At 66.0% G+C, this 53,911-nt stretch carries 49 protein-coding genes and 1 pseudogene; 26 read left to right on the top strand and 24 right to left on the bottom strand.

The window, feature by feature from the left end; translation table 11 throughout:
* The coding region (locus FOY91_RS02315; protein ID WP_203234466.1) for a transposase at nt 1–383 on the top strand (383 nt) is incomplete at its 5' end.
* A gap of 161 nt (nt 384–544) precedes the next feature.
* Here FOY91_RS02315 and FOY91_RS02310 read toward each other — a convergent pair.
* Nucleotides 545–697: pseudogene (locus FOY91_RS02310) on the bottom strand (transposase); the annotation flags it as partial.
* Nucleotides 698–915: 218 nt separating this feature from the next.
* Between FOY91_RS02310 and FOY91_RS02305 the strand changes: the two are divergent.
* From FOY91_RS02305 to FOY91_RS02295, 3 genes are all read left to right on the top strand, one after another.
* A complete protein-coding gene (locus tag FOY91_RS02305; protein ID WP_145147710.1) occupies nt 916–1,212 on the top strand; it encodes a hypothetical protein in 297 nt (98 codons plus the stop codon).
* Nucleotides 1,213–1,547: 335 nt separating this feature from the next.
* A complete protein-coding gene (locus FOY91_RS02300; RefSeq protein WP_145147708.1) occupies nt 1,548–1,784 on the top strand; it encodes a hypothetical protein in 237 nt (78 codons plus the stop codon).
* A 221-nt stretch (nt 1,785–2,005) separates the two neighbouring features.
* A protein-coding gene (locus FOY91_RS02295) for an IS3 family transposase (protein ID WP_420822851.1) occupies nt 2,006–3,156 on the top strand; the annotation gives its coding sequence in 2 pieces (ribosomal slippage) (nt 2,006–2,270 and nt 2,270–3,156; 1,152 coding nt in all).
* A 308-nt stretch (nt 3,157–3,464) separates the two neighbouring features.
* Here the strand turns inward: FOY91_RS02295 and FOY91_RS02290 are convergent.
* The 3 genes from FOY91_RS02290 to FOY91_RS02280 form a co-directional block, all read right to left on the bottom strand.
* Nucleotides 3,465–4,472, bottom strand: a complete 1,008-nt coding sequence (locus FOY91_RS02290) for a hypothetical protein (protein WP_145147704.1) — start codon at nt 4,470–4,472, stop codon at nt 3,465–3,467.
* A gap of 225 nt (nt 4,473–4,697) precedes the next feature.
* Nucleotides 4,698–6,476: a GmrSD restriction endonuclease domain-containing protein gene (locus FOY91_RS02285; protein WP_162527101.1), complete on the bottom strand. Its 1,779-nt coding sequence runs from the start codon at nt 6,474–6,476 to the stop codon at nt 4,698–4,700.
* A 577-nt stretch (nt 6,477–7,053) separates the two neighbouring features.
* Nucleotides 7,054–7,446 carry a hypothetical protein gene (locus FOY91_RS02280; RefSeq protein ID WP_145147691.1) on the bottom strand — a complete coding sequence of 131 codons (393 nt, stop codon included), beginning with the start codon at nt 7,444–7,446 and terminating at the stop codon, nt 7,054–7,056.
* 105 nt (nt 7,447–7,551) lie between these two features.
* Here FOY91_RS02280 and FOY91_RS22745 point away from each other — a divergent pair, with 105 nt between their 5' ends.
* The gene (locus FOY91_RS22745; RefSeq protein WP_145147688.1) at nt 7,552–8,499 is read left to right on the top strand and encodes a site-specific integrase; all 948 of its coding nucleotides are present in this window, start codon (nt 7,552–7,554) and stop codon (nt 8,497–8,499) included.
* A gap of 418 nt (nt 8,500–8,917) precedes the next feature.
* On the opposite strand, the gene FOY91_RS02270 is transcribed toward FOY91_RS22745, so the two are convergent.
* The 7 genes from FOY91_RS02270 to FOY91_RS02240 all read right to left on the bottom strand — a co-directional run bounded on the left by FOY91_RS02270 (nt 8,918) and on the right by FOY91_RS02240 (nt 15,280).
* Nucleotides 8,918–9,295: a hypothetical protein gene (locus FOY91_RS02270; protein ID WP_145147685.1), complete on the bottom strand. Its 378-nt coding sequence runs from the start codon at nt 9,293–9,295 to the stop codon at nt 8,918–8,920.
* A complete protein-coding gene (locus FOY91_RS02265) occupies nt 9,292–10,068 on the bottom strand; it encodes an SDR family oxidoreductase (protein ID WP_145147683.1) in 777 nt (258 codons plus the stop codon). Before FOY91_RS02265 ends, FOY91_RS02270 begins: the two co-directional genes overlap by 4 nt.
* On the bottom strand, nt 10,068–10,799 hold the full coding sequence (locus FOY91_RS02260) for an alpha/beta hydrolase (RefSeq protein ID WP_145147681.1): 732 nt from the start codon (nt 10,797–10,799) through the stop codon (nt 10,068–10,070). The genes FOY91_RS02265 and FOY91_RS02260 overlap by 1 nt, the downstream gene beginning before the upstream one ends.
* Entirely contained in the window at nt 10,796–11,779 is a 984-nt protein-coding gene (locus tag FOY91_RS02255; protein ID WP_145147679.1) for a VOC family protein, read from the bottom strand. The genes FOY91_RS02260 and FOY91_RS02255 overlap by 4 nt, the downstream gene beginning before the upstream one ends.
* Before the next feature lie 19 nt (nt 11,780–11,798).
* Nucleotides 11,799–12,644, bottom strand: a complete 846-nt coding sequence (locus FOY91_RS02250) for a fumarylacetoacetate hydrolase family protein (RefSeq protein ID WP_145147677.1) — start codon at nt 12,642–12,644, stop codon at nt 11,799–11,801.
* 139 nt (nt 12,645–12,783) lie between these two features.
* A complete protein-coding gene (locus FOY91_RS02245; protein ID WP_145147675.1) occupies nt 12,784–13,566 on the bottom strand; it encodes an SDR family NAD(P)-dependent oxidoreductase in 783 nt (260 codons plus the stop codon).
* A 28-nt stretch (nt 13,567–13,594) separates the two neighbouring features.
* Nucleotides 13,595–15,280: a class I adenylate-forming enzyme family protein gene (locus FOY91_RS02240; RefSeq protein WP_238995186.1), complete on the bottom strand. Its 1,686-nt coding sequence runs from the start codon at nt 15,278–15,280 to the stop codon at nt 13,595–13,597.
* Between the two features lie 133 nt (nt 15,281–15,413).
* On the opposite strand from FOY91_RS02240, the gene FOY91_RS02235 reads away from it, so the two are divergent.
* The 5 genes from FOY91_RS02235 to FOY91_RS02215 are packed head-to-tail and all read left to right on the top strand — an operon-like array spanning nt 15,414 to nt 21,610.
* Nucleotides 15,414–16,616: an acetyl-CoA C-acetyltransferase gene (locus tag FOY91_RS02235; RefSeq protein WP_145147673.1), complete on the top strand. Its 1,203-nt coding sequence runs from the start codon at nt 15,414–15,416 to the stop codon at nt 16,614–16,616.
* 56 nt (nt 16,617–16,672) lie between these two features.
* On the top strand, nt 16,673–18,844 hold the full coding sequence (locus FOY91_RS02230; RefSeq protein ID WP_203234465.1) for a 3-hydroxyacyl-CoA dehydrogenase NAD-binding domain-containing protein: 2,172 nt from the start codon (nt 16,673–16,675) through the stop codon (nt 18,842–18,844).
* Nucleotides 18,841–19,998, top strand: a complete 1,158-nt coding sequence (locus FOY91_RS02225) for an acyl-CoA dehydrogenase family protein (RefSeq protein ID WP_145147671.1) — start codon at nt 18,841–18,843, stop codon at nt 19,996–19,998. Before FOY91_RS02230 ends, FOY91_RS02225 begins: the two co-directional genes overlap by 4 nt.
* A 9-nt stretch (nt 19,999–20,007) precedes the next feature.
* Complete coding sequence (locus tag FOY91_RS02220; RefSeq protein ID WP_145147736.1) at nt 20,008–20,865, top strand: MaoC/PaaZ C-terminal domain-containing protein; 858 nt, start codon at nt 20,008–20,010, stop codon at nt 20,863–20,865.
* Between the two features lie 22 nt (nt 20,866–20,887).
* Nucleotides 20,888–21,610, top strand: a complete 723-nt coding sequence (locus tag FOY91_RS02215; RefSeq protein WP_145147669.1) for a dienelactone hydrolase family protein — start codon at nt 20,888–20,890, stop codon at nt 21,608–21,610.
* 1 nt (nt 21,611) lies between these two features.
* On the opposite strand, the gene FOY91_RS02210 is transcribed toward FOY91_RS02215, so the two are convergent.
* From FOY91_RS02210 to FOY91_RS02200, 3 genes are read right to left on the bottom strand one after another with little or no spacing between them, the layout of a single operon-like run.
* A complete protein-coding gene (locus FOY91_RS02210; RefSeq protein ID WP_238995185.1) occupies nt 21,612–22,754 on the bottom strand; it encodes an epoxide hydrolase family protein in 1,143 nt (380 codons plus the stop codon).
* A gap of 5 nt (nt 22,755–22,759) precedes the next feature.
* A complete protein-coding gene (locus FOY91_RS02205) occupies nt 22,760–23,542 on the bottom strand; it encodes an SDR family oxidoreductase (protein ID WP_145147665.1) in 783 nt (260 codons plus the stop codon).
* A complete protein-coding gene (locus FOY91_RS02200; protein WP_145147663.1) occupies nt 23,539–24,540 on the bottom strand; it encodes a zinc-binding dehydrogenase in 1,002 nt (333 codons plus the stop codon). The genes FOY91_RS02205 and FOY91_RS02200 overlap by 4 nt, the downstream gene beginning before the upstream one ends.
* 236 nt (nt 24,541–24,776) lie before the next feature.
* Here FOY91_RS02200 and FOY91_RS02195 point away from each other — a divergent pair, with 236 nt between their 5' ends.
* From FOY91_RS02195 to FOY91_RS02170, 6 genes are all read left to right on the top strand, one after another.
* Nucleotides 24,777–27,473, top strand: a complete 2,697-nt coding sequence (locus tag FOY91_RS02195) for a winged helix-turn-helix domain-containing protein (protein WP_145147661.1) — start codon at nt 24,777–24,779, stop codon at nt 27,471–27,473.
* Between the two features lie 69 nt (nt 27,474–27,542).
* Nucleotides 27,543–28,472 carry a 3,5-dioxohexanoate:acetyl-CoA acetone transferase gene (gene kce / locus FOY91_RS02190; protein ID WP_145147659.1) on the top strand — a complete coding sequence of 310 codons (930 nt, stop codon included), beginning with the start codon at nt 27,543–27,545 and terminating at the stop codon, nt 28,470–28,472.
* Nucleotides 28,472–29,566, top strand: a complete 1,095-nt coding sequence (locus tag FOY91_RS02185) for a CaiB/BaiF CoA transferase family protein (protein WP_145147657.1) — start codon at nt 28,472–28,474, stop codon at nt 29,564–29,566. Before kce ends, FOY91_RS02185 begins: the two co-directional genes overlap by 1 nt.
* 80 nt (nt 29,567–29,646) lie before the next feature.
* Nucleotides 29,647–30,156: a flavin reductase family protein gene (locus FOY91_RS02180; protein WP_145147655.1), complete on the top strand. Its 510-nt coding sequence runs from the start codon at nt 29,647–29,649 to the stop codon at nt 30,154–30,156.
* Nucleotides 30,156–31,775, top strand: a complete 1,620-nt coding sequence (locus tag FOY91_RS02175) for a GMC family oxidoreductase (RefSeq protein ID WP_145147653.1) — start codon at nt 30,156–30,158, stop codon at nt 31,773–31,775. Before FOY91_RS02180 ends, FOY91_RS02175 begins: the two co-directional genes overlap by 1 nt.
* An 11-nt stretch (nt 31,776–31,786) precedes the next feature.
* A complete protein-coding gene (locus FOY91_RS02170; RefSeq protein WP_145147650.1) occupies nt 31,787–33,274 on the top strand; it encodes an aldehyde dehydrogenase family protein in 1,488 nt (495 codons plus the stop codon).
* A gap of 10 nt (nt 33,275–33,284) precedes the next feature.
* Here FOY91_RS02170 and FOY91_RS02165 read toward each other — a convergent pair whose 3' ends face one another.
* Complete coding sequence (locus tag FOY91_RS02165) at nt 33,285–34,049, bottom strand: tyrosine-protein phosphatase (RefSeq protein ID WP_145147648.1); 765 nt, start codon at nt 34,047–34,049, stop codon at nt 33,285–33,287.
* A 49-nt stretch (nt 34,050–34,098) separates the two neighbouring features.
* Nucleotides 34,099–34,881 carry an SDR family NAD(P)-dependent oxidoreductase gene (locus tag FOY91_RS02160; protein WP_145147646.1) on the bottom strand — a complete coding sequence of 261 codons (783 nt, stop codon included), beginning with the start codon at nt 34,879–34,881 and terminating at the stop codon, nt 34,099–34,101.
* A 112-nt stretch (nt 34,882–34,993) separates the two neighbouring features.
* Between FOY91_RS02160 and FOY91_RS02155 the strand changes: the two genes are divergently transcribed.
* Genes FOY91_RS02155 through FOY91_RS02145 form a run of 3 tightly spaced genes read left to right on the top strand, consistent with a single transcriptional unit; the run spans nt 34,994 to nt 38,428 of the window.
* Nucleotides 34,994–36,163 (top strand): sulfotransferase family protein, encoded by a 1,170-nt coding sequence (locus FOY91_RS02155; protein WP_145147644.1) that lies wholly within the window; start codon nt 34,994–34,996, stop codon nt 36,161–36,163.
* Nucleotides 36,163–37,341 (top strand): hypothetical protein, encoded by a 1,179-nt coding sequence (locus FOY91_RS02150; RefSeq protein WP_238995184.1) that lies wholly within the window; start codon nt 36,163–36,165, stop codon nt 37,339–37,341. Before FOY91_RS02155 ends, FOY91_RS02150 begins: the two co-directional genes overlap by 1 nt.
* A gap of 1 nt (nt 37,342) precedes the next feature.
* Nucleotides 37,343–38,428, top strand: coding sequence for a Gfo/Idh/MocA family protein (locus FOY91_RS02145; protein WP_162527099.1), 1,086 nt, complete (start codon nt 37,343–37,345; stop codon nt 38,426–38,428).
* Nucleotides 38,429–38,437: 9 nt separating this feature from the next.
* Here the strand turns inward: FOY91_RS02145 and FOY91_RS02140 are convergent, their stop codons facing one another.
* The 3 genes from FOY91_RS02140 to FOY91_RS02130 all read right to left on the bottom strand — a co-directional run bounded on the left by FOY91_RS02140 (nt 38,438) and on the right by FOY91_RS02130 (nt 41,100).
* Nucleotides 38,438–39,418, bottom strand: coding sequence for a nuclear transport factor 2 family protein (locus tag FOY91_RS02140; protein ID WP_145147640.1), 981 nt, complete (start codon nt 39,416–39,418; stop codon nt 38,438–38,440).
* Nucleotides 39,419–39,449: 31 nt separating this feature from the next.
* Nucleotides 39,450–39,767 (bottom strand): 2Fe-2S iron-sulfur cluster-binding protein, encoded by a 318-nt coding sequence (locus FOY91_RS02135; RefSeq protein WP_145147638.1) that lies wholly within the window; start codon nt 39,765–39,767, stop codon nt 39,450–39,452.
* Nucleotides 39,768–39,846: 79 nt separating this feature from the next.
* Nucleotides 39,847–41,100 (bottom strand): sulfotransferase family protein, encoded by a 1,254-nt coding sequence (locus FOY91_RS02130; RefSeq protein WP_145147636.1) that lies wholly within the window; start codon nt 41,098–41,100, stop codon nt 39,847–39,849.
* Between the two features lie 134 nt (nt 41,101–41,234).
* Between FOY91_RS02130 and FOY91_RS02125 the strand changes: the two genes are divergently transcribed.
* From FOY91_RS02125 to FOY91_RS02110, 4 genes are all read left to right on the top strand, one after another.
* Complete coding sequence (locus FOY91_RS02125; RefSeq protein ID WP_145147634.1) at nt 41,235–42,086, top strand: helix-turn-helix domain-containing protein; 852 nt, start codon at nt 41,235–41,237, stop codon at nt 42,084–42,086.
* Between the two features lie 103 nt (nt 42,087–42,189).
* A complete protein-coding gene (locus FOY91_RS02120; RefSeq protein ID WP_238995183.1) occupies nt 42,190–42,975 on the top strand; it encodes an SDR family NAD(P)-dependent oxidoreductase in 786 nt (261 codons plus the stop codon).
* Between the two features lie 13 nt (nt 42,976–42,988).
* Nucleotides 42,989–43,504 (top strand): VOC family protein, encoded by a 516-nt coding sequence (locus FOY91_RS02115; protein WP_145147631.1) that lies wholly within the window; start codon nt 42,989–42,991, stop codon nt 43,502–43,504.
* Nucleotides 43,504–44,574 (top strand): alpha/beta fold hydrolase, encoded by a 1,071-nt coding sequence (locus tag FOY91_RS02110; protein WP_145147629.1) that lies wholly within the window; start codon nt 43,504–43,506, stop codon nt 44,572–44,574. Before FOY91_RS02115 ends, FOY91_RS02110 begins: the two co-directional genes overlap by 1 nt.
* 77 nt (nt 44,575–44,651) lie before the next feature.
* Here FOY91_RS02110 and FOY91_RS02105 read toward each other — a convergent pair whose 3' ends face one another.
* Nucleotides 44,652–45,725 carry an aromatic ring-hydroxylating oxygenase subunit alpha gene (locus tag FOY91_RS02105; RefSeq protein WP_238995182.1) on the bottom strand — a complete coding sequence of 358 codons (1,074 nt, stop codon included), beginning with the start codon at nt 45,723–45,725 and terminating at the stop codon, nt 44,652–44,654.
* A gap of 16 nt (nt 45,726–45,741) precedes the next feature.
* Nucleotides 45,742–46,695, bottom strand: a complete 954-nt coding sequence (locus tag FOY91_RS02100; protein ID WP_145147627.1) for a Rieske (2Fe-2S) protein — start codon at nt 46,693–46,695, stop codon at nt 45,742–45,744.
* A 137-nt stretch (nt 46,696–46,832) separates the two neighbouring features.
* Here FOY91_RS02100 and FOY91_RS02095 point away from each other — a divergent pair, with 137 nt between their 5' ends.
* Complete coding sequence (locus FOY91_RS02095; protein WP_238995181.1) at nt 46,833–47,423, top strand: TetR/AcrR family transcriptional regulator; 591 nt, start codon at nt 46,833–46,835, stop codon at nt 47,421–47,423.
* Here FOY91_RS02095 and FOY91_RS02090 read toward each other — a convergent pair whose 3' ends face one another.
* Nucleotides 47,424–49,001: a phytoene desaturase family protein gene (locus FOY91_RS02090; RefSeq protein WP_145147623.1), complete on the bottom strand. Its 1,578-nt coding sequence runs from the start codon at nt 48,999–49,001 to the stop codon at nt 47,424–47,426.
* Between the two features lie 149 nt (nt 49,002–49,150).
* On the opposite strand from FOY91_RS02090, the gene FOY91_RS02085 reads away from it, so the two are divergent.
* Both FOY91_RS02085 and FOY91_RS02080 read left to right on the top strand, forming a co-directional pair.
* On the top strand, nt 49,151–50,281 hold the full coding sequence (locus FOY91_RS02085) for a phosphotransferase family protein (RefSeq protein WP_145147621.1): 1,131 nt from the start codon (nt 49,151–49,153) through the stop codon (nt 50,279–50,281).
* A gap of 160 nt (nt 50,282–50,441) precedes the next feature.
* Nucleotides 50,442–51,269, top strand: a complete 828-nt coding sequence (locus FOY91_RS02080) for an SDR family NAD(P)-dependent oxidoreductase (protein WP_238995180.1) — start codon at nt 50,442–50,444, stop codon at nt 51,267–51,269.
* A 61-nt stretch (nt 51,270–51,330) separates the two neighbouring features.
* Here FOY91_RS02080 and mmsB read toward each other — a convergent pair whose 3' ends face one another.
* Both mmsB and FOY91_RS02070 read right to left on the bottom strand, forming a co-directional pair.
* Nucleotides 51,331–52,224, bottom strand: coding sequence for a 3-hydroxyisobutyrate dehydrogenase (gene mmsB, locus FOY91_RS02075; protein WP_145147618.1), 894 nt, complete (start codon nt 52,222–52,224; stop codon nt 51,331–51,333).
* Between the two features lie 141 nt (nt 52,225–52,365).
* Nucleotides 52,366–53,862 carry a CoA-acylating methylmalonate-semialdehyde dehydrogenase gene (locus tag FOY91_RS02070; RefSeq protein WP_145147616.1) on the bottom strand — a complete coding sequence of 499 codons (1,497 nt, stop codon included), beginning with the start codon at nt 53,860–53,862 and terminating at the stop codon, nt 52,366–52,368.
* Nucleotides 53,863–53,911: the final 49 nt, after the last annotated feature.

Raw genomic sequence — 53,911 nt, 5'->3', positions numbered from 1 at the left:
TATGCTCGCAGGAGGGAAAGGCGGCCGGCCTCGTCCTGCCGTTCTGCAACACCGACACAATGAACCTACACCTGGCGGAGATCGCTCTGCATGTCGCCCCCGGCGCCCACGCCGTGGTGCTCATGGACCAGGCCGGCTGGCACCTGACGCCGAAGCTCGAGCTTCCCGCCAACATCTCGATCGTAGCGATCCCATCGAAAAGCCCGGAGCTCAATCCCCAAGAAAACGTGTGGCAGTTTATGCGCGACAACTGGCTCTCGAACCGCGTGTTCGGCTCCTACGACGAGATCGTCGACCATTGCTGCGACGCCTGGAACAAGCTCGTCGAGCAACCCTGGCGCATCATGTCGCTCGGCCTCCGCGTTTGGGCCTGTGGGCTCTGATCACTGAATCTTGGTATGAGATGGGAAATTTGACAAACGCCTTTTATCGCGAACCTTATGTCTCACAAGGCCACGTCGTCGGCATCAGATCCTTCGTTGCAAGGCCGCAGCTTCTTCAGCCGTCGGTTTTCGTCCCCCAACGTGCGCAGCCGCGCCGCCTACGACACCGTCATCCCGCCGTACTTCGCCTTCCAGTTGTAGAACGTCGCATCGCTGATCCCATGCTTCCGGCACAGCCCGGTGGTCTTCACCCAATCCTCATGCTCGCGTAGCACGCCAATGGTCTGATCCTCGGTAAAACGGCCTCGACGCATCGCTCGTCTCCATCTGACGAGCTAACTTACCAATGGCATGATTTTCGGGGAGCAGGTCATCGGCCATCGCCAGCTAACCTTGATAGGCCACACCAAAGTTGCGCTTTCTTGTCACTTTCTTGCCTATTTTGGCATATTCGTGCTGCTAGAAGCCACCCGTATGCCAAGGTAGCATCTGCGAGACCTGTCTCGACCAATGTCGGTCACAGGAGACGAGCGTGACTTCCCACGAAAATATCACCCAATTAAAGCCTCAAGTACATCTTTTTCAGGTCAGCGTCGGTGGTGGATACGGCGGGATAATGGTGTTCGCGCATGATGTGCGTGAGGCGATCTTGTTTGCGTCGGAGGAGGTCCAGACCGTTGCTCCCCCTGCACCCACGTTCGTGTGGGATGCGACAGCGGAGTGGCTCGATCTATCGCCCTCGGTAGCACGGTTCACACGGGAGAAGCTCGATGCCCGATTTACCGGTATAGCGACATTCGATGCCGAGGAGGGCTGGCAGGCGAACTAGGCGGCGATGGGGCGTGGCTCGGACCTGAAGCCGGCGTGGGGGCGCATCGTGAATCATCGCCACCGTTTAGCAGCCACGCCTATCGCCGGCGATGCGCGGAGTTCGCTGTCGGATTGAGGTTTTCGGCTGGCACGCATTTTCGTCAGATTGCATGTGCAACTTTCCTACGAGGGGGCGCCATGCCGCCGCAGGATACAGTGATCGGCTCGGCTCACAGAGAAGAGGCTCGGTATGCTTCGCGTCGCACATCCCTTTGTCAGGCTCGAGCCCCCTCTTTGATATGGTTCTACGACCCGGTAAGATAGCGCAGCGCCAGCAGTGGCATGGAGGCACCGATGTCCGATTCATCCCACCAGCCAGACCCTCCGCGTGGTTACGAGCCGTTCAATCTGGAGGCAGAACTCGCACGCAGCGATCGCAGGCGAGCCATGACGGATCGAATGTGGGATGAGATTGAGCGCGCACCCCAGATCAAGCTACCTTCGCCGCTGTTTCACATCATGGTAGGCATCACCCTGGGGGTTGCGCTGATGGCTGCTGGAGCGGCGACGGTGTGGCTGACTAGCTCGTAGCGTTACGTCATCCGGTCGAAAGATGATGAGCGCAACCGGTGAGGCAAACCGAGCCCTCTGATGCTTGTCTACGGACCGGATCGCCGCTGCCAGTGCAATCCTTCCACCTCGTTGATGAGGACCCGAGCGCCCAAGCTCGGTGCCGCGCAGAGCCGTATGGCAAACAGATTGGACTTGCCCCGGAAAAGTGGAGAGTTCCCTTGAGATGAAAGGCGAACTCGATGACGAGGCAACGACGGTTTACAAAGGAATTCGAGGACGAGGCGGTGCGGCTGGTGGCGACCAGCGGGCGCACGCAGCGCGCGGTAGCGGATGATCTCGGCGTTGGTCTGTCGACGTTGGTGCGCTGGATCGGCCGTCGGCGTGACCGGCTGTCGCAGATGCCTGGCGAAGCGCCGCAGGCGGATATGGCTGCCGAGCTGAAGCGCCTTCGGCGGGAGAACGAAATCCTCCGGCAGGAACGCGATATACTGAAGCGGGCGACTGCTTTTTTCGCCCGGGAGGGAAGTCGATGAGGTTCGCGCTCGTCGATCAGGCGAAGAAGGAGTTCCCCGTACACCGCCTCTGCCAGGTGCTTGGCGTCAGCCAGAGCGGCTATTTCGCCTGGAAGGACCGGCCCGCCAGCCGGCGCCAACGCGACGACATGGTGATGCTGGCGCATGTCCGTTCGGCGTTCGCGCTGTCGAACGGCACCTACGGCAGCCCGCGCATGACGCGCGAGTTGCAGGATGATGGCTTCGCGATCGGACGCAGGCGCACGGCGCGGCTGATGCGCGAGAACGGCCTGCGTGGTCGGCAGAAGCGGCGGTTCAAACGTACGACCGACAGCGAGCACAGCTGGCCGATCGCGCCGAACATCATCGACCAGGACTTCACCGCGACGGCGCCCAACCAGAAATGGGGCGTGGACATCTCGTACGTCTGGACGCGGGAGGGATGGCTCTATCTGGCCGTGGTCATCGACCTGTTTTCGCGCCGCGTCGTCGGCTGGGCGGTCGGCGACCGCCTGCATCGCGACCTGGCGCTCGCTGCCTTGCGCAAGGCCCTCGTCATGCGGCGTCCGCCCGAAGGGCTCATTCATCATTCGGACCGCGGCAGCCAATACTGCTCTGTGGACTACCAGGCCGAGCTGCGCCGCCACCGCATCCGCATCTCCATGTCAGGCAAGGGAAATTGCTACGATAACGCCATGGTCGAGACGTTCTTCAAGACGATCAAATCCGAACTCGTCTGGCGAACCGTCTTCTACACCCGCGCCGAGGCCGCCCAGGCCATTGCCCGCTATATCGACGGCTTCTACAACCCCGTCCGGCGCCATTCCGCGCTCGACTACATCAGCCCCGCGCAGTTCGAACGAACCGCGTCACGCTGAGCAAATGCCTCTCCACTTAAGCGGGGCAAGTCCACTAGGCTGCACTGTGTGGACGACCTTTGCCGCCAACTTACGTGCCGGGACATGCGTTTTACCCTCTAGAGGCGCCTCACCGTTACCCTCTAGAACTTCGACAGGAAACGTCAGGAAAGCCGCTGGCTTCAACCTTCTTTGCTTGGTCCTATAGCTGCCGTAACCAGCTTCGCTGGTAAAGGACGAAAGCCGAGAAGAGGCGCTGGGCGCCTCATCAGCTTTCTTAAAAAAAAGATGATAATCCTCCGGCGAGTCCGCGAAGCCGCCTTACGGCGTCAAATCAAGGTGAGCCGGCTCGCATCGACCACACGGCCGGCGTCGATCGCCTCCTCTGGGTCGAAAGGTGTCCACAGCGGGGGAAAGCCTTTGGTCTCGAACTGCTTGGCCCTTGCCCGGTCCGCAGTGACGCGGCCTTGCAGCGATGCGCGATCTTGCCACTGATGCCGGCGATGCTGGATCAGCCAGTCCGCGACGTCCACTGCTCGAAGGTTCGGTGTAGTCCAACGGTGAAGCCATTCGCACAGCCAGACGTCGGCAATGAATTGACAGGACGACAGGGGTAGGCGGGAAAGGCTGCGCGGTGCCTGAGGCAACAGCCGCTCCCGTTGTAGAACCTCGACGCGACGGTCGCGCTCTGCGATCGCCGCGCCAACGTAAAGCGGATCGACCCGCCCAGATCGGTATCCCCTGCGACGGCTCCTCTTCTTGTAAGTGGCGTCCCGAGCGCGTTCGCGGGCCTGACGCTCGCTTCGCAGCTTTTTCACCAGCTCCGCATTGGCGTCCTCAAAATCACCGTGTTGGAGGATCGCGTGTCTGAACCCGTGAGGAGAGCACGATATAAATGCGTTATGCTCAGGATCGCCCTGCGCAAACATCCTCTCGTTCGACAAGTCGAGAAGGGCCAAACCGTTTTGAGCGACAGATATTCGCTCCGCGACTATCATTTTGCAGGCAGATCTCGCTTTGCATCGGTAACAGCGGCTCTGGTACGGTTTCTTTGTTCTTTTGTTAAAGTCATATTCATATTTACGGAAGCGAACGAAAGGAACGATTTGGCCGAAACAAGCTGAAGCTACTGCTCGTGCGACCGCTTTTAAATTTCCACGGCCATCTGTCTCGATGTCATCGGCAGTAAGCTTAGTAATCCCATCAATCTGATAGGCATATTTCCGATAATCATATGGCTTCTTATTGACCCACCATCGGACTCTATCTTCAAAAGACAGCGTTTCAAGATAGATGTCGAGTGGCTGCGCCTTCTTGATTTCTGATCGTTTTGGCATCTCTGATCGGGGCTTGTTGACGATGGTGGGGGGCTATCACATGACTTATGCAGCTTGCGCAATCGTTTGACCACGATGTGCCGACCAGCCCTTCGCATGCTCGCTGGTCAACGCCTTGAACCTGAAAGTGGCTGACGCATGATGCTGGGCGGCGACGGAGTCTGTCGCGCTCATCACGATCGAGACGGCCGCAGCAAGGTGCCGCCGCCTCGAGTTGGAGCGCTGTCAGGCTGCGGCACGGTTCGGCGGCGGCGAGCGATCCTCAATGATGAGAAACCGCCTAAGTGCCGCCCGCATCAGATCCTCACGTGCGTCGATGAACTCCAGTAGCGCTTCGGGATGCCAGAGCTCGGCGTCGTCAGGGATCATATGCTGCTCGAGATACGCGGGGTCGCGAGTTTTGAGCCAGGTCTCGAACGCAGTGTCCGATTTGCCGAGATTGTCATGATCGACCAGCAGCTGGAGATTGCCGATCCGGTTAGCGGCGGCACGGATGCGTTCGATCTTGGCACCCGGCACGCCGCGCTCGCGTAGCACCTTCTCGCTAAGCAGCGCCTGCGGGATGATGTGATCGACATGATATCGTGCGGTACGGCTGGTCTGGCCGTCATAGAGCATGGCCAAGGCGAGATAGCAGTGTCGTTGGCCATAGTTCACGTCGAGCAGCTTGCGGACGCCCTGGTCGTCGAACGCGATCGGCCGGCTCCGGCGGGTGCGCATGTCGTCGGCAAGGCGCTGCAGGGGAAAGTCACGGGATGTTCGCAGTTCGTTGCGGATTACCTCGCGGCATAGAGCCATGGTCTGGTCGGAATTGCCGCCAAACGCACCGTTGAATAGCGAGCTGAACAGCCAGCGCCGGATGCGCTCGCGGTTGACGACATCGAAGGCCGAGGTGCCATCGAGCGGATGCCCACCGAGCCTCGAGATGTAATAAGCGATCGGGATGATCGCGTTGGTGCTGGAGAGCAGCGACGCATCGAGACCGAAACGCGCGGCCAGTGCCACCGCGGCTTCGAGTGAGGAACGGATCAGCGACCAGCTTTGCCTGATCACCGCCATATTGTGCGCGGTGAAGTTGGCGACGTTATAGACCACGGGCAGGTCGGGGATAACGAGGCAGGCGCGCATCACCGTGTCCTTGTCGAAGGCGAACTCGCGGCCCATGTCGCGATTGAGCCGCTTCACCAGCCCGAGGATTTCCTCGCGAACATACGACTCGCCCCAGGTTGTTTCGATGACCGCCATCAGCAGGTCGGATTTTGACAGCTTCGTGCCACCTTCGTTGGCCCGTATGAAGACACTGAGCACGCGGTCGAGATCCTGGAGATGCTCGGTATAATAGGAGATCGGCTGCTCGCGCCAGACGAGGTCGTGCAGCCGTCCGAGGCTCTGCTCGGCGATCTCGAGTTGGGCGGCGGTGACACGCTCGTGGACTGCGCCGAGCAGCTGATCACGGTAGGCCGTCAGCCGATCCCCGGCTTCGAGATCGAGGATGTCGCCGATCTTCATCCAGAGGTGCTTGGCGTCGTTGCGTGGGGCGACATCGGAGAAGCGGAAGGCATAGCGGTTCGCCGTGATCTCCTCGTCCTCATCAATGTCTGCGGGATCCTTGAACAGGTCGAGATAGAGGTGGTGTGCACGATAGCTGGTCGCCTTCTCGCGACGGCCATAGCGCTCGCGCTGCGTATAGCTGCCACGCAGGCCGATGAGCAGAGAGGTCAGCCGCTGCTGCCCGTCGAGCACGAAGACGACACTGCGACCGTCCGGCTGGACGGTCTCGTTCCAGCTCTCACCCTGCCGGTGCTGCTCCTGGAACTTGTAGATCGCCCACCGCCGGCGGTTCTCCGGCTCCACCTCCCAGAACAGGAAGGAGCTGATCGGGTAGCCCTGCATCAAGCTGTCGAACAACTCGATGATCGCCTCGGGTTTCCAGACATAGGGGCGCTGGATCGCGGGAAGGAAGAGCGACTGGTTGATACGGTTGAGGGCTTCGGCGATCGTCATTGACTGGTAGCTCATGCGTGCGCTCCATGAGAGGCACACCACCGTTACCGCTACCGCTACCGCTGGTGCCGCCCCGATTGATTGAGAGGCGGCACCCGAAACCGGGAGTTGAGAACCCACAGGAACCTACGGGCGCGAGCGCCTTTGGACCCGAAGGCCTTGGACATACGCGCCCGCCTCCCGGTCGAATGGGTTCGACCAGGGCGGTTCCTGAAAGAGGTTCTCACGCCTCTACCTGTGGATTTGGCCACGGGCGGGTTGGGTCATGCCGTTCCCCGCCGCACGATGCAACCATGGTGTGGATCACCACTCACCCGGCTCGCCTAGGAGTGGAAGTCCTAGATGGTGGGGAAAGGCTCGACCCGGATGAAGCCTATCCGCCGGTAGCTATTACGCTTGAAGCCATCCTCTGACATAACGAGATGCAAGCTGAACCCATAATCATATGGATAGGAATCAGCACAATGTTGCCTCATGGTTGTTCAAATCAATGAGAGGACCAAGGAGATTGCCATCATGAATCGTAGCATCTCTTTAATTATAAAGAAGCATATTAGTTATTTATGTCCTTAGTTGACTAGTCAGTAGATATGTTATCTATAGAGATATTTTCAGGTGGAAAGTCTATTCGCTGCCAATCGATACAGATCGTCTGCATAGCTGATACGCATTCATGGGCGACAAGTACGGCATTACGATCTTCGCTTTTCAGTTCGGGAGACAACAGAACCTCCTCAAAATGTCTCTGCAGTTGGGCGATGTCAAGATTGGTTTCCTTGTTTTCCCTCGACCAGATAATGAAATCTAGCTCGGGAGATAAGATAGAGAATGTTATCTGGAAGGCGGACATGATAAAGAGACGCAATGATACAAGAGGGACGTACCCAGACATCGGCAGGATTTGATCACTGCCCATCTTAAACACTGGAAGATAAGGACTCTGACTGATCTGCGTTTCGTTCTGACCCATGGTTTAATCCTCGGACTTGAACCCGGAGACACCATTGTCCCGCGAGTTGCAGTACATTTGCCGCCGGATAGGGGTCATGTCGCTTGGCAGATCGGTATGTGATAAATGCAGCAACTCCGGGTACAACGCCACGGTGACAAAGCCGGAACGGATATGAACGACGGTTGTAAGAGCAGTATATTGGCTGGAGAGATCCAGGCCTGGTTGGCCGAAGCCCATAAAAACCTTCCCCAGAACAGCTGGCGGGCGCTTCGATCGGACATTCGCCTGTTTGGCGACTGGGCCAATAGGAACGGCTTCAAGGTCATGCCTGCCGATCCGAGCGCAGTAGTATCGTTTCTGCGTCACAAGGCTGATGAAGGGAAGTCTGCGTCAAGCCTGGCGCGAGCTGCAAGTTCGATCAGTCGCCTGCATCGCATGGCGGGATTGCCATCACCGGCTTTAAGTTCCGACGTAAAAAATGAGCTCGGGAAACTGCGGGGTCGTAAGACGCCTGGACTTAGCGGTAGTTGGCCACTCCGTCTGCGCTTGCCCGAGGGAGAGCTGAAAGACCCAACCGGAATTTCTATTATGCTGCTTAAGCCGCGACTAGAGAGGCCTCGAGATTACCGGAATTGGGCGTTGATCATAATGGCGTACGTTACTCAATTGTCTCGAACCAAGCTCCTGGCGATCAATTGGGAGGATCTGGAGGAAAATGAGAACGGGTCTACTTTATTATACGTAAGGGATCAGAGAAACGGGGCGAGGGTACGTGCAATTATTCTAGGACCGAACGTGTCCCAGGTTATCAAATCGTGGAGGCAGATGTCCAACTACAAGTCTGGTCCGGTTTTTCGGAGGTTTTCGGGCAAGAACCCATCTGGTTCAAATATGTTGTTAGACGAGCGTTTGTCGCCGCAGTCGGTAAATTTGATATACCAATCGATGGTTGATAAACAATTCTTTGACATTCCTGGCAGTCTGAGGGGGATGAAGCAAGAGACATTCAGAGAGTGGCAGAAGCGTATCACGTCTCGGTCAGTACATAAGGGTCGAATATTAGATATATAAATATTTATCGGTGTTGGCCGGTGCTAAATGTGGTACTCTTTTAATCAGACTTCAGTCCGTGCATCGCGATACCAAGAAGCAAGTCTACTCTTATTCGGTTGACAATACAGAGGATTTTACCTTTAGATTGGATGTTAAACGACTGCCTTAGTTGTATGAAATGCTGCTTATGCGTCGAAGAAATTGGTTAGTAGCTGATCACGGCAAGCAATTTAACGCGGCAACGTTCAATGTTGGTTGAAGACGGCAATCGAGTTTTTCTTCGGATCACCGCATTTCAATGGGATGGGAGGCTTTCTATGTCACTACCTTCGCGGGGAGAGACAGTGGAATATTGACTTTGGCGCATACGCACGGACTCAATGATCCACGCAATCGCACCCGGTAAAGCTCGCGTCCGGATCCAACGAGCAGCGCCTCAGCGGCAGTCGGCCACGAATCTCGCATCGAATTCGTCGCGATTCTTGTCGGCGAGGATCGCCTCGTCGGTCCGGCCGCAGGTCGGGTTGTTCGGCGGGCAGATGCGCTCCCGCGATTGCGGCGGTTCCATGACGGCGTGGCCGGTGTGCGCGAAATAGATGAACTTGCGATAGGCGGTCGGCACGTCCTTCTCGCGACCGCGCACCTCGCCGCAGATCACGCCTTCGTTATTGATGTGCCACGCACGGAACCGTGCGGTGGCCGGCGCCGCGAGATGGCGCGTGACGGCGAATTCGGCCGCCTTCTCCGCGGAGTCGCAGCCGGTGAGGCCGGCAAGCAGCGACAGCGTGGCGACAAGGCAGGTGCGCGGTGTCAAATCGATAGCCCGCCTTCGATGGGGATCACCGAGCCGGTGACATAGGCGCCCGCGCGCGAGGCGAGATAGATCGCGGCGCCCGCCACGTCCTCGGCCAAGCCGGTGCGGCAGCGCGGCACCATCCCGACGACCATCTGGCGCATCTCGTCGGAGGTGATGACGGTCATGTCGCTCTCGAAGAAGCCAGGGGCGATGACGTTGACGGTGATATTCTCCGGCCCGAGCTTGCGCGCGAGCGACTTGGCCAGCCAGTGGATGCCGGCCTTCGAGGCCTGATAGGCATAGACCTCGCGCGGGCCGATCTTGAGCGCGCCGACCGAGCCAATGTTGATGACCGTGGCCGGATGCTCGGCGGTGGCGGCGGCGCGGAGCAGCGGGAGGAAACGCTGCATCGCGAAGAACGGGCCTTTCAGGTTCAGGTCCATCACCTGATCCCAGCCTTCCTCCGGATAGTCGTCCAGCGGCGCGTCGGCGATGGTGCCGGCATTGTTGACGAGGATGTGGAGCGCCGGCTCGCGCGCGGTCACCTCCGCCACCAGCGCCGCGATACCGGGCAGGGTGGAAAGATCGGCGGGCAGGGCGATCACGGTGCCGCCGGTGGCAGCGGCGATCTCGTCGGCCGCCGCGCGCACTTTGGCCTCCGTCCGCGCGCAGAGGTACACTCGGGCGCCGGCGGCGGCGAGGCCGGTGGCGATATGGCGGCCGATCCCGGCGCTGCCGCCGGTCACGACGGCGACGCGGCCCCGGATCGAGAACAGGCTGGCGATATCCATTAACGCCCGCCCGCGATCTCGAGGATCAACGCGACGGTGCCTTCGGGATCACCCACCAGCAAGGCATGGTCGCCGGGGTGATCGTGGACCGGCCATCCGAGCGCGCGGGCGCGTTCGTGCATCTGGCCCATCACGGTATCGGCGGCAGCGATATAATCGACGGGCTGGGTGATCTTCTCCGCACCGACCGGGATCAGGCTGGAGGTGGCGCGCATCGGCTGATCGGTCAGGTTGGTGAGCAGCCATGCCTGACGTTCGGCGCTCATCAGATGCGGATGCTCCCTGGCGGCGGCGCGCTGCATCTCGTCCACGCCGGAACCGATCGGTCCGTCGCCGGCCTCCAGCATCGCATCCAGCCCGGCGAGCTGGTCCTCGGGAACATAGCCCATCAGCGATCCGGTGCGCTCGCCCGAATGGGGCACGATCGCATCGAGATAGATCACCCGCGTCACGCGATCGCCGACCTCGGCCAGCACACCGGGGGCGACCGTGCCGGAATAGCTGTGCGCGACGAGGACGACATCGCGCAGATCCTCAAAGCGGAAGACGTTGACGATGTCGCGGACGTGCGTGGCATTGCCCACGTCACGGCCGATCAGATGCGCGCGCTCCCCGAAGCCGGTGAAGGTGGGGGTATGAACCTTGTGCCCCCCGGCTTCGAGCAGGTCGCGGACATATTTCCACGTCCAGCCGCCCATGCCGCCGCCGTGAAGAAGGACGAACGTGGTCATGGTCGGGTCTCCTGCGGCGCGGCGTTGTCCGCCGGCTCGAAGTTCTGGATGAATTCGGGATCGGGGTTCGGCCCCCACAGGAACATGCTGTCCTCCGGCGCGTGGTTGGCCGAGGGCCAGTCGACGTCGTGGGGGATGAAATCCATGTCCGCCGAATATTCCGAATAGCTGCCCCACGGATCGCGGACATAATAGAAGTAGTTCGCGCCCAGCACATGCTGGCCGATGCCCCAGCCGCGATCGTAGCCGGCCCGCGCCATCGTCGCGCCGCCCAGCCCCACTTCGGTCACCGAGCCGACATCCCAGCTGTTATGGTGCATCCCGCGTCGATCGGACAGGACCAGCGCGAGCAGGTGATGGTCGCTGCCGTGGACGCCGTGGAGGAAGGCGACGGCCGGCTCGCTCTTGTCCGAAAGGCGCAGGCCCAGCGTGCGCTCGTAGAAGTCGATCGCGGCGTTCACGTCGGTGGTGAACAGCGCGAAATGCGACAGACGGCGCGGGTGCACCGGCGGCGCCTTGGAATTGAGAACCGCGCCCGACACGCCCGGCGCGGCACTCGCGAAGGTGAAACGGCTCTTTTCGGCGGGGCTTACCTTGTCGGCGACGCGGATGTTGACCGGCAGCCCATCGAACCCGTCGAACCAGAAACCGTCCGGATCGGCGTCGTCAGGCGCCGCGATGGCGCGCACGCCCTGCGTGACGAGGTGGGCGCGAAACGCCACCATCTCGTCGGTGAACACACCGAACGAAAGATAGCGCAGTCGCTTGGCCCCCTCGCTCTGGATCAGCGTCGCCCAGCGGTGCGGGTTGCCCTTGGCATAGAGTTCGAGCGCGCCGCCGCTGTCGCGCACTTCCAGCCCGAACCGTTCGTAAAATCGCCGCGCTTCGCCCAGATCCGGCACCGCGAGAGCAAAATGATCGATGGAGTGGACGCCGAGCACGTCGGCCCGCCGCCCTTTCCTGCCGTCGTTCGCATCCATCTCCGTCTCCCTCGCGGTATCAGGCGGCCCTGATCGGGTTGACCAGCAGGCCGACGCGCTCGATCTCCACCTCCACCGTGTCGCCGTCCTTCATGAACAGCGGTGGCTTGCGCGCGAGGCCGATGCCCGAGGGCGTGCCCATCACAAGCACGTCACCTGCCTCCAGCGTCATGAAGGTGGAGAGCAGCGCGATCGTGGTCGGGACGTCGAACACCATGTCGCTCGTCGAGGCGCTCTGCACGACCTGACCGTTGAGCCGCGTCTCGATCTTCAGGCCGGCGGCGCCTGCCGGCAATTCGTCCGGCGTAACGAGCCACGGGCCGAAGGCGCCGGTGTCGTCGAAATTCTTGCCGACGGTCCATTGCGGCGTCTTCATCTGGTAATCGCGCACCGAACCATCGTTGAACACCGAATAGGCGGCAACGTGATCGAGCGCCTTGTCCTCGGCGATATCCTTGCCGCCGGTGCCGATCACCGCGATCAGCTCGCCCTCATAGTCGAGCTGGTCCGAGACGGTCGGCTTGATGATCGGCGCGCCGTGGCCGATCAGGCTGGAATTGAAGCGGCCGAAGATGGTCGGAAACTCGGGCACCTGAAAGCCGCCCTCGGCGGCGTGATCCTTGTAGTTGAGGCCGAGGCAGACGATTTTCGGCGCCTTCACCAGCGGCGGCAGGAAGGTGAGGTCCGCCTCGTCGACCGCTTCCCCGGCCGCTGCCGCCTTTGCCGCGATGGCCAGCCCGACGCCGCCGGCGATCAGCGCGTCGAGATCCGTCACGCCCGCGTCGCCGAACACGGCGCGAACACCTTCGGCAGTCGACACCGCGACGCCGATCCGGCCGTCTTTGGAAACCCTTGCCACGCGCATGTTCAGACACTCCTCACTGTCGGACGGGCGATGAAGTCAGCCCGGACCGGTCATCTCGTTATCACTTCGAAGCGATGGCATGCCGTGTCGTCTCTCCGCCCCTGTCTTTGGTTAGGTAGCCCGAACGGACAGGCGGCCCTCAGGCGCTGGCCTTCTGCCCGGTGCCGCCGCCGCTGGCGGGCATCAGCATGTTCGACATGCCGCCATCGACCAGCAGATCGATGCCGGTAATATGGCTGGCATGCGGCCCGGCGAGGAACAGGATGGCGCTGGCCACCTCCTCCGCCGTGCCCAGCTTGTGCAGCGCTATATTCGCCTCGCGTCGGTCCCGCTGCTTCTGGTCGGCATAGCCCGCCGCCGTCATCGGCGTATAGGTGGGGCCGGGGGAGACGGTGGCGCAGCGGATGCCGTCCGCCCCCCACTCGATGCTCAGTTGCCGAACCAGCATCAACAACGCCGCCTTGCTGGATGAATAGAAGCCGAGCGCCGGCGTGGGCTGGGTCGCCGACATTGAGCCGGTGGCGATGAACGCGCCCCGGCTTGCCTTGAGATGGGGGTAGGCCGCCCTGGCGAGCAACCAGGTGGCGCGCGTATTGATCGCGAACACGCGGTCGAAGCTCACCACGTCCAGTTCGGCCAGCGCCCCGCCCGAGATCACCCCGGCGTTGCTGACGACGGCGTCGATACCGCCCATATGCGCGACGGCTTCGGCGACGATACGGTCGCCGGCGTCGGTTTCCGCCAGATCCACCATCGCGGTCGCGGCGGCATCGCCGATCTCGCCCGCGACGGCGGTGAGATTGGCGGCGTCGCGATCCACCAGCAGCATCCGGTGTTCGCCGGGAATGATCGTGCCCGCCGCGAGCAGTCGGGCGCAGGCGCGGCCGATGCCGCTGGCCGCACCCGTAATCACGAAACGCATGGGATTTCCCCTTGTCATCCTGCCCCGGTCAGTCCCGCAGGCCAAGCTCGTCCATCAGGGCGCCGCGCAGCCTGAACTTCTGGATCTTGGACGCCGACATCGGCCACTCCTCGACGAAACGGATATGGCGCGGCACCTTGAACGACGCCAGCCGGGCCTTGGTGTAGGCTATCAATTCGGCCGGATCGACATCGGCCAGCCCGCTGCGCTCGACGAAGGCGGCGGGGATCTCGGCGAGGCGCTCGTCGGGTACGCCGACCACCTGCGCCAGCCGTACGCCCGGATGGCTCGTGAGCACCGCCTCCACCTCCGCCGCCGCGACATTCTCGCCGCCAACCTTCAGCATGTCCTTGAACCGGCCGTGGAACATGTGATGGCCGCGCTCGTCCATCGAACCGATGTCGCCGGAATGATACCAGCCATCGGCATCGATCGCCTCCGCCGTCTTCGCCGGATCGCGATAATAGCCATCGAACAAATTATAGCCGCGGATCAGCGTCTCGCCGCGCACGCCGGGCGGCACCTCCTCGCCCGTCTCGACGTCGATGATCTTCATTTCCACCCCCGGCAGCGGATAGCCGAGCGTCTCGAAACCGAGCGCCGGGTCCATGTCGTAACCGCCGGTGGTGACGATACCGGCGGCTTCCGTCATTCCCATCGTGCCGACCTGAAGCATGCTCGGCGCCTTCTCCCGATACGCCTGGCCCACGCGATCGGGCATGAAGGCGAAGCAGCTGTTTTGCAGCCGCACCGAACTCATGTCCGCCTTGTCCCAGTCAGGATGCGCGATCATCGCCTGATGGAAGGTGACGAACGGCAGGAACATCATCGTCACCCGCTCCGCCTCGATCTGGCGCAGGCTTTCCCCGGCGTCGAAATGCGGCTGGCCGATGAAGGTGCCGCCGACATCCATCGCCCCCAGCATCGCCAGCATCGCGGCGACATGGAACAGCGGCAGCGGCGACCACGCGCGCTCGTCCGGCTGGAAGCGCCAGCGGTAGCGCGCGATGTTCGCCGCCTCGCGGGTGATCGCCTCGTGGCTGATGAGGCACCCCTTGGGATTGGCCGACGTGCCCGACGTGTAGAGGATCATCGCCGGCGCACGCACTCGCACGCCGACCCGCAGGCGGTGGATCTCGGCCGGTGTCACGGTGGCGGCGGCGGTATCGAACATCGCCTGATCGACGAAACCCGGTGCCTGCCTGCCGCCGAACAGGACCATCCGCCGCATCTTCGGCGCACCGGCGAGGTCGAGCACGCGGGGGACGGGCTGGTCGCCCAGATCGTCGAACGCCTCGTTCAACCGGGCGGTGAAATCGACATGCTCGTTCGCCTCGTCGCTGGTGACGAGCGCCGCCAGATCGGCATTCTCGATGACGTAGAGCATCTCGGGCGCCTTGTAGCGCGCGTTCATCAGCACCGAGACCGCGCCGAGCATGGCGTTGGCGAACAGGGTTTCGACGAACTCAATGCCGGAGGGCAGCAACACGCCGACATGATCGCCCGGTTGCACCCCCAGCCCGCGCAGGCCGCGGGCGCGGTGCATCACGCCGGCCAGCAACGCATCGTAGCTTTTTCGACCCTCGGGAAAGACGAGCGCCTCGCGGTCGGCCGCGCGATCCCACGCCTTCATCAGCAGATCGCCCAGCGTCGTGGCGCCTACCCTGATGGCGGAAACGTCTTCGCCCGTCGTGCCCACCCGCTTCCGCTCCAATCCCGTGTCCTGTCCGCTCAAGTGGCGCGACGGGTGGCCGCCCGCGCCTCTCGTTCGGTAGGTGCGGACACGGCGGGCGGACGGGAAAGGACATAGACGAGCACATGAACTTCGCTGCTGGGACGAGACAGCCATGGAAGCCTACATCTACGATCATGTCCGCACGCCGCGTGGCAAGGGCCGACCGGACGGCGCGCTGCACGAGGTCACCTCCGTCGAGATGGTGACCCAGCTGCTGAAGGCGCTGAGGGAGCGCAACGACCTCGATACCGCGCTGCTGGACGACGTCATCATCGGCATGGCGCAGCCGGTGGGCGAACAGGGCGGCGTGCTGGCGCGCGCGGCCGTGCTGCAGGCGGGCTATGCGCAGACGGTCGCGGGCCAGCAGATCCACCGCTTCTGCGCTACCGGCCTCGATGCCGTCAGCCTGATTGCGGCGCAGGTCCATGCGGGCATGATCCAGGCGGGCATCGGCGGCGGCGTGGAATCGATGAGCCGCACGGTAATGGGCTACGACTCGGGCGCGTGGACGTCCGATCCGGCGGTGGCCTTCGCCAACTATTATGCGCCGCAGGGCATCGGTGCCGACATGATCGCCACGCTCGACGGCTACAGCCGCACGGATGTCGACAACTTCGCGGTCGAAAGCCAGTATCGTGCCGCCGCCGCCTGGGCCGAGGGCCGCTTCAAGCGATCGATCGTGCCGGTGAAGGATGTGATGGGCGAGGTGCTGCTCGACCATGACGAGCATATGCGGCCCGGCACCACCGTGGAAAGCATGGCCAAGCTGAAGCCGGCGTTCGAGGGCTTCGGCAAGGGCGGCTTCGAGGCGGTGGCCAAGGCGCGTTACCCCGAGATCGAGGAGCTGAACTACGTCCACCACGGCGGCAACAGCTCCGGCATTGTCGACGGATCGGGCATCGTGCTGGTCGGCTCGAAGGAATTCGGCGTGAAGGCCGGCCTCAAGCCGCGCGGCCGCATCCGCAGCTATGCCAACATCGGCTCCGAGCCGACGATCATGCTGACGGCACCGGCCGCCGTATCGGAAAAGGCGCTGAAAGCCGGCGGCATGACGAAGGACGACATCGACCTCTGGGAACTGAACGAAGCCTTCGCCAGCGTCGTGCTGCGCTATATGCGTGACATGAACATTCCGCACGACAAAATCAACGTGAACGGCGGGGCGATCGCAATGGGGCATCCGCTCGGCGCGACGGGGGCGATGATCCTCGGCACCGTACTCGACGAGCTGGAACGCCGCGATCTCGAAACCGGCCTTATCACGCTTTGCGCCGCCAACGGCCTCGGCACCGCCGCCATCATCGAGCGCGTGTGAGCGCGCGCTGCCATAACGAGCGCGTCTGAGCGCCCCTAGCCAAGAGCGGGAACATCATGCGACACCTGAAGATCGAGAAAGCCGAAGACGGCTTCGCCACCCTAATCCTCGACAATGCCGACGAGTCGATGAACGTCGTCTCCGATGCCTTCATCGCCGAGATGGACGAGGCGATCGGCCGGTTAAAGAACGACGTTGAGGTGAAGGGGGTGATCCTCACCTCCGCCAAGAAGGCGTTCATGGCCGGGGCGGATCTGAAACAGCTGGTGCAGGGCTTCGGCAAGCTCAGCGTGAAACAGGCCTATGAATTCTCGCAGGCCGCCACCGCGATGCATCGCGCGATCGAGCATTCGGGCAAGCCGTGGGTGGCGGTGATGGGCGGTCTCGCGCTCGGCGGCGGGTTCGAGCTGGCGCTCGCCTGTCATTATCGCATCCTCGTCGATGATCCGAAGGCGGTTGTCGGCCTGCCCGAGGTGAACGTCGGTCTGCTGCCCGGTTCGGGCGGCACCGTCCGTTTCGCGCTGATCGCCGGGGTGAAGACGGCGGTGGAGTTGCTGCTGTCCGGCCGGGCGGTGGCGCCGGCCGAGGCGCTGAAGCTGAAGATCGTCGACGAGGTGGTACCCGCCGCCGCGCTGATCGATCGGGCGCGGGCATGGTTGACGACGGCGCCGGACCCGGTCAAGCCGTGGGACGTGAAGGGCTGGCAGCCGCCGCAGAAGAAGGGGCTAACGATCCCCGAGGACTCTATGGCGTGGATGGTCGGCGCCGGTTCGATCGCGAAAGCCGGTTACAATCTGCCGGCGCCGCGTGCGATCCTGTCCTCGATATTCGAGGGGATGCAGCTGCCGTTCGACAAGGCGCTCTCGGTCGAAGGCAAGTATTTCGCCCGGCTGCTGACCGATCCGGTCGCACGCAACATCATCCGCACCACCTTTTTGTCCAAGCAGGCGGCCGAGAAGGGCGCACGCCGCCCGGCCGGCGTGCCGAAATCCGAGGTGAGGAAGGTCGGCGTGCTCGGCGCCGGCATGATGGGCGCCGGCATCGCCTATGTCTCGGCCAACGCCGGGATCGACGTGGTGCTCATCGACCGCGACGTGGCCACCGCCGAGAAGGGCAAGGCCTATTCCGCCAAGGTGACCGGCAAGGCGATCGAGAAAGGCACGCTGGCGCAGGACAAGGCGGACGCGCTGCTCGCACGCATTACCGCCACCGACGACTTCACGCTGCTCGACGGCTGCGACATGATCCTGGAGGCAGTATTCGAGGACACCGCCATCAAGGCCGAGACGACCCAGCGGGCCGAGGCGGTGATCCCGGTTAGCGCGGTGTTCGCCTCGAACACCTCCACCCTGCCGATCGGCCAGCTGGCGCAGGCAAGCCGGCGGCCGGACCAGTTCATCGGCATCCATTTCTTTTCGCCGGTCGATCGCATGGGTCTGGTCGAGGTCATCATGGGCCGCAAGACCAGCAGCGAAACGTTGGCGAAGGCGCTCGATTACATCGCCCAGCTTCGCAAGACGCCGATCGTGGTCAACGACAGCCGCGGGTTCTACACCAGCCGAGTGTTCCAGACATTGATCCATGAGGGCGGGGCAATGCTGGAGGAAGGCGTGCCGGCGGCGGTGATCGAGAATGCGGCCAGGGCGGTCGGCATGCCGGTCGGCCCGCTGGCGCTGCTGGACGAACTGACCTTCGACCTGCCGCTGAAGATCGTGGATCAGGCGATCGCGGAGGAGGGTGACAAATATGCCCCCCCGGCCGGCGTGCGGACCCTGCGTAAGATGCGCGACGAGCTTGGCCGGTCGGGCCGAAAGTCGGGCGGGGGCTTCTACGATTATCCCGAAGGCGGCAAGAAGGCATTGTGGAAGGGGCTGGGCGAGCATTTCCCCGTCCAGGGTAGCTACGACATCGATGCGCTGAAGCGCCGCTTCCTCTACGCGCAGGCGATGGAGACGGCGCGCTGCCTGGAGGAAGGCGTGCTGGAAACACCGCAGGACGCCGATCTCGGCGCGATCTACGGCTGGGGTTTTCCGGCATGGACGGGCGGCACGATCAGCTTCATCGACACGGTCGGCATCGCCGATTTTGTCGCGGAGGCGGACCGACTGGCGCAGCGCCACGGCCCGCGTTTCCTGCCGTCGCCCTGGCTGCGCGCCCGGGCGGAGAGGGGCGAGCCGTTCTACGCCGATGCGGTGCCCGCATCGAAGGAAGAGCTGGTCGGCGCATGAAGCGGCTGATCTTCGATCCGGAGCACGAACAGTTCCGCGATACCGTCCGGCGCTTCATGGCGACGGAGGTGGGCGCGCACGCCGAACAGTGGCGTGCCGATGGCATCGTGCCACGCGACATCTACCGCAAGGCGGGCGCCAACGGCCTGCTGTGTACATGGGCGGACGAGAAATATGGCGGCGCCGGCATCGCCGATTTCCGCTTCGAGCAGATCATCATCGAGGAGAACATGCGCCACGGCGACGTGGGTTTCTACATCAACCTGCACAGCGATTTGGTCGCGCCCTATGTCGCAAAGCTCGGCAACGACGAGCAGAAGGACCGGCTGATGCCGGGCATCGTCTCCGGCGAGAAAATCCTGGCGGTGGCGATGACCGAGCCGTCGACCGGCTCGGATCTGGCCGGGATGCGGACGGGGGCCGTCGACAAAGGCGACCACTGGCTGCTGAACGGCGCCAAGACCTATATTTCGAACGGTATCCTCGCCGACGTAGTGGTGGTGGCCGCCCGCACCGATCCCAACTCGCGCCACGGCCTCGGCCTGTTTCTGGTCGAGCGCGGCATGGAAGGGTTCGAGCGCGGCCGCAAGCTCGCCAAGATGGGGCTGAAGGCGCAGGACACCGCCGAGCTGTTCTTCAACGACGTAAAGGTTCCCAAGGCCAACGTGCTGGGCGATCCCGCCTCGGGTTTCAGATATCTCGCGCAATTCCTCGCGCAGGAACGGCTGGTGGCGGCGATCGGCTTCATGGCGACGGCGCAGACCGCGTTCGACATCACGCTCGATTACGTCAAGGAGCGCAAGGCGTTCGGCAAGCCGATCGGTGCGTTCCAGAACACGCGGTTCAAGATGGCCTCGATGCGGGCGGAACTGGATGCGATCCAGACCTATGTCGATCAGGGCGTGTTGCTGCTAAACGCGGGCGAGTTGACCGCAGAGGATGCCTCCGCCGCCAAACTGCTGTCGAGTGAGCTGGAGGGCCGGGTGATGGACGAATGCGTCCAGCTGCACGGCGGCGCGGGGTACATGGAGGAATATCGGATCAGCCGCATGTTCACCGATGCCCGCATCAGCCGCATCTTCGCCGGCACGTCGGAGATCATGCGCGAGATCATCGGCCGGTCGCTTGGCCTCGACGAACGCAAGATGAGCTAGGCCGTGGCGATGCTCGATGTCGGGCGGTTGCGCGCCTATGCCGTGCCATCGCACCGCGACAGCTACGATCCGCGCGACGTGATCCTGTACGCGCTCGGCACGGGTGCGGGCTTGTCGGACACGGTCGAGGAGACGGGGCTGCTGTTCGAGCGACGACTGAAGGCGTTGCCGACGATGGCGCTGGTGCTCGGCACGCCGGGGTTCTGGGCGATGGACCCGAAGACGGGACTCGACTGGCGATGCATACTGCACGGCGAGCAGACGCTGCGGCTGGCCCGCCCGCTCGCCTCGGACGACGAACTCGCCGGCACCACGGAGGTTGGCGACATCGCCGACAAGGGGCTAGGCAAGCCCGCGCTCGTCCGCGTGCGGCGCACGTTGCGCTCGCTCGGCGGCACGATCGTCGCCGAGATGGACGAGACGTGGGTGCTGCGCGATGCCGGCGGTTTCGGCGGGAAGCGCGGCCTGCCGGGGCCGGCGCCGGCGGCTCTGCCCGAACGGGCGCCCGATGCGGCGCTGGACCTGCCGACCGCGCGCAATCAGGCGGCGCTCTATCGCCTGTCGGGCGATCGCAATCCGCTGCACATCGATCCTGAGACAGCAAGGGCGGCCGGGTTCGATCGACCGATCCTGCATGGCCTCGCTACGCTCGGGCTGGCGGCACGAGCGATCGTGCATCTGTGCTGCGATGGCGATCCCGATCGCCTCTCCGCCGTCGCGACCCGCTTCACCGCGCCGGTATTGCCCGGCCAGACGATCCGGACCGAAATCTGGCGCGAGGATGGCGGCATCCAGTTCCGATCGCGCGTGGCGGACGTGACCGTGATGACGGGCGAGGCAACGATCGACAGTTTCGCGCCTTTGTAACCCCGAACGGGCTGTGGCGAGGATGACGATGCCGGGCGAATGCTGGACGTATCGGGATGGCGATCTCATCCTGCGTGGCGAACTCCATCGGCCAGCGCGGGCGAATGGCCGCGCGGTGCTGGTGGTGCACGAGGCGGATGGGATCGGCGGGAACGTCCGCCGCCCTTGCGCGCGGCTGGCGGGGGTCGGGTACATCGCCGCCCCCGCCGACATGCACGGCGAGGGCAGGGTGCTGGCAGGTGACGCGATGATGGCGGCGGTCCGTGCATTCCGAGCCGATCCCCCCCTGCTGCGTCGGCGCGTAAGGGCGGCGTTCGACGCCTTGTGTCTGGTCGAGGGCGTCGCGGCCGGGCGAGTGGCGGCAATGGGCTTCTGCTTCGGTGGCACGGCGGTGCTGGAACTCGCGCGAAGCGGCACGCCGGTGGCGGCGGTGGCGAGTTTCCACGGGCTGCTGACGACGGACGCACCGGCGGTGGCCGGTGCGATCACGGCGCGGGTGCTCGCGGCGACCGGCGCGCGCGATCCGCTGGTGCCGCAGGCCGACATCGCCGCTTTCCATCACGAGATGGATGCGGCCGGCGCGGACTGGCACCTGCTCGTCCACGGCCGCGCGCTGCACAGCTACACCAATCCCGACGTGGATGGGCTGGGCGATCCGCGCATGGCCTATGACGCGCCAGCGCAGCGCCTTTCGTGGGCGATGCTGGTGGCGTTCCTCGACGAGACGATGGGCGACGCCGCGTGACTCAGGCGAGTTGGCCGAAGCAGGCGCGCAGTTCATCCGCGAACAGCGCCGGCTGCTCGAACGCGGCGAAGTGGCCGCCCTTCGTTGGCTCGTTCCAGTACATCAGCTTCGGGTAACTGCGTTCCGCCCACCGGCGCGAGGGGCGGAAGATCTCGCGCGGAAAGATGCTGACACCGACCGGCAGTTCCAGCCGCTGCGCCTTGAACGCCTCGGCGCTCTCCCAATAGAGCCGACCCGATGAGGCGGCGCTGTTGGTCAGCCAGTATAGCGTGATCGCATCAAGCATCTCGTCGCGGGTCAGCGCGCTCTCGGGCGGGCCGTCGTTATCCGTCCAGGCGTGGAATTTCTCGTAGATCCAAGCGGCCTGGCCCACCGGCGAGTCCGCGAGCGCATAGCCGACGGTCTGCGGCCGGGTGCCCTGCAGCTTGGCATAGCCGCTGTCCTTCTCCTGATAGAAGGTCATGGCGGCGACGGTGGCCTGCTCGGCAGGGGTCAGGTTGGCGAAGTCACCCGCCTCCGGAAACACCAGCGGCATGTTCAGGTGGATCGCGGCACACTCCGGCGGGCGGGCCATGGCGATCGCCGTCGTGACGGCGGCGCCCCAGTCTCCACCCTGCGCGACGAAGCGACCATAGCCCAGCCGCCGCATCAGCGTGATCCACGCCGCCGCGATCCGCTCCACCCCCCAGCCGCTCTCGCCGGGCTTGTCGGAAAATCCATAGCCAGGGAGCGAGGGCGCGACGACGTGGAACGCCTGTTGCCCGGAGGCGCCGTACGCGGCCGGATCGGTCAGCGGGCCGATCGCCTTGAGGAATTCGAGCACCGAACCCGGCCAGCCATGCGTCAGGATCAGCGGCAGGGCGGCCGGATCGGGGCTGCGGACGTGGAGGAAGTGGATGCCCAGTCCGTCGATCGTCGTGCGATATTGCGGGATCGCGTTGAGCCGCGCCTCGCACGCACGCCAGTCGTAACCGTCGCGCCAGTAGTCGACGAGGCCGCGCATCGCCGCGATCGGCACGCCCTGGCTCCAATCGCTTACCGTTTGGGGCGTCGGCCAGCGGATATGGCCGAGGCGACGTCCCAGATCGGCGAGCGCCTCATCGGCAACCGCCACCGTGAACGGGTGGATGGTTTCGTCAGCCACGTCGGTCAGCCGCACCCGACGATGCCGCCGTCCACCGGGATCTGCGCGCCGGTGACATAACCGCCGCCGCGCGAGCACAGGAATACGACGATACCCGCGATATCATCCGCCCGGCCCAGCCGGCGCAGCGGAATATGGGCGAGCAGCGTCGGATCGACGCTCTCGTCCGCATCGCGCATGTGCGCCGTCATCTTCGTTGGAAAGAAGCCCGGGATCACCGCGTTGACGGTGATGTTCCGTTCGGCCAGATCCCCGGCCAGATCGCGGGTCAGCATGTGGATCGCGGCCTTGGAGGCGGCATAGCTGTAGGCGTTGAGCCGCTCCGTCCGGATGCCCGCGACCGAGCCGATGTTGATGACGCGGGCGGGATCGTCGGCGGTGCCGGCGGCGGCCAGTTCGGGCAGCAACTCGCGCACCATCGTGAAGGGGGTCTGCACGTTGACGGCCATCACCCCCGGCCACGCCTTGTCGGGAAAATCGTCGATCTTCCCGCCCCATGTCTTGCCGGCGTTGTTCACGAGGATGTGGCACGGGCCGACGGCATCGCGGTAGCGCGCGACCAGATCGACCGCCGCTTCCGGCGTGGAAAGATCTGCCGGCAGCGCCACGCAGCACCCGAGCGATGCCATCTCGTCGGCGGCCGCCTTGCAGATGTTCGCCTTGCGCGAGGTGATCGCGACGGTGGCGCCGGCGCGCAGCAGCCCTTCGGCGATCATCCGCCCGAGGCCTTGCGCGCCACCGGTGACGAGCGCCGACTTGCCCGACAGTTCGAACAGCGTGTTACTCACATGGTCACCACAATCTTGCCGAAGCTGTGGTTGTCGCGCAGGAACAGTAGCGCCTCCTTCGCCTCGGCGAGCGGGAAGGTAAGCTGGATGACGGGCTTAAGTTCGTGCTTGCCGGCAAAGTCCAGCATCTCGCGGAAATCCTGCGGATCGCCGACTTGGCTGCCGACGATGCTGGCGCTTTTCAGGAAGATGTCCGTTGCGTTGAACTTCACCTCGTTGCCGGCGGTGGAGCCGTAGATCACGATCCGCGCACCCGGATTGATCGCGCGGACATAGTTGGCGAGACTCGGGGAAGGCGCGCCATCGAGCACCACGTCGATACCGCCGGTGAGCTTGCCCACCTTCTTGCGCCAGTCTGGATCGGTGAACAGTAGGCCGCCCTTGGCGCCCATCGCATAGGCGCGCTCCAGCACGTCCTCGTTCTCGCCGGTGACATACACGGTGCAGCCGAGCGCCACGGCAAACGCCAAGCCGAAGGTGGCGACGCCGCCGCCGACGCCGGAGATCAGCACCGTCTCGCCGGGCCGAAGGCGGCCCTTGAACATCAGCGCACGCCACGAGGTAAGCGCGGTCAGCGGCATGCCGCCCGCTTCCTCGAAGCTCATGAACGCCGGCTTCGGCGCCAGATTTTCCGCCGGCACGCATACATATTCGGCGACGGTGCCGGGGAAGGGCATGCCGAGAAGCCCGAAATCGGCGGCCGGCGCGTGGCGGTTCGGTCCCCAGCCGCGGCCCGGGTAGATCACCACCTCGTCGCCCTCGGAAACGCCTTCCACGCCATCGCCGATCATGTCGACCACGCCGGCACCGTCGCAGCCCATCGTCGTGGGCAGCGTCATGCCGGGATACTGACCCTGCACGATGAACAGCTCACGATGGTTTAGCGATGCCGCGCGGACCGCGACACGGACTTCGCCTGCCGCCGGCGTCGGCGTTTCCACATCGGTGACGCGGACGTTCTCGACGCCTCCCGTCTGTTCGAGGAGCAATGCCTTCATCCTGAACCTTCCTGTCTGCCGCATCGTGCCGGACTGTCACCGGAGCATGAGACTTGGTCATCCGCATGTCGCCAGAACCTGCCGGGGGACAGGGAAGGCGAGACTGTTTCAACATTTCCCGGTCGTTCCACTACCTGTCGCGAGATAGGCCTTGGGGCTTGCATGGGCGTCGAAATCAGTAAATACCCCGTCGAATAATACGAGCCGCCCAAAGAGGCGGACCATAGGAGAGCGACATGGGGCTGGTGCCGACCACGATCGTACCGCCGAGCAGCCGACGTCTGTTCATCGAACGCGCCGGACTGTCGGCCATGCTGGACACGATCGGAAAGTCCCGCATCACCAGCATCAGTGCGCCCGCCGGCAGCGGCAAGACCTCCGCCGCCTTATACTGGTTTGAGCAACTGAAGGCCGCCGGTCGTCCCGGCCTGTGGCTGGCCGGGCGTGCCGGGATCTCGGACCTGACCTCGTTCCGTATTGCGCTAAAGGCCGCCGGCGTCGCCGCCGGGCTGGATTGGGCGACGCTCGATCCGAGCGGACAGAATAACGAGTGGTTTGCCATCATGGCGGAGACGGCGACCGCCCATCCGGTGCTGGTGATCGACGATGCCCAGTTGCTGCCGCGCGACGCGCTTGATTTCATCACCCAGATGATCGCCAGCGTGCGCGACACGATGACGACGATCCTCGTTTCGCGCGGCGCCCTCGGCATCCCGGTCGCGCGCAATCGTTCGCTCGGCCTGATGGTCGATATCGGCGCCAGCGAACTGCGCTTCGATCGCGCCGAGGCCATCGAGCTTCTTTCGCGCACGGCCGGCGTGCCGCTCGATGCGGAACACATGCAGCTCATCATCCACGATACGCACGGCTGGGCGGCCGGGCTGGTCATGGCGGGTGAGCTCTACCGCCGCGAGAAGGCGCAGGGGATCGGCTGGACCCGCCTTTCCGACAATCTGCGCGCCGAGTTCAACGCTTATTTTCTGGAAGAGGTTCTGTCGTTGCAGCCCCAGTCGGTTCGCGACTTTCTGGTTGATACCGCCGTGCTGGCCGATCTTTCGCCCGAAGCCTGTGCAGCGGTATCGCAGGATGACGATGCGCGTCGCCAGCTGGACGATGTGTATCAGGCCGGCCTGTTCCTGACCGCGATCGATCAGGAACGCGGCCGATTCCGCTATCATCCGCTGTTCCGCGACTCGATCCTCGGCCGGCTCAAGGAGCGCGCGCCGGCCCGCGCGGCGGCGTTGCACCGGCGGGCGAGCCGGCACTATGCCGCCGTCCATCGGCCGCTGCTCTCGCTCGATCACGCGGCGGCAAGCGGGGACGTCTCGTTCGTCGCCGACCAGCTGGAAGCCCTCGCCAACGACCTGATCTATGCCGGCCATCTCTACCGCATCGATGAACTGGGGTCCGACTTGCCCTGGCCGGTGCTGAGCGAGCGGCCGATGCTGCTGCTGGCGCTGGCGTGGCGGCGTATCCGTCGTCTGTCGTTCGCCTCGGCGGAACGGCTTATTCGCGCGGCGATCGCCATCCGCGACGCACGCCGCGCGGCGGGCGCGTTGGATGGCCACGCCGACGAGACGCTCGATTTCATGATCCGCCATCGTCAGATCATGCTAGCGGCCGCGCGGGACGACATGGTGGCGGTGGAGCAGCAGGCCGAGGGACTGTTGCAGGATCTGGGGGACGAGCACCCCTACCTCAGCTGCACCTTGCTCGCCCAGCTGATGTCCGCGCGCCGCGAGCTGTATCACTTTAACGACATCCTAAAGCTGGAAGCCGAGACGCGCCGTGCGCTGGGGCGGCCCGGTTCGGATTTCGCGTCGATCGCGCTCAAGTCGTCCGTCGCACCCACGCTGATGGCACAGGGCAAGACGGCCTTCGCCCGGCGCTTTCTCGAGGAGGCGTTGGCGACCGCCAGGGCCAACCCAGAGGTCGGTGCAGGGCTGGCGGCGTTGCCGGGGCTGCCGCTGGCCGGGCTGCTCTACGAAATCGGCGAGAGCGGGCAGGCGGCCGAACTGGTGGCGGAATATCTGCCGGCCGCGCGGCAATGGGGCTTCGTCGACCAGATCGCCGCCGGCTATTTGGTGCGCGCGCGGCTGGCTTTCGCCGCGGGCGAGATGAATGCGGCCCTGTCCGGGCTGGAGGAGGCGCATCTCGTCGCGATCGAATGCGGTCTGAGCCGGCTGCGCGCGCTGGTCGTCGCCGAGCAGGTCCGCATCCTCATCAGGATTGGCCAGATCGACGAGGCGGAGGCGGCGTTCCGTGCCGGCGACTTCAATGCTGACGAGGAGCCGGTGCCGACCCTTCACCCCACCCGCCAGAACGAGAGCATGGCGATCGCTTGGTTGCGAATCGAGATGCAGCATCATCGGCTGGTGCGTGTCCGCAAGGTGGCGGTCCGCTGGCTCGATTTCGTCAAGCGTACCGGCTCGGTACGATCGGTCGTCACGTTCGAACTGCTGCTGGCCGAGATCGCCGTGTTGCAGGGGAACCGCTCTAAGGCGCGGCGATCGGTGCGCGCGGCGGTGGAACTCGCCGAGCCGGCCGGCTGGACCCAGCTGTTCATCGACGAGGGCGAGGTGATCGCCTCGCTGCTGACCGAGGCTTATGCCAACGGCCCCATGCTGGATGCACCGGCCGACGTGTTCGCGGCGAAGCTGGCCGGCATGATGCGCAGCAGCCCCGCGATCAGCGCGGACGACGAGAACGAAGACGAGGAGGACAGCGTCGGCCTCGGCAGTCGTCTCGCCAGTCGCGAGGTGGATATCCTCACGATGGTATCCGGCGGTCTGCGTAACCGCGAGATCGGCGAACGGCTCGGTCTCACCGAGGGCACCGTCAAATGGTACATGCAGCAGATCTACGACAAGCTCGGCGTGCGGCGACGCCCGCAGGCGGTGATGCGCGCGAGGCAGTTCGGTATCCTCGCCTGATCGCCTAACCATCGGCAGGTTGGTTGTGGCCTCCGGGCGGGCATGTCGCCCGCATTAGCGGAGGACGCCATGGCCAAAGGCAAAGTAATCATCAGTTGCGCCATCACCGGCGCGATCCACACGCCGTCGATGTCGCCGTACCTGCCGGTTTCGGCCCAGGAGATCGCGGAGTCGGCGGTCGGCGCGGCCGAAGCGGGCGCGGCGATCATCCACCTGCACGCACGCAACCCGGTGGACGGGCGGCCCGATCAGGATCCCGATCTGTTCAGGCCGTTCCTCGGCGTCATCAAGCAGCGCACCGATGCGGTGCTGAACCTCACCACCGGGGGGCATCCCTCGATGACGGTGCAGGAACGTATGCGCCCGGCCGAAACCTTCGCGCCCGAAGTCGCCAGCCTCAACATGGGCACGATGGGCTTCGGTCTGTTCCCGATGCTGGACCGATACAAGGACTTCAAGCACGACTGGGAAGCGAAGGCGCTGGAGGCGTCGCGCGATCTGGTCTTCAAGAACACCTATGCCGACATTGAGCATCTCCTCTCGGTGCTGTCGCCGCAGGGTACGCGGTTCGAGTTCGAATGTTACGACACCAGCCATCTCTACAATTTGAAATACTTTTTTGATCGCGGGCTGGTGAAGGCGCCGCTGTTCATCCAGACCTGCTTCGGTATCCTCGGCGGTATCGGCAGCCACCCAGACGACATCATGCACATGAAGCGGACCGCTGATCGGCTGTTCGGCGACCATTACGAATGGTCGGTGCTCGGCGCGGGCGCGCGGCAGATGAGCATCGTCGCGATGGCCGCCTCAATGGGGGGCAACGTACGGGTCGGGCTTGAGGACTCGCTGTGGGCGGGGCGGGGCAGGCTTGCCGAAACCAACGCGCAGCAGGTGACGCTCGCCCGCCAGATCATCGAGGCGCAGGGGTTGTCGGTGGCGACGCCGGACGAAGCGCGCGCCATCCTCGATCTCAAGGGCGCGGACCGGACCACCATCTGATGACCGCCCGCACCGGTCCGCTCGCCGGCGTCCGTATCGTCGAAATCGACGCGATCGGCCCGATCCCGCTCGCCGCGATGTTACTGGCGGACATGGGCGCGGACGTGATCCGTATCGCCCGCCCGCCCGGCGCGGTCGCGGCGGCGTGGGACGATGTCGGCGGCGACGTCCTCCACCGCAGCCGCGATGTGGTCTGGCTGAACCTGAAGGCCCCCGCCGACCGCGACGCGCTGCTCGACCTGATCGACCGCGCCGATGCGCTGATCGAGGGCTATCGCCCCGGCGTGATGGAGCGGCTGGGGATCGGGCCGGAGGCGTGCCTCGCACGCAACCCGCGCCTCGTGTTCGGTCGGATGACGGGGTGGGGGCAGACCGGCCCGCTGGCGCTGCGGGCGGGGCATGACCTAAACTATCTGGCGATCACCGGCGCGTTGCATGCGATGGGCGACGGCATGTCGCCGCCGCCCGTGCCGCTGAACCTCGTCGGTGATTACGGCGGGGGCGCGATGTTCCTGATCGCGGGGTTGCTCGCCGCCATCCTGTCGGCCCGGTCGACCGGGCGCGGGCAGGTGGTGGATGCGGCGATCACCGATGGCGTGCCGGCGCTGATGAGCCTGTTCCACGCCTGGACCCCGAAGGGGCTGTGGCTGGATGCGCCGGCCAGCAACCTGCTGGACGGCGCCTCGCCCTTCTACCGCTGCTATCGCTGCGCCGACGGGCGCGATGTGGCGGTGGGGTGTCTGGAGCCGCAGTTCTTCGCGCAGATGGTGGAGGCCCTCGACCTCGCAGATCGCGGCTACGATCAGGCGGATCGCGCCGGCTGGCCGGCGATGGAGGCCGATCTCGCCGCCGTCTTCTACAGTCGCCCGCGCGATCATTGGGCGGCGTTGTTCGCGCAGACCGACGCCTGCGTTACCCCCGTGCTGTCCTTGGCGGAGGCGCCGCTCCATCCGCACAATATCGCCCGGCACAGCTTCGTGACGCGGCACGGCGAGGCGCAACCGGCCCCGGCGCCGAAAATGAACGGGACGCCGCCGACGATCACCGAACCGGGCGAGACGACCGTGACGGCGGCGATCGCGCGCTGGAGCTGAAAGGCCCGCCCGCCTTTCGACAGGCGCGCGGGGTCGGGATCGCCCCGTAGCAGAGCGCGTAACGAGACGCGGGGAGCGGCATGACGATCAGCGAGCAGACCGATGCGGAGGTTGCGACCGCCCTCAAGGCGGCGATGCGGCGGATGCCCGGCGCGGTGGCGCTGATAACGACGCATGACCCGGTGACCGGCGCGCCCGCCGGGCTTGCCGCCTCGGCGGTCATCCCCGTCTCGATGGAACCGGCCTCGATGCTGGTCAGCGTCAACCGCGCTGCCAGCGCACATGCCGCGATCGAACGCGCGGGGCGCTATTGCATCAACCTCCTCGGCATCGAGCACACCGCGCTCGTCGGCCTGTTCTCGAACAGTGCATTACGCACCGAACGCTTCGCCGGCGCGGAATGGCAGGTGCGCGATGGCCTGCCCTATCTGCCGCAGGCGTGCGCGGCGATCTTCTGCACCGTCCGCGAGACGCTGGTCTTCGGCACGCACGAACTGTTCGTCGGCACGGTCGATGCGGTCCACGCGGGCGAGGGTAGCGATCCACTCGGCTGGATCGAGGGGGGCTATGCCCGCCTCGGACCGCTCTGATGGCGACGCCCGGCGATAGCTACGATTACATCATCGTTGGTGCCGGCTCGTCCGGCTGCGTGCTGGCGAACCGGCTTTCCGAGGATCCGGCGACGACGGTCCTGCTGGTGGAGAGCGGCCCCGACGATACCAGCCCGCTCGTCCACATGCCGCGCGGAATCGGCAAGCTGCTCGCGCCGGGCAACCCGCATGTCTGGGATTATCAGGTATCGCCGGGGGGCAACAAGCCGCCCGAGCTGTGGCTAAAGGGACGCGCGGTGGGCGGGTCGAGTTCGGTCAACGGGATGGTGTACGTGCGCGGTGCGCCACGCGATTATGACGGCTGGGCGGCGCTCGGCTGCACTGGCTGGGGCTGGGACGAAATGGGCCGCCGCCTCGTCGAACTTGAGGATCATCCGCTCGGTGCCGGGCCGTGGCGCGGCGTTGGCGGACCGCTGAAGATCACGATGCATCCTTCGGGCAATCCGCTGTGCGAGGCGGTGCTGGACGGCGCCGGCGAGATCGGGGTGCCGCGTGTGGCGGACATGAACGATGTCGATGTGGTGCGCGACGGAGGCCTGGGCTACCAGCCGACCACGACCTGGCACGGCAGGCGGTTCAGCGCCGCGCGCGCCTTCCTTACGCCGGTGCGCGGCCGCCCCAACCTGACGGTGCTGCCGAACACCGACGTGCTGCGGATCGGCATCACCGACCGCGTCGCGACAGGCGTCGTGGTGAGGAACAAGGCGGGCGGCACGCGCGCTATTCCGGCACGGCGCGAGGTGATCCTATCGGCCGGCGCCATCCAGTCGCCCACGCTTCTCCAGTTGTCGGGCATCGGGCCGGGCGCGCTGTTGCGGGCGCATGGCATCGAGGTGGTGGTGGATGCCCCCGGCGTGGGGCGCAACCTGCGCGAGCATCGCTACCTTTCCACGCAATATCGCGTGAAGGGGGCTAGCCTGAACCACAGCTTCCGGGGGCTTGGCCTGATCCGCTCGGCGCTTTCCTACCTGCTGCGATCGTCCGGCCCGTTGACCCATTCGGCGCACGAGGTCGGCGGCTTCGTGAAGACCCGCCCCGGGCTGGACCACGCCGATGCGCAGATTGGCATGGGGCTTTACTCGATGCATCCGACGGCCAAGGGCATCGCGATCGATCCGTATCCGGGCCTTACGATCCTCGGCTATTTCACCAACCCCGAAAGCCAGGGCGAGCTGCGGATCACATCCCCCGATCCGGACGTGAAGCCGTTCATCGACGCGAACCATTTCTCGGCCGAGATCGACCGCATTTCGGCTGTCTCGCTGTTTCGCTTCCTGCGTGCGCTGGGGCAGGCGCCGGCGCTGGCGCAGTGGATCGTCGAGGAGACGCTGCCTGGACCTTCGATCGCCACGGACGAAGACGTGCTGGCCAATGCCACCACGATCGGCGGCACATCGTTCCACATCTGCGGCACCGCGCGCATGGGCGGGCCGGGTGATCCGGATGCGGTGCTCGATCCACAGCTGCGCGTGCGCGGCGTCGGGCGGCTGCGCGTGGTCGATACGTCGGTCATGCCGACGATCGTCTCCGGCAACACCAATGCACCGGCGATGGCGATCGGCCTGCGCGCCGCCGACCTGATCCGCTTCGATCGCTGAAGGATAGCTCCATGGACGTGCCGTTCACCGATATCGATCGCCTGTATATCGATGGCCGCTGGGAAGCGGTCGCCGGCCGCGACGCGGTGCTGAACCCGGCCACCGAAGCGGTGATCGGCGAGGCGCCGGTGGGCGATGCCGCCGCCGCGCAGGCCGCCATCGCGGCGGCCCGCCGGGCGTTCGACAGCGGGCCATGGCCGCGCATGACGATGGCCGCGCGGGGGGAGGTGATGCGTCGAATGCACGCCGCGTTTCTCGCCCGGCGGGAGCGGATCGCGGCACTCATCATCGCGGAGGTCGGCTGCGCGCAAGGCATCACCTACGCCATGCAGGTGGATGTGCCGCTCGCCCACCTGCTCTCCGCGCTCGATCATGCCAGCCGCGACGACAGCGTGCGCCTACCGATCGAGACGGTCGCCGATCCGATGAACCCCGCCGGCCCGCGCATCATCGGCGGCACCACCGTGGTGCGCGAGCCCGTGGGCGTGGTCGCCGGGATCACCGGCTACAACTTCCCGTTCCTGCTGAACCTCGCCAAGATCGTGCCGGCGCTGCTGGCCGGCAACACGCTGGTGCTCAAACCCTCGCCGTTCACGCCCTATTCCGCGTTGTTGTGTGGCGAGGTGGCGGACGAGATCGGTCTGCCGCCCGGCGTACTGAACGTGGTGACCGGCGGGCCGGACGTGGGCAATCTGCTCACCACCGATCCGCGCGTCGATCTCGTCAGCTTCACCGGATCGGAAGGGGTGGGCGCCGCGATCATGGCGCAGGCCGCGCCCACGCTGAAACGGGTCCACCTCGAACTCGGCGGCAAATCGGCGCTGATCGTGCGGGCCGACGCCGATGTCGAGAAAGCGGCGCTGAGTGCGGTCGCGATCCTCTCGGTCAACTGCGGGCAGGGCTGCGCGCTGCTGACCCGGCTGCTGGTGCACAACAGCGTCCGCCCGGCCTTCGTGGCGGTGGCGAAAGCGGTGGCGGCATCGTGGAAGATCGGCGATCCGGCCGATCCGGGCGTGCTGATGGGGCCGCTGATCCGCGAGCAGCAGCGCGCCAAGGTGGAACGTTTCATTCAGACTGGCCGCGACGAGGGCGCGCGACTGGTCCACGGCGGCGGCCGCCCGGCGGGGCTGGATAAGGGCTATTTTACCGACCTCACGCTGTTCGACGATGTCCGTAACGACATGACGATCGCGCAGGAGGAGATCTTCGGCCCGGTCGGCGCGGTGATCGGCTTCGATACGGATGACGAGGCGATCGCGATCAGCAACGATTCGCGCTTCGGGCTGAACGGCGGCATCGTCACCGCCGACGCCGCCACCGCCTACGAGATGGCGTTGCAGATCCGCGCCGGCAGCGTGGCGATCAACGGCGGCACCGGCAAGATGAGCTATGCGCCGATCGGCGGCTACAAGAGATCCGGCATTGGCCGCGAATACGGGCCGGACTGGTTGCGCGAATACCAGCACGAGAAGTCGATCTTCTACCCGATCGGGCGATAGCGCCGGTGGCTCAACCCGCTTCCGCCACCATCGTCGTGCGGAAGCGGTCGAACAGTGGCCCGTCCACGCCGGCAGCGACGAAGTAGCCCGCGATGTCGCCGTGATCGCGCGCCGCCGCCGCCAGCGCGGCATCGAGGAAGTCCACATCGACGCCGACCATCGCGTCGATCAGCGCCTCTCCGGGGCGGAAGCCGAAGGTTTCCTCGAACTGTTCGTGAATACCGCCGCGCAAACGCAGGTTTTTGCCGAACACGTCCGATCGACGATAATCAGCCACCACGACATCGTGCGGCACGCCGAGCGCGGTGAGCAGCAACGCCACCAGCACGCCGGTGCGGTCCTTGCCGGCGGTGCAGTGGATCAGCACCGGCGTCTCCCCCGCGACGATCGCCTCGATCAACGGTTTCAGATGCGGGCGGATCGCCGCCGGCATCGAGCCGTAGTTGACCATGAGCGCCGCCCGTGCCGCCGCCAGCGTCGGATCATGTTGCAGCGTCTTCCAGCCTTCGTTGGTGGCGACGCGCAGGTCGGCGGTGATGTCGAGGTTCATCAGCCGGGCGGTCGTCGTCCAGTCGTTGGGGTCTTTGTCGCGCTCGCTGCCGGCGCGCAGGTCGCAGACGAGGCGGATGCCCATCGCGGCCAGTTCGTCGCGATGGGCGGGCGCGAAGCTGGCCGGCCCTTCGGAACGGTAGAGGATGCCGTGACGCACCACCCCGCCTGCTGCGAGCAGGCCGCCGATATCGCGGAAATTGAGTTTGGACAGGGCTTCGGTCATGGCGAGACTCGCAATGTGGGGGGAGGAAGCGGAGCGCCCGTCGGCGTGGTCAGCAGTTCAGTTGGCCACCATCCACCACCAGCGTCTGCCCGGTGATGAAGCCCGCCGCGTCGCCCGCCAGATAAAGTACCGCGGCAGCGACGTCGCCGGCTGTGCCCTGCCGGCCGATCGGCGGCATGAAGGCGGCGATCCGCTCGGGCGAAAAGGCCGGGCCGGTCGAGGTCATCTGCCCCGGCGTCGCGGTATTGCCGGGGCAGACCGCGTTCACCGTGATGCCGTCCTTCACCACTTCCATCGCGGTGGCGCGGGTCAGCCCGGCGACGGCGGCCTTCGAGGTGGAATAGGCCAGCAGGCTGGGTGCCATCGCGTGGAAGGCGCTGTTCGAGGCGATGTTGACGATGCGCCCGCGCGTTCCGTCCGCCCGCATCACCGCCACCGCCTCGCGCGTGGCGATCATCGGGCCGCGCAGATTGACCGCCATCATCCTGTCCCAGAAGGGCGTGGTCGTGTCTTCGAGGTAGTTGCGGTCCTGTAATCCGGCGCAGTTGACCAGAATGTCGAGACGGCCGAGGGCTTTCCGAGCGTCCACCATCATCGCGACGACTTGCGCCTCGTCCGCCATGTCCACGGCGAAGGCGTATGCTGTGCCACCGGTCGCGACGATCGATCGCGCCACCGCGTCCGCCTCGACCGCCTTGATGTCGCATATGGCGACAGCCGCGCCGACGCTGGCGAACAGCCGCGCGATCGCCTCGCCCATGCCTTGCCCCGCGCCGGTGACGATGGCGGCGCGACCCGGGAGGCCGAACATGGTGTGCAGCGATGGCGGCAACGGACTCTCCTCGTTCCCGGCGTCCTTTCACGCGGCCGTGGCCGGCTCACCTGTCGTCGGGCGGGTAGCGCGCGGCCCGCCTCACCCTAGGCTCGCAGGCGGAGGAGAGACGATGGCGACGATCCAGATTCACGATGTGCCGGGCGATGTCCCGGGGGCCGATACGCTGCTGGCCGAGGTTTCGCTGCCGACGGCCCTGCGCGAGGGCGTGCGCCCCGGCCTCGATGCGATGCTGGGGGCGCTGGCGGCCGAGCGCGGCCTGAACGCCGGGGGGCGTGCCGGGGCGATCGCGATGTTCCGCGATCATCTGCGCCGGCTTGCCGCCGTCGCCGCCGATCGCCTGCGTTTCCCCGAAATCGCCGACGTGCGGATCGAGCGGCCGGTGTTCATCCTCGGCCTGCCCCGCTGCGGCACCAGCCTGCTGCACGCCCTGATCGGCGCCGATCCCGGCGTCCGCACGCCGATGTCGTGGGAGGTGGCGCAACCCTCGCCACCGCCCGACGCCGCGACCTATGCGAGCGACCCGCGCGCGCGGGCATTCGACGATTACGTCGCCGCCACCTTCACCGGCAAATGGGCCGACATGCTGAAGGCCCATCCGATCGGCGCGTGGATACCGCAGGAGGACGGGATGATCCTCGAAACGTCGTTCCGCAGCCTGAACCCGCTCACGATGTTCCGCATCCCCAATTATTACCCGTGGTATCTCGCGGGCGATTCAACCTTCGCCTATCGCGTCCACAGGATGTTCCTGCAACAACTGGCATGGCGCAACCCGCGCCGCCGATGGGTGCTCAAGGTGCAGGAACACGCCTATCACCTGCCCGAACTGCGCGCCGTCTATCCCGATGCGCTGTTCGTGCAGCCGCATCGTGATCCCGTGACGGTGATGGCCTCTATCTGCCGGCTGATCGAGGTGCTGCGATCGACCGCGTTCGATCGGCAGGATCGCACCGCGCTGGGCGAGGAACTGCTGCACCTGTGGCACGACGGGCAGGCGCGGATGATGGCGTATCGCGCCGCGCATCCCGACCTGCCGATCCACGACCTGCGCTACCGTGATCTGGCCGCCGATCCGCTGGCGACGGTGCGCGACGTGTATGCCTTCGCCGGCATCCCCTTTACCGCCGGGACGGAGACGGGCGTCGGCCGCTGGGTGGCGGACAATCCCGCCGGCAAGCATGGCCGGCACGTCTATGCACTCGCCGATTACGGCTTGACCGAGGATCGTGTCCGCACGGTCTATGCCGACTACATCGCGGCCTATCGGGCGTATCTGTGATGGCGCTGCCCGGCTGGCGCGATCATCTGGCGACGCTGGCGGAGGCCGAGGAGGTGCTTGGCCTGCTCGCGCGTCCCGCCAATCCGGCGCTTGAGCAGGAGGCTTTGCGGCTGCTGTTTCTCGCGCTGTCCGGCGGCTTCCTCACCACCTTCGCCGATCCCGATCGGCCCGATTTCGTCCCGGCGGTGAACAATCTGCTCAACGGCAGCATGACCAACCCGGATTTCATCTACGGCACCGCGACGGTGGACGGTGCGGGTACCTACCGGATCAGCGGCGAGCGCGGCGACGCACTGTTCCTGTTCTTCGATATCGTCGCCGGCGGGCTCGGCGTGATGGACACCTTGGGGCCGTCGCTCGGATCGATCGACGGTGACTCGCTGACGATCGACGCCGATGGTCTCTTCGAGCTGTTGCTCAGCGCGGAGCGGCCGACCGACTGGGCCGGCGACTGGCGCCCGCTCGACCCCCGCGCGCGGACGATCACCATGCGGCAGGCGGTGTATGACTGGGGCAGGGGGCGCGATCCCCGTGTGGCGATCGAGCGGGTCGATCGCCCGCTTCATCATCGCCGCTCCACCCCCGGGGAGGTCGCCGAACGGCTCGCCGCGCTCGCCGCCTATCCGCGCCGCTATGCCGGGCTGTGGCTGGGCGTGGTGCGGGACTGGATGGCCAGGGGGCTATGGAACCGCTTCGAGCATGACGACTGGGCCGGGCGCGGTGGCGTGACCGGGCAGCATTACTATCAGGGTCTGTTCCGGCTGGAGCCCGGCTACGCGCTGCTGTTGGAGACGGCGCTGCCGGCACGGGTGCGCTACTGGAACGTGCAGCTCGGAGATCTGGTGTGGAACACGATCGACTGGGTGAACTGGCAGTCGAGCCTGAACGGCGGTCAGGCTCGGCTCGACGACGACGGCCGGTTTCGCGCGGTGATCGCGCTCGATGATCCCGGCGTGCCCAACTGGCTCGATCCCGGCGGCAATACCGAGGGGGCGATCATGCTACGCTGGACCGAGGCGAGCGACGGCCCCGCGCCGATGCTGACGCCGGTACGGCTGGACCGGCTGCGCAATCACCTGCCGCATGATACGCCGGCGGTGACGCCGGCAGAGCGCGACGATGCTCTCCGCAGGCGGCGGACCGGGGCGCAACTCAGGCGGCGCTGGGAAGGGGAATGATATGGCAAGCGTGTTGCGCGTCGGCATCATCGGCGCGAATCTTCAGGGCAGCTGGGGGGTCGGCGCGCACCTGCCGGCGCTGGCGGCGCTGGATACCGTGCGGGCGGTGGCCGTCGCCACGACACGCGAGGAGACGGCGCGGGCGACCGCCGACGCCTTCGGCATTCCGCACGCCTTCGGCGATCCGCACGCCCTCATCGCCCACCCGGACGTGGATGCGGTGGCGGTCTGCGTGCGGGTGCCGGCGCATCGCGATCTGGTGCTGGCAGCGATCGCGGCGGGCAAGCACGTCTATTGCGAATGGCCGCTGGCGCGGGACACGGCGGAGGCGCGCGACCTGCTCTCGGCGGCGCGGGCGGCGGGGGTCGTCCATATGGTCGGCCTGCAATCGCGCAGCGCGCCGGTGCTGGCCCATGCCAGGGCATTGATCGCAAGCGGGGCGATCGGCACCCCGCGCAGTGCCGCGCTGACTCATTCGAGCGACTGGATTTCGGCGGTCTATCCCGGCACCGAATATCTGCAGGACCGGGCGAGCGGCGCGCATTTCCTGAGTATTCCCGGCGGCCACAGCGTGGATGCGCTGACATGGCTACTCGGCGGCGACTTCGCCCGGCTGCAGGCCGTCGTGCAGACCGGGCTGCGCGATCTGACCGCGATGGCGACGGGCGCGCCCCTCACGCGGACCTCGGCCGATCAGGTGCTGGTGGCCGGGGTGCTGGAAAACGGCGTGGTCGCCTCGGTCCGGCTGTCGGGCGCATCGTCGCCGGGCACGGGGGTGTGGCTGGAGGTGAGCGGCGATTCCGGCGACCTCGTCATTCAGGGACCGCCCGGTGCGCGGGGCATCCAGATGACGGACCTGACGCTCTACCGGACATCCGCCACGGGGGAGCTGGAGCCAGTGGAAATACCGGCCGACGCCTGGCGCACCCCGGCGACCTTGCGGAACAATCCGCCGATGAATGTCGGCGCGGCATGGCTGCATTTCGCCGACGCAGTCGCCCGGGGCACGCCCGCAACCCCCGGTTTCGCCGAGGCCGTGCGGCTGCACGAACTGCTCGACGGGATCGAGGCGGCGGCCCGTTCCTGAACGGCCGACCTATTCCGCTGCGCCCGGGCCGGTCATCATGCCTTTCATCGCCGCCTGATCGACCGGATAGGACACCATTTCGAGAAAGGAATACCATTTCCCGCCGATGCGCCGCATGCAATCGCTCTGGCGCAGCGCGACGTTGCTGGCGGTGCCGTCGTTGAGCGTTAGCGTGATGTTCTGCGTGTTGATCTGTACGCCCATCGCGCCATCCGAGTCCGCCACGAACATCGGCATCGAGAGCTTGATGTCCTTGTAGCTGTTCATCACCGCCGCATAATGACCGCGGACCTCCTTGCGGCCGATCAGCGCGCGGGGGTGAAGGCTGTCATAGACCAGCAGGTCGTCACCCGGCCCGTAATAGCCCATCAGCATGTCCAGCCCCTGCGAGGCGCCGCCGATGTCCATCCATAGCCGAATCTCGGCCTTCGCCTGTGCCGGCGTGGTCGAGGGCGCCTCAACCGGCCGGGCCGACCATGAGAGCGTGCGCGGCTGGATCGGGGCGTCGAGCAGCGCCCGCTGCGTCTTCGGATCGAGCGGCAGCGAGATATGTTGCTGGACGATCTGCCAGCGCCCGTTCACCTTCTTCAGCGCGTCGAGCTGGCGCAGGTTCATGGTGAAGCGGGTGCCGTCCTTCATCTCCGTCCGGAAGGCGATCTGCATGGCGGCACAACCGAACGTGCCGTTGGTGGCGACGATCGTCTCGGGCGCGGTGTGCGCGAGCGACCGGATCTTCGCCAGTTGCGTGGCGAAACCGTCGCGGATCTGCGCGCGTCCGCGAAACACGCCCGGGGTGAAGGTGTCGAGCACCACCGCGTCCTCGGCGTAGTCGGCGATCAGCCGGTCGGCGTCCAGCTCGCCGGCGATCCTCGCCTCCAGCGCGAAGATCGCGGCGACATCGGCGGGGTCGTTGAAATTGGGCACGGGCGCGGCGCCGATCAGTGCCGCCCCGATCGCGGCGGCCGCCAGCAGGCGGTGGTTTCGGCGCATCTCTGTCTCCCGTTGGTTCGTCTGGCGACGATCAGTCTTCCTTGGCGAGCGTCACCCGCATGCCGTTCAGCGCCTCGCTCATCAACAGCTGACAGGACAGGCGCGACTGGCTGTCGCGATGATCCGATCCGTCGAGCAGATCGCTCTCGTCGTCGGTGACCGGCGGCAGTTTCTCGAAAAAGCCGGGTTCGACGTGAACGTGACAGGTGGCGCACGAACAACAGCCGCCGCACAGCGCCAGCATCTCGTCGATCCCCGCGTCGCGGATCACCTCCATGACGCTGAGGCCGACGTCGGCCGACAGGGTGCGTTCCTCGCCTTCGCGCGTGACGACGATCAGTTCGGGCATGGTGTGATCTTTCGATGGTGGTCTCGTCACGGGTGGTGGGTGAGGCATGGCGGCCGGCCACCTGCCGGCGGGCAGGGGATCAGCCCACCTCGATCTCGGCCGGGAAGCGATCAAAGTAAAAACCGAAACCCTGGCGGATCTCGCGCGCGGTGATCGCGAAATCGCGCTCCAGATCGTAGACGATCCGGCCCTTGCTCTGCTCGCCATGCTTTTCGAGATAGGCGTGGAGCGTGACCAGCGTCTCGTCGGTCAGCGGCAGTTTGGCCTTACGATAGATTTCGCGCAGGATCGGATCCGGGTTCCTGATCCAGTCGTGAAAATACACGTCGAGGGTCTGTTCGGGCGGCAACACGTCGCGGTCGCGCACGCACGCTTCCAGCAGCCGGCGATAGCGGTCAATCCAGTAATCCTTGGCCTCTTCGCGATCAACCGCGTTGCGGAGCATGCGCGCGGCGTAGGTCGCCATCGTCAGCTGCGAGCGGATCGAACCGACCGGATCGCGGTGGGTGATGACGAAGGTGGCGTCGGGAAAAGTCCGGTAGAGCGCGGGCAGCTGCTCCATGTGCTGGGGACATTTGATGACCCAGCGGTTCGGGCCTTTCAGGAAGGTGAGAAGCTGAAGGCCTTTCTTCAGATAGGCGTAAGTGCCGGCCTGATCGCGGCTGAGGTAGTAATCGCGCCAGCGCGGCACATAGGCCAGCCATTCGAGCAGGTAGGAGGAGAAGTCGATGGCCTGGAGCTCGATGTCCTCGCTGATATGATCGGGCGAGAACTCATGCATGATCGCCATGTAAGGCAGGATCGCCTCCATGGCGCGCCAGCCGGCCTCGGCCTTCGTCCAGCGCGGGTTGGCGTCGTCGGGTGTCGGCGCCTCGTCGGTCGCGGGGACGGGCGCGATCGCCTCCCACCACGGCAGCGACCGCAGGCGGGTATCGGCGCCGAGCAGCCCGAGCAGATGGGTGGTACCCGATCGCGGCAGGCCGGCGACGATGATCGGTTGCTCGATTTCTATGTCCAGGATCTCGGGATGACGTTTGATCATATCCTCGACCCGCAGGCGGGTGGCGGCATAGCGCACCATCATCTGGAACAGGTTGACGCGGGTGACGCCGGAGGCGTTCGCATCCTCCTCGACCGCCTGGCACCAGACAGACAGCCGCTCGTGAAAATCGGCGGCGCCGAAATCGGCGAGGCCGGTCTGGTCGCGGGCGGCGGCGAGGATCGCAGCGGGATCGAAGGCGATTTCGGCGGCGGCGGCGTCTCTAAAGACCTGCTCCTGCAACGGCGTCCGCACCGGGTGCAGCAGGTCGGTGATGTCTATCCCGGCGGTCATTCGGCTCTCCCTGCCTGTTCCCGCAACAGTGCCGTGACGGACGGACGCCGCAATCCGCGTGAGTGTCGCGCCCGCGCCAAATGTCGCCGCCAGCCGCCAATCGGGCAGGCCGCCGCATGAAACGGGAGCCGCAGATGCCGATCTCGCAAGTCTATGACGTGCCGGACACGGCGGCGTTGCAATGCCACGTCGGCGGCCGGATCGCGCTGTCCGGGGCGACGGTGGAGTTGCACCATTATCGCTTCCGTGGGCCGCAGAGCGCGGTGTTCCGCTCCGATCGTGCCTTCGTCGATCTCGCGCTGTCGCATCGGCCGGGCCGGCCGCGCGGCACTTATGGGGAACATGGGAGCCTGCGGCCGCTCGGCGAGGTGCTGTTCGTCCCGGCAGGGTATGCATTGAATACCGAGTGGGGCGAGGGTGAGCAAACCTCCATCTGCTGCGCCTTCGACGCCGGGGACGACGACATTGGCGCGGTTGCGCTGGAAGCCGCGCTCGACGTGCGATCACCGCCGGTGCGCGAGGCGCTGGTGCGGCTGGCGCGCGAGATCGAGCAGCCGGGCTGGTGCAGTGCGTTGCTGGCACAATCCCTTTGCGACCAGATGACGATCGAGATCGGCCGCTATCTGCGTCGGTCCGCCGGACCGGCGGAACGCGCGACGGGGCTGACACCGGCGCAGGTGCGGCGGATCGACGATCTGATCGCGATGCCGGGCAAGCTGCCGGGCGTCGCCGAGATGGCGAGGCTGTGCGATCTTTCCACCCGGCATTTCTTTCGTATGTTCCGGGCGGCCACGGGGACGACGCTTGCCGATTATGCCGCCGCGCGACGTCTGGCGCAGGCGCGGGCGATGCTCGCCGCCGCCCGCCCCCCGGTGAAGGAGATCGCGTGGCGGTGCGGCTTCGAGACGCCGGCCGCTTTTTCGGCTGCATTCAGGAAGGCGATGGGGGTGACGCCGACACAATATCGCCAGTCGGTGCTGCGTTAGGTGAGGGGCTCGGTAGCGATGCGAATGGCGCTCGCGCACTGGAGTCGCCGATTGTCTGGATGCGGGGGCGGCGCACAATGAGGCGTGAGGGGAGAGGATCACGATGCCCGAAAATATGTTCGATCTGACGGGGAAGGTGGCGCTCGTGACGGGTGGCAATTCCGGGCTCGGCTTCGGCTTCGCGCGCGGGCTGGCGCGGGCTGGGGCGGACGTGGTGATCTGGGGCCGTCGCGCCGACCGTAATGCCACCGCCGCCGAGGCGTTGCGCGCGCACGGCGGGCGCGTGCTGGCCGACAGCATCGACGTGACCGACGACGACGCGATCGAGGCCGGCATCGCCCGCGCGGTGGCTCTGTTCGGCCGCGTCGATATCGTCGTAGCCAACGCCGGCATCGCCGCGCAGGTGCCGTTCGTGGACATGGACCGCGCCGCCTATCGCCGCCTGATCGACATCAATCTCGACGGCGCAGTCTTCACCCTGCGCGCGGCGGCGCGGCATATGATGAAGCGCGCGGCGGTCGGCGACGCGGGCGGATCGCTCATCATCTGCGGTTCCGGTTCCATCTTTCAGGGGGTTCCCACCCTCGCGCATTACGGCATCGCCAAGGGCGGGCTGAACGCGCTCGCCAAGGCGTTGGCGGCGGAGCTGGGGCCGCACGGTATCCGCTGCAACGTGATCGCCCCGGGTTTCATCGAGACCGAGATGACATTCGCCGATCCGGCCGTGGGCGAGATGATCGCCGCGTCGGTGGCGGCCCGGGCGCCGCTCGGCCGCGCCGGCAAGCCCGCCGATCTGGAGGGCGCGGTCGTCTATCTCGCCAGCGACATGGCACGCTATCACACCGGCGACACGCTGGTGATCGACGGCGGCAAATTGTTCACCAACTGAGGAAACCCCGGTCATGTTCGCCCGCCCCAACAGCAAGTACAGTCAGGTGGCCTACGTCACCAACGACGTGATGGCCGCCGCCCGCCTGTTCGAGGAGACCTATGGCGCGCCCGGCTTCTATCACTTCACCAACATGCAGCCTGGCGGCACGATCGGTAACGGGCCCCAGCTGAAGATCGCGCTCGCCCGCGTCGGCGGTGTCGAGATCGAGCTGATCGAGCCGATCGGCGACGGCGCGGCGATGTTTAGCGATGTGCTGCCGGGCGGGTCGGATCTGGCGATCCGGTTCCACCATGTCGCCATCCGCATCGACGGTCCGCTGGAGAACTGGGAGGCGTATGTCGCATCGATCGATTTCGACAGGCACATCGTGGTGTTCGAGGGGCAAATGGGGGACGACCTGCGGTTCTTCTACACCGACGAGCGCGCGACGCTTGGCCATCATGTCGAGCATGTATGGATGTCGCCCGCGCTGTCCGCGCAGGTAACCGCGGCGACACCGACCTATCCCGGCGCGGGGGCATCCTGATGCGGCCGGCGATCGATATCTTCATCGACGTGACCGTGGCGGCCGGTCTCGATATCCCTGCGCGGACCGCCGTGACGATCATCCTGCCCGACGAGGTGCCGACCGAACGGCCGGTGGTGTGCTTCGCCTTTCCCGGCGGCGGCTACGGCCGGCGATACTTCACCTTTGATATGCCAGGCGATATGCCGGGTGACGGCGCGGGCGGGCAGGCCGGGTTCCATGTGTCGCGCGGCTGGATCTTCGTCGCGGTCGACCACCTCGGTTTCGGCGAATCGACGGTGCCGGACGGCAACGCCCTCGATCTTGACAACATCGCGGCGGCCAACCACGCGACAGTGGCCGAGGTGATGCGGCGGCTGGAAGACGGCACGCTCGCGCCGGGTCTGGCGCCGGTACGCGGGGCGACAACGCTCGGCATCGGCCAGTCGATGGGCGGCTGCTTCACCGTCGTGGCACAGAGCCAGTTCGGCACGTTCGACGGGATCGGCGTCCTCGGCTATTCGGCGATCCACACCATCGTGCCGACGCGGCCAGGCGCGCCGGCGGTGGCGTGGCCGTGGATCGCCCGGCGTAGCTCGCTCGACAGCCCACAGGTGCTCAACGCGGCGGCGCTGGCGGTGGCCGGGGGCATCAGGCTGGGCGATAGCGCGGCGCTGGAGGCAGCGGCGGCCGGGGGCGAACATCCGTTCCGCTGGGCCTTCCATTGGGACGACGCCCCGGCCGACATCGTGGCGCTGGATATGGCGGCGACCGCCGGCACCGGCGACCCGCTGCCGGCATGGCGATCCGCCACGACCCCGCCGTGCGGGGTCTACATGGTGGCGCCCGGCGCCGTCGCGCAGGAGGCGGCGGCGATCACGGTGCCGGTGCTGGTCGCCAACGGCGAGCGCGACGTGGTGCCCGACCCCTGGGCCGAGCCAAAGGCTTACCGGAGCAGCACCGACGTCACCGTCTATGTCTGCCCGCGCATGGCCCACATGCACAATTTCGCCCACACCCGCGCCAGCCTGTGGACACGCCTTCACGGCTGGGGCGAAGGGGTGGCGGCGATGCGGCGGGTGGAAGGTTGACCTCGGCCTAGCGCGCGGCGGCGGGAGATGTAAGCGGCCGCCGCGCGCCGTTGGCTCCCGTCGTCGTCGTGCAGTTTCTAGAAGCGGAACAGTTCCTTACGCAACCCGATGATGTCGCTGCAATCCTCGCTCACATTGTCGCGATAGGCGAAATCGCCACCCGCCTGACGTGCCGCCAGATCCTGCATCAGCAAGCGATAACGCTGCCCCGGCGCATCGAACCGGGAGTGGAGATCCTTGCGCGCCGTGGGCCGCATGTAGCGCGGGCTTTGCGGCGAGGTCATCGAACTGTCCTGCCGCGATACCTTGTAGCCCGCCATCGGCATGATGTGGCGGAACAGCAGCCCGGCGTTGGAGGTGTTCATCACCATCTCCATCCGCGTGCGATCCCGCGTTTCGGGCGTGCAGGGGTGGAACAGCGGCACATCGTCCCCCGGCTCGAACCGGCCATAGGCGATCGCGCAGTGCGAGCGCAGGTAGATACGGATCACCTGCCGCACGTTCTGGGTCGGCTGGCGGATGCCGCTGAAGAACTTCATGATCGGCGCCACCGATTTGTTCACGAGGGTTCGCACCATCGTGATCGTCTCGCTGTCATAAAATGTTTCGATCGTCTCGCTGTCCGATCGCTCGTCGCCCACGACATCGGCGTGGAGGAAATCCGCGTGAGTCAGATCGATCAGGTTTTCCAGACTGATCGGCGCCGAACAGTCGAACCGCTGGGTCGCGGTCATGTATTTAGGCAGTCCACCCTGCGGCGGCAGGAACGGCAGACTCGGTAGATGCGCCGGATCGGCGGCCTGCGGGTTGCCGAACCAGCCCCAAACGACGCCGTAATGCTCCATCACCGGGTAGCGCCCGGCGGCGTCGGTATAGATGCTCTTCTCCCGCATACGGGCCTCGGCCGGGTGAAATTCCGCCGCGACCGCCTTGCCGCCCTCGCGCCAGACAAAGTAGGGTTGCGAGTAGATCGCCCGCCGTACCGGCGTCTTGCCGATGCCGTAGGAGTGAGCGATCGGAAACCAGCTGTCGCGCATCACGATATCGTGCGGCACCCAGTTGTTGACCGCGTTCAGCGATGTGGCCGGCTTGGGGGCGGCGCCGTGCTGCAGGTCGATCTGATCCTGCGGGCGGGAGAGGATATCGAGCATTGGGTGTCTCCTTGGCTCAGGCGGCGACGGGGGTGCGGGAAAGCTCGGCGGTGGCCCCGGGGGTGGACGATGTGGCAAGCCGCGCGCGCAGGTCGTCGTAATGCGTCGAGGCGGACGGCTTCGACCGTCGCAGCGCCGCCGCGTCGATCGCTTCCCGCACGGCAAACGGCGTGCCTAGCCCGAGCAGGCGGCCGTGCAGTCCGCTCCCCCGGCCCACCTCGGCACGCCAGCGAACGGCCGTAACGCCCCGCGCGGCGGGGACAGGGGCGATCACGGCGGTGAGCAGCGTGGTGAACTGATCGTCGCGCAAGGGCAGCTCGGTGCGTCCGGTGGCCGGATCGGAGCGCGTCAGCACGGTTATCGGGAAGTCAGCCGAGAACGGCGCGGGCCAGTGCAGCCCGGCCCACTGGCAACTGCGCTCCATCACCAGCAGGCCACCCTCCTCGCGAAGCTCCGACATGAGATAGGGCGTGAAGCGGACCCCGCGAATGTCGATCAGCAGGGCGGGATCATCGTAGAGCGCCGCGATCCAGGCGGCTTGTTCGATCGCGACATGCGCGGTGCCCGAAAGCGCCATCGTGGATACCTCGGGCGCGGGCGCGGCGGCCGCCGGATCGAGGCAGACCCGCACGAACCCGCCGCTCTCGGCGATCGCGAACGCCTGCGCCTTGTACACCGGCGGAAAGCGTTGTTCGCCCTTCATGTTCGGGATTTGCTTGAGCCGGCCGGTCGCGCCGTCATAGCTCCAGCCATGATAGCCGCACTGGATCCAGCCATCGTCCCTGATGCAGCCGAGCGACAGCGGCGCGCGCCGGTGCGGGCAGCGATCTTCCAGCGCGCGCGCGATCCCCTCGGCATCGCGCCACAATACCAGCGGCTGCGCGCCGATATCAACCGACAGCGGCTCTCTGGATGTCACTTCCTCGCTGCGGGCGACGATCCACCACGGTTGCAGGCCCGATTCGGTCATGGTCGGTCATCCTCTCATCGTGAAATTGACACACGACAATTTATTCGTCAAGCAGGGGTATGGATGTGACTGTTATTTTACCCGTGGAGGCAGGGCCGGCGCCGCGTCGGCGGGGGCGCCCGGCGCAGGAAACGGCGGTGTCCGAGGAGCGGATGCTCGATCATGTCTTCAGCGCCTTCGCCTCGCTCGGCTACGAGGGCACGACGGTTCGCGAGATCGCCAAGCAGCTTAGCGTCAGCCACAATCTGCTGAACGTGCGGTTCGGATCCAAGGCGGACCTGTGGAAGCGCGCGATCGACTGGCGGGTGGCCCGGTTCGGCGGGCCCGTGTTCACCGCGTTCGACGAACTGCCCGACGATCCGGAGGCACGGTTGCGGCTGCTGGTGCATCGCTTCTGCGCGTGGGCGGCGGCGAACCCCGACTGGGTCGGCATCACCCACGCCGAGGGACGCCGCGCGACCTGGCGGCTGGACTATATCGTGGAGATCTACATCCGGCCGTTCAAGCAACGGCTGGATGCGTTGTTCGCGGAGGTGGCCGCGCGGCGGACGATGCGGTCGCTCTCCACCAGCGCGTTCATGGCGCTGCTGGTGGAGGGGGCGGGTTTCTATTTCGCCAGCCGGCCGTTGCTCGATCTGATCGGCGAACCCGATGAGCGCGACGGTCGAAAGGTGGATGACCAAGTCGATCGGCTCGCCAACTTCCTGCTCGGCGGGCTGCTCGGCTGATTACTTCGCGGTCCTGAACTGGCGCAACACCCGCTTCGCGGCGATCCGCCCCGGTATGCCCGAGATGCCGCCGCCGGGATGCGCGCCGGCCCCGCCGACATAAAGGCCAGGCACCGCCGGCTTCGGGCCGCCGAAACCGGTCGCGGGGCGGTTCTGGCCCGATCGCAGCGAACCGAAGTCGATATGGGTGACGCAGCCGTTGGTGACGTTCAATCGCTTCTCGCGATCGCGCGGCGTCTCGACGAAGCGGCCGACTTCCGAATCGAAGCCGTCGTAGAACTCGGACATCTGCGCCTTCAGATCCGCCACCGTGCGATCCTTGAGCGCGGGCGACCATCCCTCGCGTGCGTCCACCGCCATCGCCGGCACATAGACATAGGCGAGCGATCCGCCCGCCGGCGCCTGCGTCGGATCTGAATTGGACAGCGGCGTCACCGATAGCGCGTGGCGTTTGGGGATGTCCCCCCGCCGCGCGGCGGCAAAACTCTCGCGCACTTCCTCGGGCGTTCCGATATAGCCGACCGCCTTGTTGAGATCGGCGCCGTCGTGACGCAGATCCTGATGGCGTCTGAGCGTCAGCGGCTTCGACATGGCGATATTGGCGAGGAACGGTGCGGCGTTGCTACGATTGGCGGGGGCATGCTCGATCCGCTTGAGCAGCCGCCGCTCCACCCTGCCGGGGGTGGTCATCGCAAAGGCTGTCCGTGGGTCGCAGCTGGCGATCACCGCCTTCGCCTTGATGATCCGCCCGTCTTCCAGTCGCACGCCTCGCGCCGCGCCATCCTCGATCAGGATTTCGGCGACGGGCGCGTTCAGCCGGATGTCGGCGCCCGAGGCGGTGACGCTGCGGGCCATCGCATCGGCGAACGCCTGAAGGCTGCCGATCGGCTTGCCGGTGCCGAGCCGGTGAAGCACGGCGAGGATCATGTAGGCGGCGGCGTTGCCATCGTCGTCGATCGGCCCGGCCCCTGCGGCGGTATTGGTCAGCAACGCGATCGACGCCGGATGCTCGAACCACTCGCAAGCGATCTGGTCGGCAGTGCCGGCAGCCATGATCTGCAATTCGTTCTTCAGCTTCACGTTGCGGACCGCGCTGCCGATCATCCGCACGAGGTTGCCCGCCTCGGGCCTGCCCGGCTCCGCCTGCATTAGCGGGAAGCCGATATCCATCAGCGCATCGAGCAGCTTGAGGAATTTCAGATAATTGTTCCCGTCGTTGCGGTTGAGCCGCGCCATGTCGTCGGCGGTCCGCTGGGGATCGCGGAACAGGCAGATCGAGCTGCCGTCCGGATCGAGATAGGCATAGGTGGGATCGGGATCGGTCCAGCGCAGGCCATGTTTCTCCAGCTCCAGATCCTCGATCAGGCCGGTGCCGCGCACGAACAGCAGTTCCACCGCGCACGGCGTGACAAGGTGCTCCGGCGCCTCCGGGATCATATAGCCGGCACTGGTCATCCCCCCGACCTTGCCGAGCCGTTCAACCACGACGACGCGCTTGCCTGCACGGCTGAGATAGCCGGCCGCCGCCATGCCGTTGTGGCCGGCCCCGACGATGACGACGTCCGCTTCCTCGATCATGCGTATTCTCCAGTTGTGTCGCATCAGTACAGGCTCGGGTTAGGCGGCGAGCCTTCCGCAAGGCAGGGTCTGCCCGCACTCGGATAGGTGGCGACCTTGCGGTTCCCGCGACATGACCGATGTCGATAAAGTGAAAAGCGAGTGACAGGATGACCGCGAAGCTCGACCCCCAGGCTGTCCACGAACGGCTGACCGCATGGCTGGTGAAGGCCCGGCCCGAATGGCTCGGGCTGACCGTCGCGCCGATGGACGTGCAACTCGGTTCGGGCTTCTCGGCGGAGATCTTTTTCGTCGAGGTGGCGTATCGGGATGATGCGGGGCCGCACCGCCGCACGCTCGTCGTGCGACGCCAGCCACAGACGTTCGAGGTGGTGTTCGGCAGCGACCTGAGCTTGCAAGCGAACATGATGGCGACGCTCGATGCGCGTGGCGACGTACCGGTGCCGGCGTGGGTCGGCATCGAGACCGATCCGGCGGTGCTCGGCGCGCCGTTTTTGGTCATGGGCCGGGTGGACGGGGAGGCCGCGACGCAGCGGCCGAACTACAACGTCGAGGGCTGGCTTGCCGATATGGCGCCGGCGGAACGCGGCGCGGCATTCGGCAATGCGCTGAAGGCGCTCGCCACGCTGCACGCGATCGACTGGCGCGAAGGCTTCGGGTTTCTCGACCGGCCCGATCGGGGCGCGCCGGGGCTGGCGCAGTATGTCGGCAATCTCGTCGAATGGCATCGATCGACCGGCGCGGGGCGGTCGCTGCCGATCCTTGATACCGCCATGGCCTGGGTGCTGGCGAACCGGCCGGCGGAGGCCGAGGTCTGCGTGCTGTGGGGCGATCCCACTCCGTCGAACGTGATGTGGCGGCCGGACGGCAGCGTCGCCGCGCTGATCGATTGGGAACTGGCCGCTCTTGGCCCGCGCGAACTCGATCTGGCATGGTGGCTCTACTTCGACGACCTGTTCAGCCGCCGCTTCGGGGTCGCCCGGCTCGATGGCCTGCCGGGCCGCGACGAGACGATCGCGCTTTACGAACGGGCTTCCGGCGCGACGTTGCGGGATATGGATTATTACGACATCGTCGTCGCGCTACGCATGGCGCTAGTCGCGCTCGGCGCGTTCGACCGGCAGGTGTCGATGGGTAACATCCCGGCGGAGAACGTCGCCGCGGACAATAATCTGATGACGCTCTACCTCGCTGAAAAGCTGGGCCTGCCGCTGCCCGAACTGGGCGAGGATTTCCGCGCCTTCATGCGTAACCTCACGCCGGTGGAAGAGCCGGCCTGAGGTTAATCGCCGATGCGCCCGTATCGCGGATGGCGGTCGTCGCCGCTCATCTCCAATGCCTGGGTCGGGTGATGACAGGACGACCCCGTCGTCGGGGAGGTTCGCGGGGCGGCGGGACCGGCCACGCCGCCCGTATTCAGGCCGTTTCAGGAGTACCGACGTGACCACACTCGCAGGCAAGGTCGCCATCGTCACCGGTGCCGGTTCGGGTATCGGCCGCCGTATCGCCACGCTGATGGCGGAGCGTGGTGCCCGGATCGTCGTGGCCGCCAGCCGGGAGGAGACCGCCGCTGGGACGACCGGGGCGATCCGCGCCGCGGGGGGCGAGGCGGTGTCGGCGTGGGGCGATCTGGCCGACGCGACGACCCCCGGACGGATCGTCGCCACGGCGATGGAAGCGTTCGGCCGGGTCGACATTCTCGTCAACAACGCCGCCGTCACCGATGCCGCGACGCTCGCGCTCGATGCGAACATCACCGAGATGGATGGCCCGACTTGGGAGCGCGTGCTGAAGGTGAATACCATCGCACCGGCGCTGTTGTGCCGCCACGCGATCCCGCACATGATCGCCGGCGGTGGCGGTTCGATCGTGATGATCGCCTCGGGGCGCGGCGTGCAGGGCGATCTGGGGTTGCCGGCCTATGGCGCCTCCAAGGCGGCGCTCATCAATCTCGCGCTGAACGTGGCGACGCAATATGGCAAGCAGGGCATCCGTGCCAATTCGGTGGTCGTCGGCATGGTGATGACCCCGCCGGTCGCCGCCGCCACCGCGCTGGAAATGATCGAGCTTTTCACCGGCCATCACCTGACGCCTTACGTCGCCGATCCGCAGGACATCGCCGAGCCGGTCGCGTTTCTCGCCTCGGATGCGGCACGCTTCATCACCGGCGCCACGCTGGCGGCCGATGGCGGCATGACCGCCCATGCGGCGCCGTTCGCGGACGTGATGCGAATGTCGGCGGGCGCCGGAATGATCCGGCAGGATTAGCCGCCGACGCGCGAGTCATCGCTTCGCGCCGTCCGCGTGGCGGATGGTGCCCCGACCGGCCTCAGCCTTTGTGCTGCGTGCCGTCGAGCAGCTTGATGATCGCCGAGAAGTCCAGCCCCTGATCGTCGCCGTTGACGAACGCCTGATACAGCGCGCCCGCCGCTGCGCCCATCGGCACGCTGGCACCGGCGGCTCCCGCCGCCTCCACCGCCAGCTTCAGGTCCTTCAGCATCAGCGCCGCCGCGAAGCCGCCCTGATAGCCGTTGTCGGCGGGCGACGTGGGGCCGACGCCGGGAAGCGGGCAATAGCTCGTTATCGACCAGCTTTGGCTCGTCGCCTTGGAGGCGATGTCGTAGAAGGTCTGCGGGTCCAGCCCCAGCTTCTGCGCCAGCGCGAAGCCCTCGCAGGTGGCGACCATCGTCGCGCCGAGGATGATGTTGTTGCAGATCTTGGCCGCCTGCCCCGCGCCCGCCGCGCCGGCATGGATCACCGCCTTGCCCATCGCGGCGAGGATCGGTTCGCCCTTCGCGAAGGCGTCGTCCGTGCCGCCGACCATGAAGGTGAGCGTGCCGCTGTTGGCCGCCGCGATCCCGCCCGAAACCGGCGCATCGACCATCGCCAGCCCGCGCTCGGCCGCCGCCGCGCTCACCGCGCGGGCCGAGGCGACGTCGATCGTCGAGCAATCGAGCAGCAGCGCCGAGGGCGGCACGGCGGCGAACACCTGATCCTGATACACCGACAGCACGTGGCGGCCGGCGGGCAGCATCGTCACGACGAAGTCGGCATCGGTCGCCGCATCGGCGGCGGACGCGGCGCGGGTGCAGCCGGCGGCCTCCGCACGCGCGAGCGCCGCCTCGGCCAGATCGAACGCGCGGACCGTGTGCCCCGCCTTCGCCAGATTGGCCGCCATGCCGCCGCCCATGTTGCCGAGGCCGATGAAACCGATCCGTGCCATGCTGCCGTTCCCTGTCAATCGACGGCGGGGCGGCTCCGCCATCCGCCCGCCCCCGTCCATGTTGCTGTTCGTACCGCTGCGAGGGCGGTCATGCCTTATCATGCCACGGCATCGATCGGGTCTAACCGGGCCGTGCCTGTGTTACCCCATCGTCGGGATGACGAAGGCGCTGTCGCCGGTGCCGCCGCCGTCCGGCCAGCGCTGCGTCACGGTCTTCACCTTGGTCCAGAACTTTACGCCTTCCATGCCGTGCTGGTTGGTGTCGCCAAACGCCGAACGCTTCCACCCGCCGAAGCTATGGTAGGCGACCGGCACCGGGATCGGCACGTTGATGCCGACCATGCCGACCTCGACCCGCGCGGCGAACTCGCGCGCGGCGTGGCCGTTGCGCGTGAAGATCGCGACGCCGTTGCCATATTGATGCGTGCTCGGTAACGCGACCGCTTCCTCGAAATTCGCCGCGCGCACGATTTGGAGGACGGGGCCAAAGATCTCTTCCTGATAGGTCCGCATGTCGGTAGTGACGCGATCGAACAGGGTCGGGCCGACGAAGAAGCCCTCCTCATGCCCCTGCAACGCGAAGCCGCGCCCGTCGACGACCAGCTCTGCTCCTTCGTCGATGCCGATCCGGATATAATCCTCGATCTTCGCCTTGTGCGCGGCCGTCACGACCGGGCCGTAATGCGCGTCCTTGTCGGTGGAGACGCCGACGCGAAGCGCCTCGATCGCCGGGATCAGCTTGGCGCGCAGCCGCTCGGCGGTGTCCTCGCCCACCGGCACCACCACCGGCAGCGCCATGCAGCGTTCGCCGGCCGAGCCGAAGGCCGCGCCGCACAGATCGTTGACGACCTGATCGAGATCGGCGTCGGGCATCACGATGCCGTGGTTCTTGGCACCGCCCATCGCCTGCACGCGCTTGCCCGCCGCGACGCCGCGCTGGTACACATAATGGGCGATGTCGGACGAGCCGACGAAGCTGACGCCGGCGATGTCGGGATGATCGAGGATGGCATCCACCATTTCCTTGTCGCCCTGCACGACGGAGAGAATGCCATCCGGCAGCCCCGCCTCGCGGAACAGTTTGGCCAGCCTGATCGGCACCGAGGGATCGCGTTCCGATGGCTTGAGGATGAAGGCATTGCCGGTCGCGATCGCCACCGACGACATCCACAGCGGGATCATCGCGGGGAAGTTGAACGGGGTGATGCCGACGCCGATGCCGATCGGCTGACGCATCGAATAGACGTCGATGCCCGGCCCCGCGCCACCGGTATACTCGCCCTTCAGGACATGCGGGATGCCGCAGCAGAACTCCACTACCTCAAGCCCGCGCTGGATATCACCGCGTGAGTCGGCGATCACCTTGCCGTGTTCGGAGGAGAGCAGGCGGGCCAGCTCGTCCATGTTCTGCTCGACGAGTTCCTTGAAGCGGAACATCACGCGGGCGCGACGCTGTGGGTTTGTCTTTGCCCATGCCGGTTGCGCCGCCTTGGCCGCCGCCACCGCCTTGTCGAGTTCCGCCTTGCCGCCGAGCGCGACCTGCGCCTGTACCTTGCCGGTGTTCGGATCGAACACGTCGCTGCGGCGTGATCCCCCTTCGCTTTCGATACCGGAAATCAGGTTGTGAATGGTACGCATCGCGTCGGCTCCCGAATGATGGCCTGCTCTTGACCATCGGTATTCCGCC

The organism is Alterirhizorhabdus solaris (assembly GCF_007785815.1).
GTDB lineage: Bacteria > Pseudomonadota > Alphaproteobacteria > Sphingomonadales > Sphingomonadaceae > Alterirhizorhabdus > Alterirhizorhabdus solaris.
The sequence above is the reverse complement of the archived record's forward strand: the minus strand, read 5'-3'. Positions and strand labels throughout refer to the sequence as shown.

What these genes read in the sequence shown, in the direction of transcription:
- FOY91_RS02220 (WP_145147736.1), top strand. Translation starts at nt 20,008, where the DNA reads ATGCTCGATGTCGGGCGGTTGCGCGCCTATGCCGTGCCATCGCACCGC.
- FOY91_RS02265 (WP_145147683.1), bottom strand. Translation starts at nt 10,068, where the DNA reads ATGGATATCGCCAGCCTGTTCTCGATCCGGGGCCGCGTCGCCGTCGTG.
- FOY91_RS02125 (WP_145147634.1), top strand. Translation starts at nt 41,235, where the DNA reads ATGCCGATCTCGCAAGTCTATGACGTGCCGGACACGGCGGCGTTGCAA.
- FOY91_RS02150 (WP_238995184.1), top strand. Translation starts at nt 36,163, where the DNA reads ATGGCGCTGCCCGGCTGGCGCGATCATCTGGCGACGCTGGCGGAGGCC.
- FOY91_RS02185 (WP_145147657.1), top strand. Translation starts at nt 28,472, where the DNA reads ATGACCGCCCGCACCGGTCCGCTCGCCGGCGTCCGTATCGTCGAAATC.
- FOY91_RS02250 (WP_145147677.1), bottom strand. Translation starts at nt 12,644, where the DNA reads ATGCGCGTGGCAAGGGTTTCCAAAGACGGCCGGATCGGCGTCGCGGTG.
- FOY91_RS02280 (WP_145147691.1), bottom strand. Translation starts at nt 7,446, where the DNA reads ATGGGTCAGAACGAAACGCAGATCAGTCAGAGTCCTTATCTTCCAGTG.
- FOY91_RS02255 (WP_145147679.1), bottom strand. Translation starts at nt 11,779, where the DNA reads ATGGATGCGAACGACGGCAGGAAAGGGCGGCGGGCCGACGTGCTCGGC.
- FOY91_RS02225 (WP_145147671.1), top strand. Translation starts at nt 18,841, where the DNA reads ATGAAGCGGCTGATCTTCGATCCGGAGCACGAACAGTTCCGCGATACC.
- FOY91_RS02235 (WP_145147673.1), top strand. Translation starts at nt 15,414, where the DNA reads ATGGAAGCCTACATCTACGATCATGTCCGCACGCCGCGTGGCAAGGGC.
- FOY91_RS02110 (WP_145147629.1), top strand. Translation starts at nt 43,504, where the DNA reads ATGCGGCCGGCGATCGATATCTTCATCGACGTGACCGTGGCGGCCGGT.
- FOY91_RS02230 (WP_203234465.1), top strand. Translation starts at nt 16,673, where the DNA reads ATGCGACACCTGAAGATCGAGAAAGCCGAAGACGGCTTCGCCACCCTA.
- mmsB (WP_145147618.1), bottom strand. Translation starts at nt 52,224, where the DNA reads ATGGCACGGATCGGTTTCATCGGCCTCGGCAACATGGGCGGCGGCATG.
- FOY91_RS02215 (WP_145147669.1), top strand. Translation starts at nt 20,888, where the DNA reads ATGACGATGCCGGGCGAATGCTGGACGTATCGGGATGGCGATCTCATC.
- FOY91_RS02105 (WP_238995182.1), bottom strand. Translation starts at nt 45,725, where the DNA reads ATGCTCGATATCCTCTCCCGCCCGCAGGATCAGATCGACCTGCAGCAC.
- FOY91_RS02140 (WP_145147640.1), bottom strand. Translation starts at nt 39,418, where the DNA reads ATGCGCCGAAACCACCGCCTGCTGGCGGCCGCCGCGATCGGGGCGGCA.
- FOY91_RS02135 (WP_145147638.1), bottom strand. Translation starts at nt 39,767, where the DNA reads ATGCCCGAACTGATCGTCGTCACGCGCGAAGGCGAGGAACGCACCCTG.
- FOY91_RS02115 (WP_145147631.1), top strand. Translation starts at nt 42,989, where the DNA reads ATGTTCGCCCGCCCCAACAGCAAGTACAGTCAGGTGGCCTACGTCACC.
- FOY91_RS02285 (WP_162527101.1), bottom strand. Translation starts at nt 6,476, where the DNA reads ATGACGATCGCCGAAGCCCTCAACCGTATCAACCAGTCGCTCTTCCTT.
- FOY91_RS02120 (WP_238995183.1), top strand. Translation starts at nt 42,190, where the DNA reads ATGCCCGAAAATATGTTCGATCTGACGGGGAAGGTGGCGCTCGTGACG.
- kce (WP_145147659.1), top strand. Translation starts at nt 27,543, where the DNA reads ATGGCCAAAGGCAAAGTAATCATCAGTTGCGCCATCACCGGCGCGATC.
- FOY91_RS22745 (WP_145147688.1), top strand. Translation starts at nt 7,552, where the DNA reads ATGCAGCAACTCCGGGTACAACGCCACGGTGACAAAGCCGGAACGGAT.
- FOY91_RS02260 (WP_145147681.1), bottom strand. Translation starts at nt 10,799, where the DNA reads ATGACCACGTTCGTCCTTCTTCACGGCGGCGGCATGGGCGGCTGGACG.
- FOY91_RS02290 (WP_145147704.1), bottom strand. Translation starts at nt 4,472, where the DNA reads ATGCCAAAACGATCAGAAATCAAGAAGGCGCAGCCACTCGACATCTAT.
- FOY91_RS02130 (WP_145147636.1), bottom strand. Translation starts at nt 41,100, where the DNA reads ATGACCGCCGGGATAGACATCACCGACCTGCTGCACCCGGTGCGGACG.
- FOY91_RS02175 (WP_145147653.1), top strand. Translation starts at nt 30,156, where the DNA reads ATGGCGACGCCCGGCGATAGCTACGATTACATCATCGTTGGTGCCGGC.
- FOY91_RS02180 (WP_145147655.1), top strand. Translation starts at nt 29,647, where the DNA reads ATGACGATCAGCGAGCAGACCGATGCGGAGGTTGCGACCGCCCTCAAG.
- FOY91_RS02170 (WP_145147650.1), top strand. Translation starts at nt 31,787, where the DNA reads ATGGACGTGCCGTTCACCGATATCGATCGCCTGTATATCGATGGCCGC.
- FOY91_RS02090 (WP_145147623.1), bottom strand. Translation starts at nt 49,001, where the DNA reads ATGATCGAGGAAGCGGACGTCGTCATCGTCGGGGCCGGCCACAACGGC.
- FOY91_RS02145 (WP_162527099.1), top strand. Translation starts at nt 37,343, where the DNA reads ATGGCAAGCGTGTTGCGCGTCGGCATCATCGGCGCGAATCTTCAGGGC.
- FOY91_RS02085 (WP_145147621.1), top strand. Translation starts at nt 49,151, where the DNA reads ATGACCGCGAAGCTCGACCCCCAGGCTGTCCACGAACGGCTGACCGCA.
- FOY91_RS02155 (WP_145147644.1), top strand. Translation starts at nt 34,994, where the DNA reads ATGGCGACGATCCAGATTCACGATGTGCCGGGCGATGTCCCGGGGGCC.
- FOY91_RS02070 (WP_145147616.1), bottom strand. Translation starts at nt 53,862, where the DNA reads ATGCGTACCATTCACAACCTGATTTCCGGTATCGAAAGCGAAGGGGGA.
- FOY91_RS02100 (WP_145147627.1), bottom strand. Translation starts at nt 46,695, where the DNA reads ATGACCGAATCGGGCCTGCAACCGTGGTGGATCGTCGCCCGCAGCGAG.
- FOY91_RS02165 (WP_145147648.1), bottom strand. Translation starts at nt 34,049, where the DNA reads ATGACCGAAGCCCTGTCCAAACTCAATTTCCGCGATATCGGCGGCCTG.
- FOY91_RS02200 (WP_145147663.1), bottom strand. Translation starts at nt 24,540, where the DNA reads ATGAAGGCATTGCTCCTCGAACAGACGGGAGGCGTCGAGAACGTCCGC.
- FOY91_RS02245 (WP_145147675.1), bottom strand. Translation starts at nt 13,566, where the DNA reads ATGCGTTTCGTGATTACGGGTGCGGCCAGCGGCATCGGCCGCGCCTGC.
- FOY91_RS02300 (WP_145147708.1), top strand. Translation starts at nt 1,548, where the DNA reads ATGTCCGATTCATCCCACCAGCCAGACCCTCCGCGTGGTTACGAGCCG.
- FOY91_RS02195 (WP_145147661.1), top strand. Translation starts at nt 24,777, where the DNA reads ATGGGGCTGGTGCCGACCACGATCGTACCGCCGAGCAGCCGACGTCTG.